Origin of the sequence: Collinsella sp. Sow4_E3, from assembly GCF_052116285.1 — a bacterium.
In the GTDB taxonomy this organism is placed as follows: Bacteria; Actinomycetota; Coriobacteriia; order Coriobacteriales; family Coriobacteriaceae; genus Collinsella.
This window is the reverse complement of record NZ_JBQKLJ010000006.1, coordinates 57,672-115,342: the sequence shown is the minus strand read 5'-3', so window position 1 is coordinate 115,342 and position 57,671 is coordinate 57,672. Positions and strand designations below refer to the sequence as shown.

The window sequence follows — 57,671 nt, the reverse complement described above, 5'->3', positions numbered from 1 at the left end:
TCGAGGGCGCATATAGACAAAAAACCGCCCCGGTCGGGGCGGTAATTCGAATGTGCTTTTCTTAGGACTCTATATATCGAGCGCGTCTGCCATAGCAGCCGTCGTGATCGCCGTGGTTCCGCAACAGCCACCAACCATTGCGGCGCCAGCCCGCTTCCACTCGACGCATGCACGCGCGAAAGCTTCGGGGTCCTCGTGCCACACGGGCCCATCTTGCGTTTGGACCGGATTTCCCGCATTGGGACGTACAGTAACGGGCGTCGTGGCTATCTTGACCATTCTTGGTACCGCAGCGGTAGCCGCTGTCAGGGTGCAGCAATTGATCCCAACCGAGCTCGCACCGTGCTTCTCGGCATACAAGATGGCACCTTCGATGTTTAGGCCATCACCCAGCAGGTCGCCCTTGTCATCAATAGCAAAGCTCACCAGAACGGGCATGCCATCAGCGGCATCATGGACACCGGCGAACACGGGCTGCAGATTGCGGATAGACGTGACCGTCTCGACCAGAATCCCGTCGACGCCGGCGTTGAGCAGAGCGGACGCCTGCTCGCGAGCATTTGCGCGAATCTCTCGATACTCGGAAGAATCCTCGACAAACCACTCAATCGCAATAGGCCCCATGGACCCCAGCAATAGCTGGGGATTTGCCTGGCGGGCATCGTCGACCGCCCCGCGATTGACCTCTGCCATAGATGGAGCGATTTCATCGCGATCGAGCGCAAAACCCGATGCCTGGAACGTATTGGTAATAAGCACCTGTGCACCAGCGGCGGCATACAGTCGGTGGATGCGAGAAACCGTCTGTGGTTCGGCGAGGTTCCAAAATGCCGGCGGAATATCGGTAGCACCGTATTCACTCAGCAGCACGCTGCCCATCGGACCCTGTGCCAGCAGCGTCTCGCTGGCAAGTCGGCGCATAAGCTCCTCGCCGCCGAAGCGATTGTAATAACTCGTATCCATATATATGTTTCGCTATTCCTCGATGCTGATTCCCTGCTTTTCGAGATAGGCGAGCCAACGGACCATTGTGTCCTCGGAAAGCGCGTGCTCCATCATGCAGGCCTCGGCATCGGCGCGCTCAAAGTCGACGCCGAGCTCCTGGACCAAAAATGTGCGAATCAGGCGATGGCGATACCAGATAGCCAAACCGACCTCGCGCCCACGGTTGGTCAGGATAACCTTGCCGTAGTGAGACTGCTCGACAAGTTCGGATGCCTTGAGAGCCGAAACCGCCTTGTTGACCGATGCCTTCGAAACGCCAAGGCGCTGTGCGATATCGACCGACCGCACGCCATTAGTCTCCCCATCCTCGCTTTCGATGCGAACCATGCACTCCAAGTAGTCTTCGTTCGCCACCGTTAGATGTAGCTCGCGCGAGCTATTTGTCGTATCCATGAACATCCGTCCCTTCTGCATTCAATGGCTGATTCTACCCCATCCAAGCGTCGCGGTATGCCGCGGCATACCGTGCTAGAGTTCTTGTTGCACACGACAACCAAGATTGGAGCGGTCTCTATGGAAAACACCACCACGAACCCCGATGTACTCGAGCGTTTTTTGCGCTACGTCCAGATCAACACACAGTCCGAGGACGCCAACTGTGACCAGGTTCCGTCGAGCACCGTCCAGTTTGATCTTGCCAATGTGCTTGCCGAGGAATTGCGCGAGCTTGGTGCAACCGATGCCCATGTAACCGAAAACGCCTATGTCTGCGCTCACATTCCCGCGAGCGCCGGCTCCGAGAATAAGCCCGCCCTGGGCCTGATCGCGCACCTCGACACCACCGAGGTCGCACCGGGCGCCGGCGTAGCGCCGCACATTGTGCACTACGAGGGCGGCGACCTGGTTTGCGGCATCGTCGACGGCAAGCCCGTATCCATGAGCACCGCCAAGCTCCCCGCCCTCAACAACCTTTTGGGCGAGGACCTGGTTTGCACCGACGGCACCACGCTGCTGGGCGCCGACGATAAGGCCGGTGTCGCCGAGATTATGGCGCTCGTCGCACGCATTGCACAGGACCCCAGCCTGCCCCACCCCACGCTTGGTATTTGTTTCTGCCCGGACGAGGAAATCGGCCACGGTGCCGAGCTGTTGGATATCGAGGACTTTGGCTGTAAGTATGCCTACACAGTCGACGGCGGTCCGGTTGGCGAGCTTGAGTGGGAGTGCTTCAACGCCGCCGAGGCTACCGTTAGCTTTGAGGGCCAGTCCATTCACCCCGGCGACGCCAAGGGCCGCATGGTTAACGCGGGCAATCTGTTCTGCGACTTCAATGCCCTGCTCCCCTACGTGCAGCGTCCGGAATACACCGAGGGCTACGAGGGCTTCTATCACCTCGAGGGCGTTTCTGCCACAGTCGACCATGCCACGGCGCGCTATATCGTCCGTGATCACGATGCCGCCAAGTTCCAGCAGAAGCTCGATCTGATGGATGCTGCCGCCGCGCTGCTCAACCAGCGTCTGGGCGAGGAGCGCGTAACGGTCGAGATCAAGCACCAGTACCGTAACATGGCCGAGATTGTCCGCGACTACCCAGAGCTGATCGAAGTCGCCAAGGAATCCTTCCTTGCCTGCGATGTTGAGCCCCAGGTGCTGCCGATTCGCGGCGGCACCGACGGCGCACAGCTGTCGTTCCGCGGCCTGCCCTGTCCCAACCTTTCGACGGGCGGCTACTGCTACCACGGCGTCAACGAGTTTGTCCCGGTCAGCTCGCTCGTTAAGATGACCGACGTCTTGCAGGAACTCGTCGCCCGCTTCGCATAAGGAACTCGAATAATCTAGGTAAGCAAAATCGCCCCGTCCTCAAAACCGAGAACGGGGCGATTTTTTGGTGCAAGGGGAGTAGTCGGCATCGCTGGTTGAATCAACGTCAGCGAGCGACGTCCAGAACGAACAAGTTGGCATGAAAAAGGCAGGACATTGATTCTGGTCATGCCCTGCCTTTTGAATGACAAATAGTCGCTCTGGGCGGCGCGCAGCGTCAAGCCGTTGCGCGGGCTAGCAAGCCCCCGCAACCCTAGTAGTTGGCTTCGTAACCGTTGCCGTCGCCAGTGGGCTCCTCGTAATAATATGAGCTGTAATCCGAATCGTCCGAATAGCTCGAATCGTCCGAATAACTAGAATCGTCCGAGCTTTCCAACGAACCGGCCGTACCGTAGGCGTAATCGTCAGAAGTATGGTTGCTCAAATCACCGATTGTAGAGCTGGTTCCGTCGGATAGGCCCATGGTGTTTGGTCCCTTAGGATCCTTGCCGGCATCGACGCGCGCCATCATCTCCTTAAGCTCGTCCTCGTAGACAAAGACATAGCTCTGGCCGTCGATCATGGTGGTTTCATCTGCGTAGGAGGGCAGATTCGCCGAATAGATGCCATCGACATCCATGCCGCGCATAGCATTGACCGTAGACACGATGTCCTGAACGCTCATATCGGTCACAAGCATATCGGACAGCGAATTAACCAGGTCGAAGACCTTCGTAGCATCAAAGTTGTTGAGAATCTGGTTGGCAAGGGCACCAAGCACCTGGCGTTGGTGACGCATGCGCGTATAGTCGCCGTCGGCATAGGTATAGCGGCAACGGGCATAGGTGAGCGCGGTAGCACCGTCCATGTGCTGCTGGCCTGCCGTAATCTTAATGTCCAGATGCTCGGGGTCATCGACATCGTCGGTGGCGTTGATGTCGATACCGCCCACAGAGTCAATCAATGATTGCATACCGTCAAAGCTAACCTCGGCATAGTGGGAAATCTGCACGCCGCACAGCTCATTGACCGCTTGAACCATGGCCTCGGCACCGCCATAGGTATGGCAGGCGTTGACCTTCATGGTTTCGCCGTTATAGACAACCTTGGTATCACGTGGAATGGATATAAGCGTAGCCTGCTTTTGCGTAGGGTCGATGCGCGCCAAGATAATTGAATCGGAGCGATACGTGTCCTCGCCCGGACGACCATCGGTACCCAAAAGAAGCACGTAGAACGGATCCTTGGCCTCATTGGTATCCACCAAGATATGGCGCAGATTGTCGGTAATGACATTGGAATCGCCAAGCTTGCCCATAATGTTGGCGAACCACAGCCCGGCGGCAGTCGTAGCGCTCAACAGCACGCCAAGCACGGCGATAAGCGCAACGCGACGGATTGTCTGGCCGCGGCGGCGCTGACGAGCGCGCTCGGAGTAGCGTGCAACATTATCGCGACTGTAGATCTTGGCCTGTGCGCCGGTTGAAGGTCTTCGAGTATCCGCTAAGGGCTTCTTATTATTAAACATAGGCAACCTGCATTAGTAGATGACGGGATCGGGAACAGTGGCGTGCTCGACGTTTGCACCAAGTGCCTGCAGTTTTTCGACAAACTGCTCATAGCCACGTTTGATGTGATGGATGGCCGAGACCTCGGTAACGCCGTCGGCGATAAGGCCAGCAACGACGAGCGCGGCGCCGCCGCGCAGATCAGGCGAGGTAACCTGTGCACCCGAGAACCCCTTGACGCCATGAATCATGGCGTGATGGCTTTCGATGCGGATATCCGCGCCCATACGGACCAGCTCCGACGCGAACATGAAGCGGTTCTCGAAGATATTCTCGGTAATCACAGAGCTGCCATCAGCAAGAGCGGAAAGCACCATGATCTGCGCCTGCATGTCCGTCGGGAAGCCCGGGAACGGGAGTGTCTGAATATCGACCGGCCTGATGTGCTCGACACGACTCACGTGAACGCCATTCTCGATTCGCTCACACTCGATGCCCATGAGCTCCATCTTCTTGAGCACCATGCCCAAGTGAATGGGGCAAAAGCCCGTAACGTCGACACCGCGGTCATCGGCCATCAGAGCACCGGCAACGATAAAGGTGCCGGCCTCGATGCGGTCGCCCACCACGCGATGGGTAACGGGATGCAGCTCGTCCACACCTTCGATGGTCACGACGGGCGTGCCGGCGCCAACAATCTTGGCGCCCATCTCGTTGAGCATGTTGGCAAGGTCGACGATCTCGGGCTCGCGAGCCGCATTATCGATAACCGTAGTGCCTTGTGCGCGCACGGCCGCCATGATGAGGTTCTCGGTAGCGCCGACGCTGGCAAACTCAAGCGTAACCGTGGTACCGCGCAACCCCTGAGGAGCGTTGGCATTGATGTAACCGTGTGCAGTGTCGAATTCTACGCCCAGCGCCTCAAGACCCAAGATGTGCATGTCGATCTTACGGGCACCCAGATTGCAGCCACCCGGCATGGCAATCTTGGCACGATGGAAACGGCCCAGCAGGGGACCCATCACGGCCGTGGAGGCGCGCATCTTGGCGACAAGCTCGTAGGGAGCCTCCCAGGAATCAACCTGAGAAGTGTCGATCTCGAGCGTATGCTCATCGAGAACGTCAATCTTGGCGCCCATACCCTTGAGCACCTTGCCCATAACATGGACATCCGAGATATCGGGCACGTTCTGCAGCGTCGTCTTCCCCGGTGCCAGAAGCGTTGCCGCCATGAGTTTGAGTGCAGAGTTCTTTGCACCCGAAACGGGCACGGAGCCTCCGATGGTGTGGCCACCTTCAACACGGATAATATCCAAGGTCTACCCTTTCAAAAAGCATGCCCGGGATGGCTGGGCCATCCCGGGCATGATGTGTTCGCAAATGGTCGAACGCCAAATCGTTTGACTATTGGGCAAGCATGAGCTTACACCATGCGATTTCATTATAGAGGTAGGCGCGGCGTGCATCATCCTCCGACAAATTACCCAGCTTCTCTTCAAAACCTTGAATATCAGCTTTAAGCTTGTCGGCATCAACGGTCGCCAAATCGCAAGCGCGCTCGGCGAGAACGGTCACGACATCGTCCGCAACCTGGGCATAGCCGCCGGCCACGGCAAACGTGTGGTCGACGGTGCCCATGGCCTTATCGGAGACGCGAACGTAACCGCGGTCGATCGTGCAGATCTCGCTGGAGTGAGCAGGCAGAACGCCAAACTCGCCATCCGTGGACGGAATCGACACAAACGCAGCGTCGCCCTCATAGGCGCAGCTCACGGGGCACACGATGCGGATACGCATAACCTACTTCTCCCCCATCTTGCGGGCACGCTCGCGCACGTCCTCAATCGTGGAAGCATAGCGGAAAGCCTGCTCGGGCAGGTCATCGGCCTTGCCGTCGACAATCTCGGCGAAGGAGCGGACGGTATCCTCGACGCGAACGTAGACACCGGGGTTGCCGGTGAACTTCTCGGCGACGTGGAAGGACTGCGAGAGGAACTGCTGAATCTTACGAGCGCGGTTGACCGTAAGGCGCTGCTCTTCGGACAGCTCGTCCATACCCAGAATGGCGATGATGTCCTGAAGGTCGGAGTACTCCTGCAGGAGCTCCTGGACCTTAACGGCGACACGGTAGTGCTCCTCGCCGACGATCGAGGGATCGAGGGCGTCGGAGGAAGACGCGAGCGGGTCGATGGCCGGGAACAGGCCGAGCGACGAAATGCTACGCGAAAGAACCGTAGTGGCATCGAGGTGCGTAAACGTCGTGGCGGGAGCCGGGTCGGTCAGGTCGTCTGCGGGGACGTAGACAGCCTGAACGGAGGTGATGGAGCCCGTCTTGGTCGAGGTGATGCGCTCCTGAAGGTCGCCCATCTCGGTAGCCAGCGTGGGCTGGTAGCCAACGGCGGACGGCATACGACCCAGAAGAGCGGAAACCTCGGAACCGGCTTGGGAGAAGCGGAAGATGTTATCGATGAACAGCAGAACGTCCTGACCACGATCGCGGAAGTACTCGGCGGTGGTAAGGCCGGCCAGACCGATGCGCAGACGCGCTCCAGGCGGCTCGTTCATCTGACCATAGACCAAGCAGGTCTTGTCGATAACGCCCGACTCGCTCATCTCGAGATAAAGGTCGGTACCCTCACGGGTACGCTCGCCGACGCCGGTAAACACCGAGGTGCCACCGTGCTCCTGAGCGAGGTTGTTGATGAGCTCCTGAATCAGAACGGTCTTGCCGACGCCGGCGCCACCGAACAGACCAGTTTTGCCGCCACGGATGTAGGGCTCGAGCAGGTCGACGGCCTTAATGCCGGTCTCGAAAATCTCGGTCTTGGTAGTGAGCTCGTCAAAGCGGGGCGCTGCATGGTGGATGGGATAGAACTCCTCCACCTCGGGCATGGGCTTGCCGTCGACGGGCTTGCCCATGACGTTCCAGATGCGACCGAGTGTCTTGGGGCCAACGGGCATCTTCATGGGCTCACCGGTATCGGTGGCGATGAGGCCGCGCTGCAGGCCGTCGGTCGAGGACATGGCGACCGTGCGGACGACGCCGCCCGGAAGCTGGCTCTCGACCTCGAGGATCGTGCTCAGGTGACCGATCGGGGTCTCGGCCTCGACCGTGAGCGCGTTGTAGATCGGGGGCACCGCGCCGTCAAACTTGACGTCGACGACAGGACCGATAATACGCACGATGCGACCATCACCGGCAGTCGTCTTCTTGGTGGCTTCCTCGACCGCAAGCTTTACGGTGTTATTAGCCATTACTGTTCCTCCAATGCTGAGGCTCCGCCGACGATCTCGTTAATCTCGGTCGTGATCGAAGCCTGACGCACGCGACTATACGTGCGGGTAAGGGTCGAGATGATCGCGGTGGCGTTTTCCGTCGCGGAGTGCATCGCCTTGCGGCGTGCACCCTGCTCGGCGGCCGCCGAATCGATTAGAGCCTGATAGATGACCGTCAGGATATACGACGGTACAAGCTTGCCGAGAACATGCTCGGGAGAGGGCACGAACTCGAACGTGGACGAGATACGCTTAGGGGCGTCGGCCTCGTTCTTACGCGGACCGTGGGCCATAGCGATCATCTCGGGATCGAGCGGCAGCAAGTGCTCGACGCGAAGCTCCTGATCCACGCGGTTCTTGGCGTGGTGGTAGACAAGCTCGACACGGTCAAGCTCACCGGCACGATACGCATCGCAGATATGAGAGGAGATCATGCGGGCCTGATTGAAATCGGGCTCAGAGGAGTTGCCCTCAAAGTGCATGATGACGTTTGCGCGGTCACGGAAATACGTGGCCGGTTTGCGCCCACACGCGATGATCTCGCACTCGATGCCGTCGTTCGCCCAAGAAGCGGCGAGCTTTTCGGCCGTGCGCTCCACCGTCGTATTGAAACCGCCGGCAAGGCCGCGGTCTGAGGCAATAACGACAATCAGGCCATGCTTGACGCTCTCATGCTTCTGCAGCATGGGATCGGTGCCCGAACAGGAGGCGTCGCCGGCGACCGTCAACATGACGTCGGTCAGCGCCTCCTTATAGGGTTCGGCCTGCTTGGAGCGATCGAGGGCACGACGGATCTTGGCCGTAGAGACCATCTCCATCGTGCGCGTGATCTGCTTGGTCGTGGTAACCGAGGAGATTCGCTTCTTAATGTCGCGAAGGTTGGCCATAGGGCTTAGTTCTCCTCTGATCCAGTCGTATCGGCATGGTGCTTGGCCATGAACTGCTGCTTAAAGTCGCCGATGACGCGCAGGAGCTCAGCCTTGGTGTCATCGTCGATCTTCTTGGCGCGAACCTTGTCGAGCAGCGAGCCAAAGCCGTTGTCCAGGTACTCAATGAGCTCGGCGCGGAAAGGCAGCACGTCGGCGATCTCCAGGTCATCCAGGAAACCCTCGTTGCCAGCGAACAACGCAACGATCTGCTCGGAAACCTCGAACGGCTTGTAGCGCGACTGCTTAAGGAGCTCAGTCATGCGAGCGCCGTGGGTAAGCTGCTTTTGCGTGGCCTCGTCGAGGTCGGAGCCGAACTGCGTAAAGCCGGCGAGCTCCTGGTACGAAGCGAGGTCCAGACGGAGGTTGCCGGCGACCTGCTTCATAGCCTTGGTCTGTGCGTCGCCACCGACGCGGGACACGGAGATGCCCACATCGACTGCCGGGCGCTGGCCCTGGAAGAAGAGCTCGGACTGCAGGTAGATCTGACCATCGGTAATGGAAATGACGTTGGTCGGAATGTAGGCCGAGACGTCGCCGTCCTGGGTCTCGATGATCGGCAGAGCCGTCATGGAGCCGTAACCGTTCTTCTTGGACATCTTGACGGCACGCTCGAGCAGACGAGAGTGCAGGTAGAAGATGTCGCCAGGATAGGCCTCGCGTCCGGGCGGACGATGCAGCGTCAGCGACATCTGACGGTAGGCCACAGCCTGCTTGGACAGGTCGTCGTAGATGACGAGCACGTGGCCGCCGGGGTTAGTCTCGCTGGCGGGCTTGCCGTCCTCGCCGTTGTACATGAAGAACTCGCCGATAGCGGCACCGGCCATAGGCGCGATGTACTGCATAGGGGCGGAATCGGCAGCGGTGGCCGAAACGATGATGGTGTAGTCGAGTGCACCGTGCTGAGCGAGGGTCTCGCGGATGTTGGCAACCGTGGAAGCCTTCTGGCCGATAGCGACGTAGATGCAGACCATGCCCTTGCCACGCTGGTTGAGGATAGCGTCGATGGCAATGGCGGTCTTACCGGTCTTACGGTCGCCGATGATAAGCTCGCGCTGGCCGCGGCCGATAGGCACCATGGAGTCGATAGCCAACAGGCCGGTCTGAACCGGCTCGCACACCGGGGTACGGTCAATGACGCCGGGGGCCTTGAACTCGATGGGACGACGGTGCGTGGCGACAATGTCGCCCAAACCGTCGATGGGCTGGCCAAGCGGATTGACGACGCGGCCGAGCATGGCACGGCTCACGGGGATATCCATAATGCGGCCAGTGGTGCGGCACTCGTCGCCTTCCTTGATGGAATCGACGGCACCGAACAGAACGGCGCCGACCTCGTCACGGTCAAGGTTCTGGGCGAGGCCGAAGACGGTCTCACCGGTATCGGAGCTCTTGAACTCCAGAAGCTCGCCTGCCATGGCGCTCTTGAGGCCGGAGACGCGCGCAATGCCGTCGCCTACCTCGTCGACCGTTGAAACCTCATGCGTATCGACCGTCGCGGAGAGGTTCGTGAGCTGCTCCTGCAGTTTCTTGGCGATATCCTGGGCATTGAGGGTTTCGGACATTAGGCTTCACCTCCGTACGAATTAGCAGAGTTTGCGAGGGTCTCCTGTGCGATGCGCAGCTGCGTCTTGACGGAAATGTCACGACGCTCGCCGCGGGCCTCGAGCACCAGGCCGCCCACGATAGACGGATCGACCTGCTCGATAAGGAATACCTTGCGGCCGAAGTCCTGCTCGCATTTCTTAGTGATGGTTTGACGCAGCTCGTCGTCGAGCGGGATCGCCGTGGTGACGGTCACGCCCACTACATCCTCGTCTTCCTCGGCAACATGCTTAAAGGCAGCTGCCACCTTGGGAAGAAGGTCGAGCTGGTCGCGCTTGGACATGGTGTCGAGCACGGCGATGATCTCGGGGCTGGCGGAAGCCAGGCGCTCGATCATCTCGAGGTCCTCGAACACATGGTTCTCGGCCTTGGCGGCTTCCATGAGGGAGCGCGCGTAGGTCTCGAGCACCTTGTCCTGATAGCGGCTAGTCGGCATTCAGGCTACCTGCTTCCTGGATGTAGCGCTCGATGAGCTTCTTCTGCTCGGTCTCGTCCTCGAGCGCCTCGCCCACGATCTTGGTGGCGACGGCAACGGACAGGTCGGCGATGGAGCTCGCGGCACCGGCGTAGATGGACTTGCGCTCGTCCTCGACGGTCGTATGGGCCTTGGCGATGATCTCCTCGGCCTCCTTGTGAGCAGCCTCGATGATACGGGCGCGCTCGGACTCGGCGTCCTTACGGGCCTCGAGAACAATGTCGGCAGCCTGACGACGGGCGTCGGTGACGATCGAGTCGGACTCAGCGCGCTTGGCGATAGCCTCCTGCTTGGTCTTCTCGGCCTCGTCGAGACTCTCCTCGATCTTCTTGCCGCGCTCCTCCATGGTCTTCATGATGCCCGGCAGGGCGACCTTGGCCAGCACGATCCAGATGATCAGGAAGGCGATAAGCGCCGGGATGAACTCCGCCATCTTAGGGATGAGGATGTCCGCACCGGCAGCGCCGTCCTCGGCGAACGCGGAAACCGGCATGAGCAGCGCGGCCGCGGACGCGGAGAGTGCGATCGCGCTCTTCTGGGATGAAAGATTCATACTTGACGCTCCGTGCTATTTAACGATCAGCGCGACAACGAAGCCGATCAGAGCCAGAGCCTCGCCGAAGGCGGAGCCCATGATGAAGACGGTGAACACGCGGCCCTGGACCTCAGGCTGACGGGCCATAGCACCCGTAGCACCCAGAGCAGACAGGCCGATAGCAAGACCAGCGCCGATAACACCGAGACCGTAACCGATAACTCCCACGATTCCTCCTTTGTCGTGCGTGTCTTTTTTCACGCAGGATAACCTTTTTATAACTGCCGGGCTCCATGGGTACGGGCACCGGCGGTTTAACGAATTGCCTTACCTTTAAGGCGCGAACGGAAGACTACTCCTCCTCCGCGACCTCCTCTGCCTCGGAGACATACACGGCGGTAAGGACCGTGAAGACGTAAGCCTGGATGGCGCCGACCACGAGCTCGATCGCATAGATCAGGATGAGGATGGCAAGCCAGGCCAGCGAAGGCAGGGCGCCGACGGCGTGGGCCGCGGAAACCTGCTGAAGCAGCGGCTGCATGAACATGCTCGCCATGATGGCGAACGAGCCCATGACCACGTGTCCTGCGAACATGTTGCAGAACAGACGGACGGCAAGCGTGATGAGGCGCAGGAAGGTCGAGAAAAGCTCGACGACCCACACAAGCACGTTCATCGGGAAGCTCACGCCCTGCGGGGCGAGGCTCTTGATGTAGCCGATCACGCCGTGAGCCTTGCATCCGTAGTAGATGAAGTACACGAAGGCGAAGATGGCGAGCGCGGCGGTGGAGCCGATTGCGCCGGTGCCGGGCTTCATTCCCGGGATCAGGCCGATCATGTTGTTGATCAGGATGAACAGGAAAAGCGAACACAGGAACGGGAAGTGCTTCTTCCAGTTCTCACCCACGACGCCCTTGCCGATATCGTTCTCGACGTACTCGATGATGTACTCGAAACCGTTGACGAAGAAGCCCTTGGGAACCAGGGTCTGCTTCTTCTTGAACACGGCCAGGACGATCAGGAGCACGATCGTGGAGACGATCAGCCAAAACGAGTACTGCGTGATGCCGCAGCTCAGATCGCCCACGACAGGGGTGGAGCTGAACTCGCTGACCAGATGATTAATCTCATCAGGCAGCTTTTCAAAAATTTCCACGACTTACCTTTCGACCTCATGAGGATCTCGCAGCGCCTTGGCGACACGAACCGTGCAGGCGGCCATAAAGGCCACGAAGCCGATCGCCTCGCCCAGGAGGAACATGCGAAATGCCTCTCCGAACAACACAAACACAACCAAGGTAAAGACAAGCAGGGCGATTGCCGAGACCGCCAGACTCACCATACCCTTGAGCATGTCCGCATTCTGTTTATCGTCAAGAACCGGCTTGAGCGTAAAAACAAAGGGAAGAAAGGCGACCGCGCCCGCGATGGCGCCTGCAACGATAGCGAGCAGATCGGCTATCTGAAACACTGGCGTCCTCACTTTCTTTTTTAACGCTTCACAGAACAGTTCCCGCCAAACATTGGTGACTATTGTACGAGCCAATCGCTAAAGTACAACCGAAAAAGCATCGGTTAATACGCACCTGTTCGTTTTCTTAAGACCTTCTTTATGCCGCAGGTACGGTAATACGTTTTTCTCGAACCCTGCAGGGCAAAACGTCCGTTAACAGGAGTGCGCGCGGTCGACTTTTGTTCGTCCGCGCGCACCGTTTCTTCGTATTTGCAGCCGCGGCCGTCTTAGCCCAGCGACTAGAGCGTGCCGTAGATGCGGTCGCCGGCGTCGCCGAGGCCGGGAACGATGTAGGCAGCCTCGTTGAGATGGTCGTCGATGGCGCAGGTATAGATATGCACATCTGGGTCTTTCTCGGTCAGCGACTTGAGGCCCTCGGGGGCCGCGACGATGCACAGCATGCGGATTTCCTTGACACCGCGCTCGCGCAGGTAGCTGATGGCCATCTCGGCCGACCCGCCCGTGGCGAGCATGGGGTCGACAACCAGGCAGATGCGCTGGTCGATATCCTTGGGCATCTTGCAGTAATACTCATGCGGTTCGTGGGTAACCTCGTCGCGCTCCATACCGATGTGTCCCACGCGAGCGGAGGGCACCAGGTCGAGGATGCCGTCGACCATGCCAAGGCCCGCACGCAGGATGGGCACGATGGCGAGTTTCTTGCCGGCGAGCTGTTTGAACGTGGCGGTAGTGATGGGGGTCTCGACCTCGACGTCTTCCATAGGCAGGTCGCGCATGGCCTCGTAGCCGTCAAAAAGCGCGAGTTCGCGCACGAGCTGGCGGAACTGATTGGTGCCGGTGTTTTTGTCGCGCAGGATCGACAGCTTGTGCTGAACGAGCGGATGATCGACAAGCGTCACACGGGACGCATCGTAGGTAACGGTCATGAGTTGATTGCCCCTTTCGTTGCGGCCGTAAAACGACCTTGCTGGCATGGCGCGCAGCGATGTTGCCGCCGCGCGCCATACACAAGTTTAGCGGTTTGCTGTATCGAGTGGCCCGTCGCAGCCCTACTGTGCGGTACTGAGCGAGCGCTTGACCGCATCGCGCCAGCCCGCAAGGTTTTGCTCGCGGCGCTCGGCGGACATGCGGGGAAGGAAGGTCCTAACGATCTGGGCATTTTGCTCCAGCTCTTCCAGGTCTTCCCAATAGCCGACGGCAAGGCCCGCCAAGTACGCGGCACCGATTGCCGTGGTCTCCACCGTCTCGCATTGCAGCACGGGGATATCCAGCAGGTCGGCCTGGAATTGCATGATGAACTCGTTGCGCGACGCGCCGCCATCGACAGACAGGCGTTCGATCGAAAGCCCCACGTCCTGCTCCATGGCGCGCAGCACGTCGTAGCTCTGATATGCCATGGATTCGCAGGCGGCACGTACGATGGTCGCACGGCTCGAGGCGCCGGTCAGACCGCACACGATACCGCGGGCACGCGGGTCCCACCAGGGAGCGCCCAAACCCGCAAAGGCGGGAACGAAGTAGCAGCCCTCGTTGTCGTTAATCGAAGCGGCGAGTTGTGCCGACTCGCTCACGCTCGAGATGATGCCCATGTTGTTGCGAAGCCAGTTCATGGTGGAGCCGGCGGCAAAGATGGAACCCTCGAGTGCATAGCTGATCTTCCCGTCCGCGGCGATACCGATGGTGGAGACCAGACCGTTCTTGGATTCGACGACCTCGTCGCCGGTGTTCATGAGCATAAAGCAACCAGTACCATAGGTGTTTTTGGTCTGGCCGGGATGGAAACAGCAGTGGCCGAACAGCGACGCCTGCTGGTCTCCCGCCACGCCCATGATGGGTGGCATGTTGGTCATGATGTCGCTCGCGACGCGGCCGTAGTCGCCCGAACTCCAACGAACCTCGGGCATCATGGAACGTGGAACGTCAAAGAGCGCCAGCAGGTCGTCGTCCCAATCGAGCGTATGGATATTAAAGAGTGCCGTGCGGCTGGCATTGGTGTAGTCGGTGGCAAAGACCTGGCTGCCGGTGAGGTTGTAGATGAGCCAGGTGTCGATGGTGCCGAACATGAGGTCGCCCGCCGCCGCGCTCTCGCGTGCGCCGTCGACGTTGTCGAGAATCCACTGCACCTTGGAGGCCGAGAAATACGGGTCGAGCGTAAGCCCCGTGCGGGAGCGCACCAGCTCTTCTGCGCCCTGCTCAACCAAATTATCGATCAGAGACGCGGTGCGACGGCACTGCCATACGATGGCGTTATAGATGGGCTGGCCGCTCACGCGGTCCCAGACCACCGTGGTCTCACGCTGATTGGAGATACCGATGGCGGCGATGCGATCGGAATGAATCCCGCTCTTAAACTGAACCTCCATCATGACCGCAATCTGGCTGGCAAGGACCGCCATGGGGTCTTGCTCCACCCAGCCGGGACGCGGGAAGCTGGTTTTGACGCTGCGGCGCGCTTGGGCGACGATGCAGCCGTACTCGTCGACGATGGTCGCAAGTACCGAGGTGGTGCCGCAGTCGAGCGCCATGATGTAGGAACCGCCAAAGTCAAACGAGGCATCTTCCATGCCCAGGCTGCCCAGATTCAACGACATCGCTTACACCTTTCTGTTGCATCGGGTCGGACAGGACCCGCTCAATCTCTGACGCGGGAAGTGCGCCTTGGCGCAGGATCTGGAGCCCGCCGTGCTGGAACGACACGATGGTCGAAGCGTCGCGGCACGGCGTCTCGCCCGCGTCGACGGCCACGTCGACCCCTTCTAGAATGCGGTCTTCAACGTCGGCAAAGCTTGCCGGCGCGGGCGCGCCGTGTGTATTGGCGCTCGTACAGGCAAGTGGGCTGCCACAGGTGCAGATGAGCGCCTGTACCACGGGCGATGCCGACGCGCGAAGAGCCACCGTGTCGTCGACGGCACGCATAAAGGTCGGCACGCAGGGAGCCGCCTTGACCACAATAGTCAGGGCGCCCGGCCAGCATCGTCGGGCAAGTATGCGTGCCTCTTCTGGGATATCCACGCCGTAGCGGTCGAGGGCCTCGGCATCATCGACCAGCCAGGCGACCGTTTGGGTGAGCTCACGCTGCTTGAGGGTAAAGATGCGACGGTAGCCGGTACCGAGCGCGGGCACCGCGGCGCCGTTGACGGCAGCCTGCGGATCGCGCGGCCACGGCAGAGATTCGCTTGTATCTTGGGGCACGGCGTCCGAGAAGGCGTTGACTGCCACAGCGACGCCATAGACGGTCTCGGTTGGGATTAGGGCCAGGCCGCCACGGCCGAGCACCTCGGCCGTACGCTCGACGGCGAGCCGATGCGGCTCGCGCGCTCCCTCGAATACCCGATAGACCGTCTGCATGTGTATGCCAGCCCCTTACGCTCTGGTGAAAGTTTGTTTACTGAGGGGCATTCTCGCACGAAACGTTTAACCTATTTGTCCACAGCGCATGTTGGTTTGGTGAGCGGCTATAGCAGTCGGTGAAAGTGAGGGGTAATTGAGCCGTGACAAGCCTCTTTACATTTCCGGCGCAGCGCTCCCGCCGCCGCGCCGCCAATAAGCTTCGTACTTTACTGACGTTGTTTGGGCTCGGTGACGATAGCTCGAACGATGCGGGGACGATCGGTGAGGTCACGGACGATGCGTACGTCCGAAAGACCCGCCTGGCGGCAGAGCTCGGCCGCGGCGTCGAGGGCGCCCTCATAGAGCTCGCAGGCAAACAGGCCGCCGGCGCGCAGCATATAGGGCGCCGCATTGAGCAGGCGGCGGAAGATATCAAGGCCATCGGCGCCGCCCTCGAGCGCCAAATCGGGCTCAAAGTCCTTGACCTCGTGCGGCAGCGAGCGCATGACGTCAGTCGGGATATAAGGCGGGTTGGAAACGAGCACGTCGAAGGTGCCCCACTCCTCGCGGGGGATAGAGCTCACCAGGTTCGTGAGGCTGAAGGCGACCTCATCGGACGTCAGCCCGAGTGCATCGCGGTTTTTGGTGGCCAGGTCGATGGCGCGCGGCTCGATATCGGTAGCGGTGCAGGCGACATGGCCGCGACGCTCCCAAGCAAGGGAGAGCGAAATGCAGCCTGTGCCGCAGCCGACCTCGAGAACGCGGGCAATGCGGGGGTCGGCAGGCACAGACGCGGCGGCATCCTGCACTAGGGCCGTCTCTTGTTCGACGCCTTCGATGGCAATGCCGTATTCGTCGAGCTCGGGCTCGGCGACTTCCGCGGTCTCGGCCTCAGCTGCCTGCGCGGCGGCTTCCTCGGCCTCACGATCGGCCAGCTCCTCGGCATAAGCTCGGCTGCCCAGCACGTCTCCGCCCAACGCCGCCTCATCGGCAGCCGTGAGGTTGGCGGCACGGCGCTCGGCAGTCGCGCGTTCGTCAGCCAATGCGACTTCGGCTTTACGCGCCTGCTCGACCTCGTCGTTCCATGGCAACTCTACGCGCTGGCGGGTGGCAGCCTCGGGGCTCAGAACCTCGGCATCCAGATAATTGAGGACTTCCTCGACGAGCATCTCGGTCTCGGGACGTGGAATGAGCACGCCGGGGGCGCACGCGACGTCGATCATGCGGAACTGCGTGCTGCCGGTGATGTACTGCAGCGGCTCGCCCTTGGCGCGACGGACAACCGCCGCGTGCATGGTCTCGAGCTGCGCTGCATCGAGCGTGTCGTCCATACGCATATATAAGTCGATGCGCGCTAGGCCCGTGGCTGCGCACAACAGCCACTCGGCAGAAAGACGGGGGTGCTCTTCGCCGCGCTCGGCTAGGTACTCCTTGGTCCACTCGAGACAACGCCTGATGGTCCAGATCTCGTTTGCCATGGGTCCTCCCCTCTTAAGCGCCGGGCGGCGCGCGAATGTCGGAGCAGATTGTACGCGAGGGCGGCACGCGGCGAGAGACGATTGGAAGCGATTATCGAGAATCAGCCCAGAATTTTGCACCGGGCTCGCTCAAAGTGTTCATTCGCCGACGTCTAGATTTGCATTCGTCAAGCTTTTGGCAAGGTTGCCCCAAAACTGACCAATATCTAACCAAGAACTTGCCAAATCACTTGACGTGCGACGCACCAAAAAGGGCCCCGCGACTTCTTGGACGATTTTTCGAGCAATATTTTCAATAGCAGATGAAGGTTGTTAATTACTTTAAGCAGGTAGACAGATTAATTTCCAACATAGCAGATTAAATAAACTCGAAAAGTAATTTACCCAACCTAGTCATTTAAGATCGTCCCCAATGACTACCTCTGAGGCACCGCAGGTTGAGCATAAGTCCCCAATGACTACCCGCCGCAGGTAGAGGACGGACAGCGAGCGGGTCGCATTTGAGACAAGGTGACGTGGAACGAAAGGGCGCTGACCTTCTGGTCGCGCCCTTGAAGTTGAACGTCAGATTGTACAGGTGCGGCCCGCGCAGCGTCGGCCGGTCCGCCGTTCGGTAGAACGGCGGAACCTACTACACGGCCTGCGCCAGCTTCTCGGCACGCTCGGCGGCGGCAAGCGCCTCGATGACGGCACCGAGTTGGTCGCCCAGAAGGACGCCGTTGTAGGTGGAGTTGAAACCGATACGGTGGTCGGTCACGCGGTCCTGGGGCTGGTTGTAAGTACGGATCTTCTCGGAACGGTTTCCGTGGCCAATCTGGCTCTGGCGCTCGGCGCCGAGCTCGGCCTGCTGCTTCTCGAGTTCCATCTCGTACAGACGGGCACGCAGCATCTGCATGCAGACCTCGCGGTTTTGAATCTGGGAACGCTGCTCCTGCGACTGCACCACGGTATTGGTGGGCAGGTGGGTAATGCGCACGGCGGAGTAGGTGGTGTTAACGCACTGACCGCCAGGACCGGAGGCACAGTAGGTATCGATGCGCAGGTCGGACTGGTTGATCTGAACGTCGATCTCCTCGGCCTCGGGAAGCACGGCGACAGTTGCCGTGGAGGTCTGGATGCGGCCCTGGGACTCGGTCTTGGGAACGCGCTGGACACGGTGCACGCCGGACTCGAACTTCATGACGGAGTAGACACGGTCGCCCTCGACCTTGAACTCGATGGACTTAAAACCGCCGGCCTCGCTGGGGCTGGAGTCGAGCACGGTGGTCTTCCAGCCACGCGACTCGCAGAAGCGTTGGTACATCTTGTACAGGTCACCGGCGAAAATGGCCGCCTCGTCGCCACCTGCGGCGGAGCGGATCTCGACGATGGTGTTCTTGTCGTCATTGGGGTCACTCGGGATGAGCATGTACTTGATGTCTTCCTCGAGCTGGGGAAGCTTGTCCTCGTTCTCGGAGATGTCCATCTGGAGCATCTCCTTCTCGTCGGCATCGGTAGTGTCACGGAGCATTTCTTTGGCAGCCTCGATGTCGTCGAGCGCGCCGATGTACTCGCGCGCAGCGGCAATGAGGTCGGACTGGTGCGCGTACTCCTTGTTGAGACGCGTGAACTCCTTGATGTCGGAGGCGACGGCCGGGTCGGAAAGCTTCTTCTCGAGCTCCTCGTAGGCCTTGATGATCTTTTCGAGCTTGTCGCGCATGGCGGAACTCCTTTATATGCGTGAAGGTGAAAATCGGCGGAATTGATGGGGCGCATGGCGCCGTTGCGGGGTAAGCCCAGCTAGAACATGTCGATTTTCAGATACATGCGCATCCCTTCGCGTATAGGGTACATAGTTGCGGTCTAACCCATATATGATAGCGTGCGCAGGCAAACCTGCATATAACCCGCACGGAATGAGTGGACGTAGTCGTTGGGGACGTTCCTTAACGACGAGTCGTTTAAGAACGTCCCCAACGACTACAACGGCTAACAAAGGGACTGTCGCTTTGTCACATTCTAGAGCGTTTGAAGCAGAGCGATGAAAAAGTGGACACCCTGGAGGTAGGCACGGCGGGTAATGCGCTCGTTGGTGCCGTGGACACCGCGATCGCACTCGTCATCGTCGACCACAAACGCCGAAAAGCGAATGCATTCAGAGCAAATACGCTGATAGTTAGCCGCATCGGTGGCACCGATCACAGTTGAGGGCACAATGCCGACAGCAGCCCCGCCCGCCGCATTCGGTACGTTTTCCTCCGCCCCCTTTTGATCACGAAAGTAGCGGGCGGCAATAGTGCGAACGGCCTCGAGCCCCGGTCCGCCAACACGTGGGGACGGCGAAGGTTCTGAGCTGCCGGGGCCAAGTTCGACCTCCACGCGCCCGGTAAGGCCCGCAGCGGCAACGGCCTCGCGGCAACGGTCAACAACATCAGCCACGCCCGTGCCCTCGAGCATGCGGAAGTTAATATTGGCCCACATATCCTGCGGCATCACGTTGGCGCCAGTGCTGCCGCCCTCAATCTGCGTGGGCGCACAGGTAGTGGTCACGAGCGGATAGAGCTTGTTGCTGGCGAGGCAGTCGCGAACAATGACGCCTCCGTTGGCGGCAATCTCATCCGCCGTGTAGAGCCCCAACTCGACAAGCTGCGCGGCAAGCAGATCGGTCACGCGCATCGGCCACTCGATATCGCAGATTGCGGCGATAGCGCGGCTCAATACCTCGAGCGATGTGCCGCCGTAGGGGTTGGACGAATGTCCGCCTTCGCTCTTCGTCTTGAGCACGATATCGGCATAGCCCTTCTCGGCAAGGTCGGCATGCATAAGCCAGCCCTCGCCCGCGCCGTACTCGGCAGCCGAAACAATACGGTAGTCACCCTCGTCAATCAGGTATTCAAGTTCAACGCCGCGCTCCTCGAGCACGCGGCCGATGGCCCCCGCTCCATACTGCGTGGTTTCCTCGTCCTGGCCAAAGGCGAGCAGCAGCGTCCGCTCGTGCTCCCAGCCGTGCACCAACGCATACTCAACCGCCTCGAGAATACCTGCGACCTGGTCTTTCATGTCGATAGCGCCGCGACCCCAAATGTAGGTGTCGTCCACGTGACCGCTAAAGGGGGCATGCGTCCAGTCGGCCTCGGTGCCGGGCACCACGGGAACCACGTCCATGTGGCCCATGAGCATAACGGGCTTGAGGGCAGGGTCGGAACCGCCAAGTGTCACCAGCAGCGAGTGGTCGATGAGTTCGACCTCGCCCGCCGCGAACACATGTGGCCACGCCTGCTGCATATAGGCGCGCAGGTCATCGAACGGCTGCCAGTTCACCGCCTCGGCATCCATACTCGAAACGGTCGGAAACGACAGCACGCGCCCCAGACGCTCGCACGCGCCAACTTCGTCCAAATCGGCAAAATCATCCTCATGCGCAAAGAAGCGCCAAACCTCGGCCATGACATCCTTTCGATTGTGATGACGAGGGCCGCCCCACCGGAACGGCCCTGCCATGCAAACATTTGCGGTTGGTTATTTGTCCTCGAGATAGCGCGAGAGGAACTCGCGGGTACGCTGGTGCTTGGGGTTGCCAAAGAGCTCCGCCGGCGCGGCGTCCTCGAGGACCACGCCCTTGTCCATAAAGACCACGCGATCGGACACGGTGCGGGCAAAGGCCATCTCGTGCGTGACGACGACCATGGTCATGCCGTCGGCAGCGAGCTTGCGCATGACCTCGAGCACCTCTCCCACGATCTCGGGGTCGAGTGCGGAGGTCGGCTCGTCGAACAGCATGATCTGCGGATTCATGCATAGGGCACGAGCGATGGCCACGCGCTGCTTTTGACCACCGGACAGGCGACCCACGGCGGCGTGCGCGAACTTTTCGAGTCCCACGCTCGTCAGATGCTCCAGCGCGACCTTTTCGGCCTCGGCCTTGCTCATCTTTTTGAGCGTGACGGGCGCAAGCGTGCAGTTATCGAGCACGTCCATGTTGTTAAACAGGTTGAAGCCCTGGAACACCATGCCGATGTCCTCACGCAGCTTGTTAATGTTGCAGCGCTCGGCCGTGAGGTCCTGGCCATGGAACCAGATATGGCCCGCGTCCGGGGTCTCGAGCAGGTTGAGGCAGCGCAGAAAGGTCGATTTGCCCGAACCCGAAGCGCCGATAATGGTAACGACCTCACCGGGGTTAACGGACAGGTCGATGCCCTTGAGCACCTCGAGCGAGCCGAAGCTCTTGTGCAGGCCCTCGACGCGGATGAGCGGCTCATTGGTTTGTGCGGCGGCCGCAGCGCCGGTAGTGGCGGTATCTGCCATGATGATTCTCCTCGTCTTGAGCCTAGTTGGAGCTGGGCAGCGTGGCCGGGGCCTCGGCGCCGAGCTTTTTGCCAAAGGCCTCGAGCAGGCGGCTCGCCACGAGCGTCAGGATTAGGTAGACCACGAGTGCCACGCAGTAGACCTCCATCTGGCGGTAGTACACGCCGGCGACGGTAGTTGTGGCGTACATGAGGTCGAACACGCCGATGACCGAGAGCACCGACGAGTCCTTGATGTTGATGATGAGCTCGTTGGTGAGCGCCGGAATCGCGTTTTTAATGCCCTGGGGAAACACGACTTTACGCATAGCCTGCCACTGCGACAGACCCAGCGAGCGCGCCGCCTCGGCCTGACCGGGATCGATGGACTCGATGCCGCCGCGCAGGACCTCCATCATGTAGGCGGTGGAGTTGAGCGAAATGGTGACGAGGCCGGCGGTGAAGGTACTCCAAATCTGGTTGGCCTGGGCGGTCTCGAAGCCCATGCCGCGCAAAACGGTGAAGCCCGCGTAATAGATGAGCAGGCCCTGGACCATCATGGGCGTGCCGCGCACGATGGTGGAGTAGACGGTCGTAAAGCCGCGGCCGATGCTCTTAAAGAAGCGCACCAGGTCGTTATCCACGCGATCGAAGGTCTGAATGCGCAAAAACACAAAGAGCAGTGCCAGGAAAAAGGCGATGACGGTGCCGAAGGTGGCAAGCGCGATGGTGATCTCGATACCGCGAATGAAGAAGTCTCCGCTTTTGTAGGTCATGTAGACCAGGCTCGACAAAAAGTCGCTGGGGTTGGAATCCGAGACAATGCTCACCTGCACCAGGTCGATAAACGACATGACGCAGCGGTCGATAAAGAAAACTGCCGCGATGGCGACCGCGACGTAGCTGCCCAAGCGTGCTCCACGACGGAAACGCTCGGATGCGAACGGCGACTTTTCGCGATAGTCGCTCCAGTGCATAAGCTTGGTGACCAGCGCCGCCGCCGACACGACGAGCCACGCCCACAGGATCGCCCAAAGGCAATCTTGGAACACGCCCGTGGGGGCCAGGAAGCTCAGCGGCGTGGGGTTGCGCTGGCTAAACGCCAGTCCGAGCGCCGCGATGACGCTCGTGCCCAGGTACACATAACGATGGTCGGCTTTGATAAAGGAGACCAGACGATTAATGGCTTTCATGCTGCCTCCCTATGCCGGCTGACGGTCGAGGCACGCGTCCCACATCTGGTCGCGCTCCTCCTGGCTGACGCCCTTGAGCGTCTTGTCGATGAGCTTAAGCAGCTTGTCCGAGCCCTTGCGGCAGCCGACGTTTGCCGCGACCTCCTGCTTAAAGCCCTCGCCCTCGGCAAAATGAATGGGGACGATACCGGGATTTTGGGCCATGTAGCCCTTTTCGTTTTCGGTGTTGTACGTCACGGCGTCGCAGGTGCCCTGCAGCAGGTTCGAGAACACCGTGGGGACGGAGTCGACCGGGTTTTTGTGAACGACGCCCGGGATCTCGTCGATGACGGTATCGAGCATGGTGTCCTTTTGGCCGAGCACCGTGGCGCCGCTGAAGTCACTGAGCTTGGTGGCGTTTTGGTAGGGGGAACCCTCTTTTACGAACAGGCCAAAGTAGCCAATAAAGTACGGGTCGGAGAAGCCGACCGACTCCTCACGCTCGGGCGTGGCGCTCATACCGGCGATGATGAGGTCGATCTGGCCGTTGTTGAGCGAATCGATAAGGCCCGAGAAGCTCTGCTTGACGGCAACGGGCTCGCCACCGAGGGCCTTGCAGACGATCTTGGCGATCTGCACGTCGTAGCCATCGGCATAGGCGCCTTGTACGTTGTCGATGGGGATGGTGTACTCACTGGCTTCGGAAACCTGCCAGTTGTACGGGGCGTAGGCCGCCTCCATGCCGATGCGGATCTTATCCTTGCCGATCACGGAATCGGACAGGTCGTCGCGACCGCCGCCCGTCGTGGGCTGAACCACCTTGAGCGTGGACGGGCGCTGACAGCCGGCGAGCGCGCCGGCGACGACGGAAGCGCTCGCGGCAAGAGCGCTACCCAAGAAGATGCGACGGCTGCACACCGGCTGTGGACGCACGTCGCGCTGATGGGGAGAATGCATAATCTGCCTTCCCTGTTGAATCGTATGCTAACGACTTAACAGGATACCGCTCAGCGTTACCTCCAGCAGATGCATATATACAAATTAACAAACAGAAAACGATTGGTAGCCGTTGGGGACGTCGATGATTCGGCAATGCCAGCGAGCGCCACCCAGAGCGAACAAGTTGGCATGAAAAAGGCAAGGCATAGACCTTCTGGTCATGCCTTGCCTTTTGAATGACAAATTGTCGCTCTGGGTGGCGCGCAGCGTCGACCGGTCCGCCGTTCGTTAGAACGGCGGAACCTCTAGAGCAGCGTAACCTCGAAGGCGCGCTTGTCGGTGGCGCCGGGAGCCAAGGTGATGGTGTTGACCTTGTGCTCGAAGACGTCGTCCTCGGTGTCCATGGTGGTATGTCCGGTCCAAGGCTCGAGCGCCACGAACGGGGCGTCGTTGGCGGCAGACCACACGCCAATGTACTTAAAGCCCTCAAAGTCAATCTTGACGCCGTGGCCCGACTTGCGACTGCGCAGCGTGAGCGTGGAGCCCGGGGTATCGGTGAACATGATGGCGTCGTTGTCGAAGCTACGGTGTGTGATGGGCAGCACGTCCGAGTTATCGGGAGCCTTGTAGCTTCCCTCGAACGTCATAAGGCCATCGGGCGTGATGATGGGGGCCTCGTTAGTCCAAGCCTCGGTAAACGCCAGCTCGTAATCCTCGAACGCCTCGTCCTCGGCACCGGGAACGGGCACGTTAAATGCGGGGTGGCCGCCCACCGAAAACGGCAGGTCCACGTCGCCGGTGTTGGTGACGGCAAAGGTCTGCGTAAGAGTGGCGTCGCCAGTCAGGGCATAGGTCATGTTGAGCTTAAAGTGGAACGGGAAGGCCTTGAGCGACTCGGGCGTATCGGTGATCTCGTAGGTAACGGACGAACCGTCCTCCGACACCTCGACCAGCTTGTGCTCCACGATACGCGCGATGCCGTGGCGCGCCATCTCGCAGCTGCCGGCCGCAGACGTCGCCGTGTTGTTGCGCAGCGAGCCCACAATGGGGAACAGGATGGGCGCATGCTTGCCCCAAAAAGCGGGATCGCCCTGCCACAGATACTCGTTGCCGTTGAGGGCAAGGCTCGTGAGCTGGGCGCCCATGGAATCGATGGCCGCGGTGAGGCCGCCGCGCCTGATGGTAGTGACGGTAGACATGCTACTTCCTCCAAAAGTAAACAATAGTGTCGAGGACTATTGTCCCACTCTTGGCGGTGGGACGGGACGGCAGGCGATTATTGAGTAGCCATAGCGGAAATGGGCGGCGAGCGCCTACTGGGTATCCACGTAAAGGTCAAACCCGCCCTGCGAGGTGGTGTCGACCGTATCGGGCGCCCGCGAGTTAAAGCTCGCGGGAACCATTCTTTTCGAGGCACGAAAACGCGTGCCGTCGGTGGCGACAGGTGGCTCATCGACCGTAAGTTCGTAGTCGCCGGGCTTGAGCTCGATACCGTCACCTTCGGAATTGACGTATTGGTGCTCGTCGATCGCTTGTCCCTTGAGCGTGCGGCCTACGATATGGATGAGCATCTGGCTGTCGCCGCGCGCGGTATCCCACGTCGCGCCGTCCTTGACCTCGACCGACACATGCACCGAGCGCGTACGGTTGAGCGATTGTTCGACGGAGATCTCGACCTTGGCGGCGTCTTGGCGCTGCTGCTCAACATGGCTCCAAACGCTGCCGATTGCCGAGCAGGCGATAACGCCGGCCATGAAGGCGATGAGGATGGGGCCGAGCGGAGAGCGCCGGCCCGCGCCTTCCTCGCGAGCCAGATCGGGGCGATGCGTGGGCGCAGGCGCCTGGGCGCCCTGCGCGGGCACGTCGAGAATGCTAAAGGATGCCGTGCTGTCGGGGTCGATAGTGTGACGCGGCTGTGGGGTCCTTGCCGGCGAGATGGACATGTCGGCCGGCTCACCCAGTGTGGCCGTGGCGTCGGCCTTTGCCTCGTCGGCCTCAGCCTGGGCCCAGGCCTGTTCAAAGGTTAGGGGTTCGGCCGGGTCGGAAGCGGCGTCCGTCTCGACGGCATCGTCGCCGCTCTCGTCCTCGTCGCTCGACACGTCATGCGGTGCGGGCTCGTCCCACTCCTCGTCCGGAACCTCGCCCTCGCTATACCACCATTCAAAGTTATCGATATCCATACGGGGCGCCCCTTAGGCCTCGCAAATAAACACTTGCTAGCCTTATACCCCCAGACGGCACGAGGGCTCGCACGGAATGCGAAAAGGACTGCTCCTTTGTCGCATCGAAACGGATCTGTTTGCGTTTAGCCGCGGGTAATCTTATTTCTCAACAAGAAGTCGACTGCCCCCACGATTCTGATGCCATCGATGTCCGTTGGATGGTCGCCATCCCTGACAATCAGGATCTTCTCATACGAATCAGGAATTTTTCCTAGCGTGCTTAGCTTGAGCGGTCGCAGCTCGCGTTCCCTCGTCACCTCGGCATCGATCCGTTCGGTAAACTGGATATATTTGCGGTCTGATCCCTCGCCGATTGCGACAAAGTCGATTTCCCCCGCGCGTAGATGGCCGCAAAACACTTCGTATCCTTCAAAGACAAGCTGGTTGTAGATAACGTTCTCGAGCATCCTTCCGCTATCGCTACCTCTATATCCGTCAAGATAGCTGCGAATTCCCGTATCAGCTATGTAATATTTACCGCCTGTCTTAAGAAGCTTCCGCCCCTTGATGTCATACCTTTTTACTTTGGTAAACAGGTACGTCTCTTCCAGAGCGTCAATATATGCCGACACCGTCGATGCGTTGGTCTTACCGCCCGCTGATTCGTTGAGCGTCCCTACGATTTTGTTGACCGAGGTTTGGTTGGAGATGTTGTCTGCCAGATACGCACAGAGCCGCTCGAGAACATCGCGCTTGGTGATAGCTCCGCGACCCCTACGCGTCACACGCGACAGGATATCGCGCGCGACGATCGTCTGGTAGAGGCTACGGATATAGTCGCGACACAGCTCACGTCTCGGCTCATCATGGGCCAGAAACGGCATGCCGCCATAGGTTATGTACTGCTCAAGCACGGTATTTGAATTAAGGCGATCGCCCGTCTTGGAAACAAGTTCGACCCTCTCACCAAGCCCTTCAGCGGCGACCGCATCAATCGAGCGAAAATCAAGATATTCGCCAAACGTGAGAGGCTGCATCTTGATCTCGACATATCGGCCCGAGATAAGCGTTGCGAGCTCGCTCGATAGCAAAAAGGCATTGGAGCCCGTGACATAGATATCGCACGGCAAATCCACTCGGAGCGAGTTGACCGCCTTTTCCCAACCTTCGACATTCTGGAGCTCGTCAAAGAACAGGTAGGGATGATCGATGCCGTCGATGCGCTCCCGAACCATACGATAAAACGTCAGATAATCCGTAATTCCCGCGTACTCTAGAGATTCCATCTTAAAGGTCAGCAAACGCTCGGCTGGCACCCCCTGTTGCGCCAGATAGTCCCTCATCATGTCCAATAACGTTGATTTGCCACAACGGCGTATGCCCGTCACGATTTTGATGAGGTCGGTATCCTGAAAAGCAATGAGTCGATCAAGATAACGGCTTCGGCGAACGATATCCATAGAGTCTCCCTAGCGCCCGACCAGACATGAAATCTTATAAACTTGCATTTTTTGCAAGTTTATAAGATGTTACCTTAGAAACTTGAAGAATTTGCAAGTTTCTAAGGTATGGAATGTGACAAACGGACTGCCCCTTTGTCACATTAGCTTGGCGCTGCTCATGTGCCTGTTCTCGGTGTCATGCTTCACGCACTTCATGGACGTGGCACGCCGCCGCCATCCCAAGTCGATGGTACTCGCAAGCTCGGTTAAGCCCATGGGTTTAGCGTCGGCATCACGTTTGGCACCGCAGTGGGCGGAGCCGTGGTAAGCAACATTGGCATTGCGTACGTAGGCGCAGTGGGCGCCGCGTTCTCGCTTGTGGCCTGGGCGCTCACGCTGGTGACGATTAAGCTCGCCCGCTGGGAACGCCGTCGTCAATCAACACAGCCCCGGATGCAGGCATAGGGGCGAACATAGCCCAAGGTGGCGAGCAACCGGTGAAAACCGTCCCATACGAGTAGTGTCTATCCGCCTGCAAGCTCCGACAGTGCAATTTCGTGTATTTCAAATACACGAAATGCGCGTGGGCAACTCAAAGGCGGCGGCAGACACATTGTCTGCCACCGCCTTTTATACAGGATTTTATAGATATGTGGGGCGTTTACTCCATACCCAGCAGCTCGCGCATCTGGGTTGCGTAGTTAGATGCCATGTTGCCGTAGACAATCTGCACACCGCCGTTAACATGCACGATGCCACGCGCTTCGAGCTTTTCGGTAAACTCGGCGTCATCAACCACCTTGTCACAGTCATTGAGCTGGATGCGCAGACGGGTGAAGCAGGCCTCGACAGACTTAATGTTGTTGTCGCCGCCCACTGCCTCAACGATGGCGGGAATGAGGTCGCTGATCACGGTCTTGGGAGCCTTTTCGGCCTCATCGCCAGACTCTTCCTCACGGCCAGGGGTCTTTAGATCCTTCTTAAGAATGATGAACTTGAAGACGAAGTAGTACACCACGAAGTAGATGGGGCCGAGGAACAGGATAACCTGCCAGTTGGAGCCCTTGGCTGCACCCATAATGCCGTTAAAGATCAACGACAAGAGCGGGCCGCCAAAGGATGCGGAGCCGGCCACGTTGAACTGCAGGATATAGGTCAGCGCATAGGCAAGACCAGCCATGAGAGCGTGGAACACGTAGAGGATGGGCGCGATAAACAGGAAGGAGTACTCGAGCGGCTCGGTAATGCCGGAGAGGATGCAAGGCACCACGATGGCAATCATGAGCGCTGCGGTCTTCTTCTTGTTCTTGGGAAGCGCCGTCTTGTAGAAGGCGAGTGCAGCACCGGGCAGGCCGAACATGGCGAAGATAACCTTACCGTTCATGACAAAACGGCTGACCTCGATGTTAAACGGCGTGCTAGGAGAGCCCAGGATCGCGTTGTAGATATTGATAGCGCCCTGAACGGTCTGGCCGTCAATGGTCTCGACGCCACCGAGCGACGTGAAGAAGAACGGTAAATAGACAAAGTGATGCAGACCAAAAGGCAGGAGCATGCGCTCGCCAGCGCCGTAGACAAATGCACCAAAGGCACCCGTAGTCTTGATGAACTCGGACAGCGCACCGAGAGCGTTCTGGATAAACGGGAAAACAAAGGACATGACCAATGCGAGGACACTGCATGAGAGCAGCGTTACCGCCGGGATAAAGCGTGTGCCGTTGAAGATGGAGAACACGGCAGGCAGCTCAATCTTGTAGTAACGGTTATGCAGCCATGCGACGATTGCACCCACCAGAAGACCGCCGATAACGCCCGTGTCGAGCGTGGTGATACCGAGGATCGTGCTCTGGCCCGTCGTAAGATTGGCGGGATCGATAACGCCAGTCGCCGTAAGGAACGTGCCCATCACGGAGTTCATGCACATGTAGCCCAAAAAGCCACAAAGCGCCGCGGTAGCCTTCTCGGACTTGGCGAAGCCATAGGCGAGGCAAATCGAGAAGATAACCGGGATGTTGCTCATAACGATGCCGGCTGCGGCCTTAAGAATCGAAAAGAAAATCGCAAAGCCCGGAGCAGCAAGCCAGGGAACAGCTGCCGTAAGGGTGGGGCTGGTAAAGGCATTGCCAAAGCCCTGAAGGATGCCGGCGATTGGCAGGATCAGGACAGGCGTCATGAGGACTTTGCCCAGGCGCTGGAACTTTGCCAGCAGCTCATCTTTGTTCATGGGATACCCCTCTTAAAGAAACGGGGCGTGCAGTTCTACAACCCACACGCCCCATAACAGTTATCAAACGCTATGGAACTAGCTACTTAAGCTCCGGCCAGTAATCCTTATTGGCCTCGATGAGCTTATCGAGCACCTTACGCGCCTTCTTTGCGTCACCGACCAGACGATTAAGCGTGAGTGCCTGCAGGGCCTTCTCGTAGGAACCCTCCATCCAAGCCTCAACAGTCAGGCGCTCATAGGCGTACTGGTTCTCCATAAGACCGCGATAGAAGGTGCCAATCTTGCCAACAGCATAGGGCTGCGGGCCATTGGCGCCCACGCTTGCCGCGACCTCGACCATGGCGTCATCGGGCATACCCTCGATAATGCCGTTGTTGGGCACGATGACAATGAAGGTCTTGTTGGTGTTGCGATAAATGGCCGAGGTGATTTCCACGATCATATCGCCATGAGCATCGTTCTGCACAACCGAGGAGTTCTTTGCGGTGCCGACTTTGGCAACACGCTCGCACTCGGCGAACACGCGCTTCTCGCGACCGTTGATAACCTCGTCGGAGCGAGTGTAGTCGGGGTCGAGGTGAGCGACCTTGTACTCGGGATACAGATAGTACTGCAGATAAGTGTTGGGCAGATAGTCGGGGAAGTCCTCGAGCATATCCTTGACCATGGCGTAGGTATCAAGCCAGGACTGGTCACGCTGCTCGGCATCGGCAGGAAGGAAGCCGTTCTTCTCCGTGTACTCCTTAATCTGCGGGACGAGGTCATGGCCCTCTTCATCGTAGATGTGCTTGAACCAACCGAAGTGATTGAGGCCAAAGTACACAGGCTCCGTCTTGCTCATATCGCGACCGAGCAGGCGACCGTAAGAGCGCATGAGGTTGACAGGCTGGTCGCAGATGTTGAGAACGCGATGCTCATCGGGCAGGACGCGCTCGAGACCATATGCCACAATAGCAGCCGGATTGGTGTAATTGATAATCCACGCCTCCGGGCTATGGGCGCGAACGTCGTTGACGATCTCAACCATGTCATGCATGGAGCGCATACCGTAAGCCATGCCGCCAGGGCCCACCGTTTCCTGGCCGATGATTCCCATATGCAGCGGAATCTTCTCGTCCTTGCTACGCATCTCGTAGCCGCCGGTACGAATCTGGCAGAGCACAAAGTCGACGTCGGTGTAAGCCTCGTCCTTATCGGTGGTGTAACCAAACTCCACACCGGGCTCCTCCTCGGCGAAGAGAATCTTGCCAAACTCGCCGATCGGACGCTGGCGCTCGGCATCGATGTCATAGAGCATCACGCGGTTCAGCGGCAGAATGTCCATGTGCTTGGTCAGGGCTTTAAGAATGCCAGGGCACCACGTGGAGCCGCCGCCAACGATCACAATATTGAGCTTATCCTTCATGTTCCGTCCCTCCAGGGTTGGCTGATCGGTGTTCTCGAAGACCTTGGGCTCCGCGGCTGTCCTCGGCTTGCTTCGTTTCGATTGGTATTTTGCGACATAAGGTCATTTGCAAGTCCCCGTGTGGGCCAATGCGAAACGGGGACACATGATTTCGCTCACGACACAGATATGTGTAGGCAGACACGCGCGTTTGCCCAGTTCATGGGCAATAGGCAATCTTGACCGATTACCGATTTCTCACCTGGCTACACAAAGCGGTACCATATGTACGGCGAGGTGCGAGGGGCTGAAACATCTTATGAAAGATCAAGAATCTTTTTATGATCATGTGCGAGCTGGCGAGAGCAAGCTCAACGATCTCGAAAGCGAGATCATGCGCTACATCATCGAGCTGCGTGATGATATTGACGATGTCACGCTTAAGAGCGTTGCCGAACGGTTCTTCGTCGCTCCCAATACAATCGTCAGGCTTGCCCATAAACTTGGCTTCTCGGGGTTTACGGAGCTCAAACAATCGTATTCCGCCTCGCTCGATCGCAATCGATTCACTATCGAGGCACTTCCTCTTGATACCCAGCTCGTACAGACCAAAGATCTGCTTAACGACCGGGTCATCGATTCGGTTGTGAGTCTTATCCAGGACGCCTCGCATATCGTCTTCTTCTGCTCGGGCTTTTCGAAATACCCGTGCCTCGAGATGGCTGAAAAGCTCAAAATAATGGGCAAGAATACCGACACGCTCAGTGAACGCCACGTCATGAGGCATTACGCAGAACTCCTCGGCAAAAACGACCTGGTCTTCAGCGTTTCCGTAAGCGGCGAGACGCAGGTGTCTATTGACGCCACATCGATAGCCAAAACGCGCGGATGCAAGGTTGTCACGCTCACCGGCTTTTCTCGAAATTCCCTCTCGAAACTAGCCGACTACCCTATCTACACCGTGCAAAAAGAAATCCGCTTGGGCAGCATGGACCTCGACAGTCGATTGATGTTCTATTACGTTTTCGAATTGATATTTGAGCGCTACTTCAAACTGGCCAAGAAATAAAACTTGGTATGCGCCCGGCTTCGACTCTTTAGCAGCCTTCTATATGAAAGGTATCGCCCTATGCAACGCGTACTGTTTATCTGTCATGGGAACATCTGCAGATTCAGAAAAATGCCTAGCTAGTTAGGATCCCGGCGAACCATATCGCGTACCTTACGACGTTTTTACGATTTTGAGCCCCGATGCGATATTGCCGTGATGGAGAAAAGCAACTCCTTTCGCCTTTCCCCAGTAGCTGAAGAACGGAGAATCGAGCATAAGCATTCCTTTCCGGTCGTCTCAAACCTCTGCAATTTGGAGGGTAAATCGCGAAAGCTAATATCTCAAACACCAGAAAAATCAAGTCGATGACCTCGCTCAACATTCACGATGTTAGTGTCGGAAAAATTTAGCCAAATATAGTCGGCCGAGATTGACCAATCCCGGCCGACCCATTTTGGCCAACACGCCCGCATCTATGACTTTCCTATCGCATTCCTACATCCCCTCGGGCTGGATCCCCCTCACCTTCACCGCCTGGGGGACGGCCTCCACCGAGTACGTGTCGAGCCCCCTGCCGCGGTAGCTGGGGCCCCGCATCACGAACACCGACGCCTTGTCGAGCAGCCTGTCGAGGGCGGCGTGTTGGCGCCACCAGCGTAGTGGCGGCGGGGAGGCACGGTGGCCATTATTCGGTGACCGGGATTGGTCAAAATCGGTTGACTATTAGCGGCTAAAATCGCCCGGCGCTAACAACGACGCCCACCATCGCATGCTAGTTACAAGAAGCGGATGCACTAGTATTCTTTCAATCGACTTGCAAACCCCTTCAAGCGTCCAACGCAATGGCGTGCTTTCAGACGCAACGCCTCCTTGCGTCCGCATTATTGCTTTGTTAGACTCTACGGAAGAATTCAGCGCAGGCCCATATGCCAAGCCAGCGCCCCGGAAAGGAAAAGGATTCGTGAAGCTGTAGACGATACATATCGACGCCAATTTGCAAATTGCCATCTATCCAAGAATAAATCTGGCTGCACATTTGTCGTATCGTCTTTTCACTGATCCTCGTATATCCTAAACACTACCTTTGCGAGCATTGCCGTCGACTCATTTTCTTTCAGCTTGACTCGAGTCGACGGGCGTTCACGTTGGTCGGAACGAGCCAATCAGAGCATATGCGGCAAAACGCGGCCCCCCATGCCGAGGAGGCACAATGTCAAGAACCAATTTGAACAGCTCCACCACCCTCGTTCTTTCCCATATTACTTATGCATATCCTGGCAGCGCAATGCCCGCACTCGACAACGTGTCGGCGACATTTGCCCCCGGCTGGCACGGCATCGTCGGAGACAACGGGTGCGGGAAATCAACTTTCGTCCGCATTGCGTGCGGACTTCTGATTCCAGATCGCGGCGTCGTTTCACCGCGTCTCGTCTCCGCATATTGCGCGCAAGAAGCCGGAGTCGAACCGCCCATGCTCTTCGATTTTGCGTGCGACTTCGCCCCGGCGACCACGCACCTCAGAAGGATGCTCCGCATCACCGATGATATGCTCTGGCGTTTTTCCGAGCTCTCCGGTGGCGAGCAGAAGAAAATTCAAATAGCCGTCGCGCTTTGGCAGAATCCCGATCTTCTGGCAATGGATGAACCGACTAACCATGTGGACGCAGAATGCAGAAGGCAGATTTGCAAAGCACTCGCCGAGTACAAGGGTATTGGCCTCCTCGTCTCGCACGACCGTGCGTTGCTCGACTCCTTGGCAAAGGACTGCCTGTGCTTTGAGTCGGGGCACGTCACCATGCGCCCCGGCAACTACTCCCAAGCTCGCTCGCAGGCGAATCTGGAGCGCGAAAGCGCGGCGCGGGCCAAATCGATTGCGCGATCCGAAGAAAAGCGCATGAAGGCTGAGTATATCAGGCGCGTTGAAAACGCCTCACGGTCCGCATCCAAGAGAAGCGCCCGTCATGTCGATCCGAAGGATCACGACGCGAAAGCACGAATCAAACTCGCCATTCTCACTGGCAGAGACGGCGTTGCGGGCAAGCTCGCTTCGCGCATGGACTCCCGAATCCAGCGCGCGCAAGCCGCCGTCGACGCCCACCATGTCGAAAAGCGCTACGAAAGCACCTTGTGGATGGAAGCGCAACCCAGCCCGCGCAAAACACTGATTCACGTCAGCTCAGATCGCATACCGTGCGGCCCGAGGCAATCTTTGCGGGTTCCCGAGATTTATCTGGGAAATACCGATCATCTGGGCATAAGCGGCCCCAACGGAGCGGGGAAAACAACACTGGTCAAGCATATCCTGGAGATATTGGAAGGCCGCAAGGCCACGGGATTGGACATTCGCACGCTGTATATCCCTCAGGAAGTCGACGATTCATCCTCAATTGAATTCCTCTCGGAAATCAAGGACCTGCCCCAAGCCGAACGTGGAGCCCTGCTTTCGATCGTTGCGCAACTCAATTCGGATCCCGAACGAATATTGTCCGGCGAGAACATCAGCCCGGGGGAGCTGCGGAAGCTCATGCTCGCCCGCGGTATACTAGATGCCCCCGAAATCATCGTCATGGACGAACCCACGAATCACCTGGACCTGCACTCGGTGGAGGCACTCGAGCGAGCGCTTTCCGCCTTTCCCGGCGCGCTTGTTTTGGTGAGCCATGACGAGCAGTTCCTCTCGGCCTCATGCCCCCTCCGCTTGGATTTGGCCCCAGAAGAGGAGCACACTATTGGTCAGCCCCTCCTCTAGCGCTCAGGCATGTCTTCTGCAAGCCGCCTTCTTCTGATATCCCCTCCCCCGTTTTGCAAGCAACTCAGCGCAAATGGCCCATCCCCCTCAGCCTGAAGGCTCAGCGACACCAACGATACCGACGATTCAATATCTGGATGTCCATATTTGCCCCATCTGGGTGATTATTAAATTGTGTTTGTTCCGTGATTGAATACTTTGTCACCATTACGCCCCACTTCTTCTCATCAGAGGACGTCGAGAACGACAGGTCCTTGCGAAATAATCCCAGCTCAGAAGCTTATGGCATGATGTGCTCACCGAGTGCTCGATGACGATTGACGAATCGTCGGTAATATCCAATTTTAGGAAAGAGGTGTGTATGACCCGACCGAAGATCATGCGCGGACCGTTTGAATGCGGCTCCATCTCAACAACCAGTACGGCAATGTCGTCTATAAAGGAGTCTTCGGCGAGCATGCCGACTTGTTCTGAACGAGCTGTTCGACATGCCCTGAAGGCCGAAGAGATGTTCTCTCGCGTCATGTATCGCCAGATTCTTTGTGCCCACACGAAGCTCCATGGGGCAATGTTTGGGGACGATGATCTTCATGCCGCAACAAGAAATGTCGAGGAGATCTTGCGCAACGTCCTGCGCCTCTATCTCGATGTCCACGGCGAGCCGCAACGCGGAGTCAGCAAATAATTGGATTGAGAGGAGTTCGAGTATGAGGAAATTGAATCAGTTTATGAAGTTCGATTGGGAAGCTTTTGCGAAAGGCAAGCGTTTCCTTTGTGTCGGAGGTGGTAAATGGGTTGATTAAAACACCAAAGGGCATCGCGGCACCAAGATCGACGTGGTGATCACAACCGATAACACGCAGTATCACCAAAACGAAGGCGAGGTGGTCAGCAATCGTTTCGAGAAGCTTTCCATCAAGGTTTCGAACGATATCGAGATTCCCGTCAATCAGCACGTCATTCCCACCGGCGTGGTCGCAAAGGTTTACGGTGATTATCGCAACCAGTTGTCCATCACGGCGGACGGCATTACCGTCATCCCCGCGAAGGGCTAGGTGATTGTGGTGCGTTACTCCAGTGGCGCACCGGCGATCGTGTATTCGACCCCCAGCGCAAAGCTTTGTGTGCTGGGGGTCGCTTTATTTGCGGTCGCCGCGTGCGTTTATTGCATCGGGCTATTCGTGAACACCATTCTTGCGCCCATCGCCATAGAGCCCAGTACGGTGATGGCGTTTGGCGGCAACCTTACCTCCGCAGCGGCCATTCTTAGCCTCGCTGGGACCATGTTGTTTGCGGGAGGGATCACACATTACGTCATGCTATCTGAATCAACACGGTTGCATGCACGCATTAGGAAGGGGCTCTTTGATCCACGTTACGGGAATCCTCTACACCTGCGAGAAGGCGAGCTTCTTCCCGACATCTCTTGCAAAGAGACGGCTCCTGGACAGTTCGAGCTCGCCATCTCAACCTCATCCTCAACGGCAGAAGAAATATCGAAGATGGGACCTAGCATTAGCTCCCGACTTCGCGGAAGGTTCTCCCGCTACGCCGTCGTACTTGCCGAAGCAGACGTCGCATGCAATCAAGTGACCTTCTTCCTTGAAGATGTGACGTTGCATCGAGAGATCAAGGCATCGCGTGTCGAGGATTTGTGCCCGGCGAACGCCTACGAATTCCGCGTTCAAAACGGCACGAGCATCGACCTCCGCACCTCCGGTTCCATGCTCATCGCTGGAAAGACCACGGGCATGATCGCCCTCTTGCTCCAAGCCCTGTTGGCTGGTCCTGACGGACACGGATCGCAAGTCCTCATCATAGACCCCAAGCAGGCCGAGCTCTCCCGACTTCCTCGCGTGGTTTCACTGAATGCTGACAGGGACGCTCGCGCAATCCTGTCTGCGTTATCACGGTTCGCCGACAGCATCAAAGAGCGACAGAGCTTCCTCAACGACAGGTCGACAGAGACGGGAGACGCCGTGCACTGGTGGGATGCGAGGCTTCACGTTTCGCTTCTCTTCATGGATGAGTACGTGGCACTCCGCACGCTGTTTCCCAAGCGCGCGAGCAAGGAGGACCCCGATTACTGCCTCGCGACGTTTGATGGGCTGGTGAAGCGCATCGTAACGATGGGGGCGAGCGCGGGCTGCTACGCCATCATCTCGATCGCCGAGGCGTCTGTTGAGGAGGGGGGCTTGCCGTCGATGCTGCGCTCGGCGTGCAGCACCCGCGTCCTCTTCAAGCCGACGCTTCCCGAGGCGCGGCTCATATGGGGCGCGGAACGCCTGCTCGACCTCGGTGCACCTCGCACCTTCTCCCCGGGCGACGCTTGGTTCAGCAGTACGGACGGGGCGCACGACCGCATCGGCTTTGTGCATTTTCCGATCATGGACTTCCCCGTGTACCGCGAGCTTGGGCGGCTCCTTGACCTGTACTTCAGAGAATAACCACCGCGGGGTCCGCTTCGCGCAGCAAAAGCGGACCCCGTCGATTGTTCCATTACTTGAAATTCTGCTCATTTATGCGCCTTGGGGAGCTTGTTATCCCAAGGCGCACCCTCGGGCGCGTTCCAAAATCGTCCCGAAATAGCTCATTTACGAGAAAGGACTCGGAACCATGACCAATTCTCTGCCCATGAAGACCCGCGCGATGATGTACGAGCAGCAGCTCGATCACCTGCCCCGTCTTGTGGACGAAATGTACCGAAGAATCGAAACACTCGCCCCGAAGCGCTATGCGGGCATCGTGCACGACAGCGACACGACGGACGCGGGACGTCCGGCAGCCGCGCATCTTCACGTGATGATGGAGTTCCAGAATCCGCGCTCGCTCAATAGCATCGCGAAGCTCCTTGGAGATAAACCTGAGCGCATCGAGGCTTGGAAGGCAGGTGTGGAAAACGGTTTTTCCTACCTGTGCCACAGAACGGATGGCGCACGATCCAAGCATCAGTACGACCCCAAAATCGTGCGCTCCAATTTCGATTACCCAGCGCTACTTGCTTCTATTGAGTCGCGCGTTGCTCGAACGAGGTCCCATAGCAGCATCAAAGTCCTTCTCGATGACCTTCTCGAAGGTCGTATCGACAAGGAGTCCTTGATCTCTCAGCTCTCCGGATCCGAATATGCCCGGACATAGCGTCAGATCGAAGACGTTTATGCACGCCGCCTTCAGGTTCAGGCCCGGGAATGGCGGGGGTTGATGCTCAAGGGCGAAAGAAGGGTGGAATCAGTTTGGATCTTCGGGCCTGCTGGAACGGGGAAGTCCACCCTCGCAAAGCTCTATGCGAATCGGAAGGGCGAACCGTTCTTCGTCTCTGGATCTACGAGAGACATCTTTCAGGGGTATGAGGGCAAGCACACGGTGATTCTTGACGAACTTCGTCCCTCATCCATCCCCTACGCCGACCTGCTTCGCATCACGGATCCCTATGCGATGGAGCATGAGGTGATGGCACCGTCCCGATATTCCGACAAAGCGATAGCCGCCGATCTCGTAATCGTCACGACGCCCTACAGCCCCTTGGAATTCTATGGAGAACAGATGCGCCGATCCGCGACTTATCGTCCGCAAAACGATGTCGACGGATTTGGTCAACTTGAGAGGCGCCTCTCCGTCGTTGCGGAGATGCAGACGAGGGAGATCTGTCTCTCTGAGTTTAGGCACGATCTCGACGGATACTGGCCGGTCGAAGGTTCCTCTCGTACAAACCCATATTCGAGTTATGCGCGAGGACTCGCCCCCTCGTCCTGCGCCAACGCTCTTTATAAAGAGCTTCTCGACACCGTTTCGCACTTGACAGCTTAACCAATCGGGCCCCGTGCGATAATCTTGAAATATCGCATCGGGGCTCTTTTCTGAACAGGAAGGAGCCTGCTAGTGACTGTGAGAAAAGACAGCAAAGGGCGAATCCTCAGACGCGGGGAAAGCCAGAGAAAAAACGGCCGTTACTGCTTCAAGTATGTGGATGCAAGAGGTAAAACGCGGAGCGTCTACTCGTGGACCTTGACAACTCATGATCTAACTCCGAAGGGGAAGAAAGCCAGTCCGTGCTTGCGCGCGTTGGAGCATGAGATCCAGCGCGATCTGCTTGATAAGGTCGCGCCGAACAATATGACAGTCTACGAACTCGCATCTCGTTACACTGAAACAAAGACTGCCGTGAAACAATCCACTCGAGCCGCCTACAAGACAATCCTCAATTTTCTTGCTACAGATGAATTCGGCTCGCGACGAATATGCGGTGTCACCTCCCTTGATGCCAAGGAATGGCTCATCAACCTGCAAAAAATCCACGGCAAGCGCTATAGCACAATCCATAGCATCCGTGGTGTTCTGAGACCGGCGTTTCAACTGGCAGAGGAGAACAGCCTGATTCGCCGAAATCCCTTCTATTTCGAGCTCGCAACGATACTGACAAACGACATGGTTACACGCAAGGCCTTGGCCACTAACCAAGAACGCAGATTTCTTGCTTTCGTGGAGGGCGATGAACACTTTCACCGCTATCGTGACGCCATCTACATCCTTCTAAATACGGGCCTGCGCATTTCTGAATTCTGCGGTCTTACCGTCGAAGACCTTGATTTCAAAAACGGAAGCATTCGGGTAAACAAGCAACTTCAGCGGACCAGCAACATGCGATACTACATCGAACGTCCCAAGACGGAGAGCGGGATCCGCTATGTTCCCATGACTCAAGCCGTGACAGAGTGTTTCAGGAGTATCCTTGCGCAACGTCTAAAGCCTTCGAGTGAGCCGGTCGTTGACGGTGTTAGCGGTTTTCTGTTTCTTGATAAAAACGAGATGCCGCGTGTTGCCCTGCACTGGGAGAAGTACTTCCACCACGCGATAGAGAAACATAATCGCATCTACAAGGATGAGCTTCCCAAAATCACACCACATGTCTGCCGACATACCTTCTGCTCGAAGATGGCACGCAGGGGAATGAACCCTGCGAAGCTAAAATGCATCATGGGCCACTCCGACATCAACGTGACTTTTAACACATACACCCATCTTGATTTCGACGACGTCAGAGAGGATATGCTGAAAATTGGATGCAAAGGACGGTCAACATTGTGACAACAAGTCGTAAACCCTCGTTCTTTACGACAATTCTTACGACGCTGGAAAGAAGAATAATCCGCTCATTTATGAATCAATTTGATATTCTGTCCTTGACGAGGGATCAAAAAGCAGTGCGATTATCTGCGAAAACTCTGATATTCGAGAGGTTTTAGCCAATGCGCAAAATCCTATTTGTCTGTCATGGGAACATCTGTCGCTCGACGATGGCTGAGTCGGTGTTTGCCGAGCTGGTGCGCCGTGCTGGGCGCGAGGCGGAGTTCGTCATTGATTCTGCCGCGACCTCGACCGAGGAGATTGGCAACCCTCCGCATCATGGCACCGTCGCCAAGCTGCGCGAGGTCGGGATTCCCGTCGTTGCGCACCGCGCGCGCCAGGTTCGTCGCGCGGAGTATGGTGACTGGGACCACATCGTCTATATGGATGCCGAGAACGCGCGCGGCCTGCGTCGCATCTTCGGCGACGATGCCGACGGCAAGATTTCGCGGCTGCTGGATTGGACCGATCGCCCCGGCGACGTCGCCGATCCCTGGTACACCGGCAACTTCGATGTCACCTACCGCGACGTGCTCGACGGTTGCACTGCTATGCTCGAGCAGTTGTAGGCTCGCGAGCACACGAACCGCACCATCGACATGCAGCGAGCGAGGATTTTCTCCCGCATATAAATCGAGCGTGGACTTTCTCCCACTTTGAGCGTTCAAGTGCGCTCTAAACGGGAGAAAATCCACGCTCATTTTCTCGGCGGGAGATAATCCACGCTCAACTACTCGTCGATGATCTCGGCAAGCCAGACATTCAGCGTATCGACCTCGGGGCAGCAAAACTTCGCCGTACCGGGCTCGTTGCCAGGCACGGTTCCGTCGTAGCGTAGGATGTCGATATAGGGAAAGCCCACATGGCAGGCCATGGCGCACATCTTGCCGCGGTCTCGGTCAAAGTCAAAGACGTCGCCCGGCTTGTGACCATGGTGGCAGCGGCACGCACCCAGCTGGTCCACGCAGCTCACGCGGATACGCGGACGCTTGCCACGCGGAGCGCCGAGCGGCTTGTTCTCGCCCGCGGACTTGGCGCCGTCTTCGTTAGCACTACTCATGGTCAATCACATCCAGGCAGGCCTCGATGGGCAGGCCGGCAGACTTGTCCTCCTGGTCGGCATTGCGCTCGATAAGCTCGGCCACCACGCGCATGGCGTCGGCTGTGGCGCGCTGCAGACTCCAACCTGCCATAACGCGGCCGACAAGCACCGCCGAGAACGTGTCGCCCGTGCCTGGGAAATAGACCGGAATGAGCTCAAAGGGAATCGTGAAGTACTCCCCCGCCACATGGTCGTAACCGATAACCGCGTTCGTGCCATTGACCACGGCGCTCGTAATGACCACCGACTTGGCACCCAGCTCGCGCACGGCGTCCACAAGGGCGCGGGCCTCATCCGGCGTGATTTGCTCGGCGATAGGCCTATCGGCAAGCAGGCACGCCTCGGTATAGTTGGGTACCGCGTAGTCTGCGCACTCCAGCAGGTGCCGCATAAGGCCAATCGTGGACTCGGGCACGCCCGCATAGAGCTTGCCGTTGTCGCCCATGATGGGGTCGACGAATACCTTGGTGCCCTTTTGCGCGCGGCGGTGGCAAAAGTCTGAGATGATGCGCGTCTCTTCTTCGGTCACGATAAAGCCGGTCGAGATGGCGTCGAACTCAAAGCCGAGTTCTTCCCAGATGGCAAGACTCTGACGCACGTACTCCGTGGTGTCGTGGATGTAGAACTTGGGATAGTTGAGCGTATCGGACACAAGTGCCGTCGGCAGATTGTGGATACGGTAACCCATGTGCGACAGCACCGGCAGCATGGCGGAAAGCGCGACCTTGCCGTAGCCGCACATATCGTTGATCAGCAACAGCTGAGTGTTCTTCATGAGTGTCCCCCTTGGGTCGGGCGCGGCGCAACGGCGCCACAGTGCGACTAAGTGTAGCGCAGGGGACGTTGCGAGCGGAGTCGAGCGGCACGAAGGGCAAATTGTTGCGGAAAGGTTTCGGAAACGAGGGGCTAGCTTGCTTCATTGCGGCTCATTTGCCGCCACTTATTCAGTGCCATTTCAAAACTATGCCGGATTACGGGGCTGAACCTGAATGAGCCAACCACACCCCTTATTTTCAAATCATAGCGAACCTTCTACCTGCGGTTTTCTTTTTACCAATTTCGGCATGGTCGGCAATCCGTCATTCAGCCCCGTAATCCGGCATAGTTTTTAAGTTAGTCGTTGGGGACGTTCTTAAACGACTAGTCAAACAAGAACGTCCCCAACGACTATCCCAACAAGGGCAACGCCGATGTTTTGGCGAAGTCAGCGAAAACCCGCCAGAGTGAGCAAGGTGCCTTGAAACGAGGCGGCATTGACCTTCTGGTCATGCCGCCGAAGTTGAAAGGCAGATTGCCGCTCTGGCGGGTTTGCAGCGTCGAGCCGTTACGGCGTTTGGCAAAACGCCGTAACTATAAGTTTGGTACCTTGACATTGATTTCTCACGCTCCTAAATTGGTTAGGCACAAAACAATTCCACTACCTAACTAAAGAAAGGAGCGAAGCTTAGATATGTGTGTTGAACCACTCATCCTTCCGCATGAGCCCGGCGGTGACCCGTCGCAACCGGTAGACATACCCGAAGCGGTCAGCGCCGAAGACAAGCTCGCCAAGCGCATCCTGAGCGGCCTAGGCTTTTGCGGCCACTACATGCACTTTCACGGCGGCGGCGTGTCCGGCAAGGCGCCCATCGTCTGCCTGCTTGCCAAGCAGGAAAACGGCGAGATGTCGCAGCAGGAACTCGGCATGCACTTCGGCCTCAAGCCGGGGTCGCTTTCCGAGATCCTGTCCAAGCTCGAGCTCAACGGCCTCATTGAGCGCAGCCGTAACCCCAAGGATCGACGGCAACTCACCATTCGCCTAACCGAGATCGGCTGGGAGAAGGCCCGCATCGACCAGGCGGCCCGCATCCGCTTTAGAGAACGGGCCTTTAGCGCGCTCACCCACGACGAGCGCGAGCAGCTCGCCGAAATGCTCGATAAAATCCGCAAAACCTGGGAGAAACTGGATGATTAAAACCCTCATGGGCAGCATCCGCGACTATATGAAAGTCACTGTTGCCACGCCGTTGCTCGTGCTTGGCGAGGTGCTCTGCGAGATGCTGATTCCATTTATCACCGCCAACCTGATCGACGCCATCAAAGACGGCGCCACCGTAGCCGAGATGCTTCCCACCGCAGGCTTTTTGGTGCTCATCGCGCTGACGTCGCTTGCCTTTGGCGCCGCTGCCGGCGTCACCTGCAGCCATGCGAGCTGCGGGTTCGCCAAGAACCTGCGTCACGACCTGTTCTACAAGATCCAGACGTTCAGCTTTGCCAACATCGATGAGTTCTCGACCTCCTCGCTCGTCACGCGCCTGACCACCGATATCAACAACGTGCAGCAGGCCTTTATGATGATCATCCGTATCGCCGTGCGCGCGCCGCTGGTATTGATCTTCGCCTTTACCATGGCGTTTATCATGGGCGGCAGCGTTGCCATGGTCTACCTGGTTATCATTCCGCTGCTGGGCTTTGGGCTGTTCTTTATCATCTTTAAGGTGCGCCCCATCTTCTCGCGTGTGTTCCACAAGTATGACGCCCTTAACGAGTCCGTCGAGGAAAACGTCACCGGCATGCGCGTGGTCAAGAGCTATGTGCGCGAAGACTTTGAGAAGGAGAAGTTCGCGACCGCCGCACGCGACGTCCAGATGGACTTCACCCGCGCCGAGAAGCTGCTCGCCTTTAACAACCCCATGATGAACATCTGCGTCAATGGCGCGTTTGTCGTCATCATCTACCTGGGCTCCAAGCTCATCATCACGAGCCAGGGCACGCTGTTCGACGTGGGCCAGCTCTCCTCGATCTTTACCTATGGCTTCCAGATCCTTATGAGCCTGATGCAGCTGTCGATGATCTTTGTCATGGTAACTATGGCCGACGAATCGGCGCACCGCATTACCGAGGTGCTGGCCGCCGAGCCCACGATCGCCGATCCCGCCGTGCCCGTGCGCGAGGTTGCCGACGGCTCCATCGACTTTGACCACGTGAGCTTTAAGTATTCCGCGCATGCGAAGCGCCAGGCGCTCGACGATATCGACCTGCACATTAAGAGCGGCGAGACCATCGGCATCATCGGCGGTACCGGCTCGGCCAAGTCCACGCTTGTAAACCTCATCGCCCGCCTGTACGACGCCACCGAAGGCACCGTGCGCGTGGGCGGCGTGGATGTGCGCGACTACGACTTGGACGCCCTGCGCCACCAGGTAGCCATGGTGCTGCAGAAAAACGTGCTGTTTAGCGGCACCATCGCCGAGAACCTGCGCTGGGGCGACCCGAACGCCACCGACGAGGAAGTCCGCGAGGCGGCACATCTGGCCTGCGCCGATGAGTTTGTCGACGGCTTCCCCAAGGGCTACGACACCTGGATCGAGCAGGGCGGCTCCAATGTTTCCGGCGGCCAGAAGCAGCGCCTGTGCATTGCGCGCGCCCTGCTGCGTCGCCCCAAGATCTTGATCCTGGACGACTCCACCAGCGCCGTCGACACCAAGACCGATGCCAAGATCCGCGCAGGGCTGGCAAGCTATCTGCCCAACACGACCAAGCTCATCATCGCCCAGCGCATCAGCTCCGTGCAGGACGCAGACCGCATCATCGTCATGGAGGGCGGCCGTATCGCTCAGATCGGCAACCATGACGAGCTGCTCAAGACGAGCGAGATCTACCGCGAGACCTTTACCTCGCAAAACAAGATGTCTGCCGAGGGCGAAGGGGCCGTCGAGGCCGACACCGAGGCATCCGCAACGCAAGCCCAGAACCAGGAAGGAGGCGAGGCACATGAGTAAGGCAACCACCGCCGAGCGCGCGCTCAACCGCAAGAGCGGCACCATGTCGCGCCTCATCAAGACGCTCTTTGGCTTCTACCCCGTGCTTTTGCCCCTCGTCGTCGCCGGCGTGGTGCTCTGCGCCGTCATCAACTCCATCGGCGCGACCTTCCTTCAGAGCGCCCTGCAGATTATTAGCGAATCGTGGCAGTCGGGCGATTGGGAAGCCGCACAGCCCAAGATCGCGCAGCTCGTGACCACCCTCGCCTGCATCTACGGCGTCGGCATCCTGTCCTCGCTGTTCTGGAACCGCACCATGGCCATCATCACGCAGGGCTCGTTGGAAAAGCTGCGCGAGAAGATGTTCAACCGCATGCAGGACCTACCGATCCGATACTTCGACACGCACCAGCGCGGCGACATCATGAGCCACTACACCAACGACATCGACACGCTGCGCCAGATGATCAGCCAGTCGCTGCCCAACCTGCTCATGACGACCATCGTCATCGTCACGGTGTTCTTTATCATGCTGTACTACAGCGTGTGGATGTGTCTGGTGATTATTGCCGGCGTCGCCTTTATGACCTTTATGACCAAGCTGCTCGGCTCCAACTCCGCGCGCTTCTTTATTGCGCAGCAGACCGAGCTCGGCGTGGTCGAGGGCCATATCGAGGAAGTTATGAACGGCCAGAAGGTCGTCAAGGCATTCTGCCACGAGTCTGCCGCCGAGGCCGATTTTGACGAGCGCAACGAAAAGCTCTTCGAGGTCTCGCAAAAGGCCAACATGTACGCCAACATCCTCATGCCCATCCTTATGAACTTGGGCAACCTGCTCTACGTGCTGGTCGCGCTGGCGGGCGGCATTTTCCTGGCGCTGGGCGTGCCCAACCTGAGCATCTCGGGCATGACGCTGTCCATCGCCGTCGTAGTGCCGTTCCTCAACATGACCAAGCAGTTCTGCGGACAGATCGGTCAGATCTCGCAGCAGATCAACGCCGTGGTCATGGGTCTCGCCGGCGCCGACCGCATCTTTGAGCTCATCGACGAGGAGCCCGAGGCTGACGAAGGCTACGTGACGCTCGTCAACGCGCAGGTCAACCCCGATACCTGGCAGCTCGAGGAGGCCGACCACCACACCGGCATGTGGGCATGGAAACACCCGCACCGTGCAACCGGCGAGATCGAGTACGTGCCGCTGCGCGGCGACCTGGTCATGGACAACGTCGACTTTGGCTACACGCCCGACCACGAGGTGCTGCACGGCGTGTCCGTGTTTGCCAAGCCGGGCCAGAAGGTCGCGTTTGTCGGTGCCACCGGTGCCGGCAAGACGACCATCACCAACCTCATCAACCGCTTCTATGACATCGCCGACGGCAAGATCCGCTACGACGGCATCAACGTCAACAAGATCCGCAAGGCAGATCTGCGCCGCTCGCTGGGCGTGGTGCTGCAGGACGTGAACCTGTTCACCGGCACTGTGATGGACAACATCCGCTACGGCAACCTGGACGCTACCGACGAGGAGTGCATCGCGGCGGCCAAGCTCGCGGGCGCCGACGACTTTATCACCCGCCTGCCCGACGGTTACGACACCATGCTCACCGGCAACGGCGCCCAGCTGTCGCAGGGCCAGCGCCAGCTGATTTCGATCGCACGCGCCGCCGTCGCCGATCCGCCGGCAATGATTCTGGACGAGGCCACGTCGAGCATCGATACCCGCACCGAGGCCATCGTGCAAGCGGGCATGGATAAGCTCATGGAGGGTCGCACGACGTTTGTCATCGCGCACCGCCTGTCCACCGTGCGCAACGCCGACGCAATCATCTGCCTGGATCACGGCCGCATCATCGAGCGTGGCAACCACGACGAGCTGATCGCCAAGCGCGGATATTACTACCAGCTCTATACCGGAGCGTTTGAGCTGGAGTAGCTCAAAACATCCCCTACGCTCCCAACGGACCTCCCCGAGGGAGACGGGGTGTTTACTCCGTGCTCAAACATTCTCGCTTCGCTGCGAAACTGCGCGCGGAGCAAACACCCCCGTCTCCCTCGGGGAGCGCCTGCGCACACGGTCTTTTCTCGCAGCCTGAAAAGAAGTGGTGAGGCCCTGGCCGTTTGGCCAGGGCCTCGTTTTGTAAGGATGATTTGGGAGGTGGTGGAGGACCAGTCTTTTTGGGACGGGGCTAAATTAGCTGGTTCTCCATCCCAATATCGATGAATCAACAAATCGCAACTGAGCCCTAATCCAAAAACAGCTAATTTAGCCCCGTCCCAAAATGAACTGGTCAAGCTAACGGAACGCCGTAGCTAAAAAAGCCCCGTCCCAAAAAGACTGCTTTGGCAGAACGTCGGGTGGTATCCTTGGTAGCCCTGTGCTGCAAACGCACCTCAAACGCAAGGAGTCCCATGGATCTTATCGCCCAGCTCGCCCGCGAGCTCAACCTTAAGGCCGCCAACATCGAGGCAGCCGTCAAGCTCATCGACGAGGGCAACACCATCCCCTTTATTTCGCGCTACCGCAAGGAAGCCACGGGCGGCATGGACGACGTCGCCCTGCGCGCACTCGACGAGCGCCTGTCCTACCTGCGCAATCTTGAGCAGCGTAAAGAGGACGTCATCCTGCTCATCGACGCCCAGGGCAAACTCACGCCCAAACTCGAGCAGCAGATTCGCGAGGCCACGCAGCTCCAGCGTGTCGAGGACCTCTACAAGCCCTACCGCAAAAAGCGCATGACTCGCGCGCAGAAGGCCCGCGAGGCAGGCCTTGAGCCGCTCGCCAACATGATCATCATGCAGGCCTCGGCCAAGGGCAGTGCACTCGACGCCGCCGCGGCATACGTCAACGAGGAGGCCGGCTTCGACACGCCCGAAAAGGCGCTTGCCGGCGCGGCGGACATCGTGGCCGAGACGGTGGCCGAGGACCCCGAGAACGTCGCCGACCTGCGCGCCTTTACGCAGAACACCGCCGACATCGTCGTCGAGGCCACCGACCCCACCGAGAAGACTCCCTACGAGCCGTACTACAGCTATGATGAGCCGCTGCGCCGTATTCCCAACCACCGCGTGCTGGCTATCGACCGCGGTGAGCGCGAGGGCAAGCTCCGCGTGCGCGTGAACGTCGACGGCACTGCCGCCACGGCGCGCCTCGGCAGCCGTTGGCCCCGACGCCAGGGCGTGTTTGCGCCCGTCTTTGATGCCGCCATCGCCGACGGTTACAAGCGCCTCATGGCCCCCTCGCTGGAGCGCGAGGCCCGCGCCAAGCTCACCGTCCGCGCGCAGACCGAGGCCATCAACGTCTTTGCCAAGAATCTCGAGGGCCTGCTCTCGGCACGCCCCGTACGCGGAGCCCGTGTGCTTGCACTCGATCCGGGCTACCGTACCGGCTGCAAGATCGCCGTCATGGACGAGACCGGCAAGCTACTCGACCACGGCGTGGTCTACCCCACCAAGCCGCGCCACGACGTCGCCGGCACCAAGCGTGAGCTCGCCCGCCTCGTCAAGAAGGACGGCGTCAACACCATTGTCATCGGCAACGGCACCGCCAGCCGCGAGACCGAAGAAGTCGTCTCGGAGTTCATCGCCGAGCAGGCGCCTGGACTGCGATACACCATCGTCAACGAAGCCGGCGCATCGGTGTACTCCGCCTCCGAGCTCGCAAGCCAGGAGTATCCCGATCTGGACGTCACCGTGCGCGGCGCCATGAGCCTGGGCCGTCGCCTGCAAGACCCGTTGGCAGAGCTCGTCAAGATTCCACCCCAGTCCATCGGCGTTGGCCAGTACCAGCACGACCTTGACCAGGCCGAGCTTTCGCGCACCCTGGGACATGTGGTGGAGGACGTCGTCAACCGCGTGGGCGTCGACGTAAACACCGCAAGTGCGAGCCTGCTGGGATACGTATCGGGCATCACGCCGAGCGTAGCCAAAAACATCGTGGCCTACCGCGAGGAGAACGGCGCCTTTACCGATCGCCGCCAGCTTAAGAAGGTCCCCAAGCTGGGGCCCAAGGCATATCTCAACGCCGCGGGCTTCCTGCGCATCAGCGGCGGTAAGAACCCACTCGATGCGACGAGCGTCCACCCCGAAAGCTACGAGGTGGCCACGGCCGTCCTGGAGCGTGCGGGTGTGGCGGCAAGCGAGCTCAGCCGCGGCGGCGTGCCCGACATCGAGCGACGCATCGGCAGCATCTCGGCGCTGGCAAGCGACCTGGACTGCGGCATCCTCACGCTCATCGACATCGTCAACGAGCTCAAGAAGCCTGGCCGAGACCCGCGCGACGACGCGCCCGAGGTGGTCTTTAGCCGCTCAGCACTTTCCATCGACGACCTGGAACCCGGCATGGAGCTCAAGGGCACGGTGCGCAACGTTGTGGACTTTGGCGCCTTCGTCGACGTGGGTGTGCACCAGGACGGCCTCGTGCATATCTCCAAGCTGGCCAACCGCTTTGTCAAGCACCCCAGCGACGTGGTGCGCGTCGGCGACACGGTCAAGGTGTGGGTCGAAAAGGTCGATCGCGACCGCAAGAAAATCTCCCTCACCATGGTGCAGGGCAAATAGTCGCCAAAGCGGACGTCCCCCTCTTCGCGGCGTGCAAAATTGCGAGTATTCAGCATCTCCCGATAGCCCCGCGGCGCTTCAGAGGGCCATAAAAGCAAAAACGGCCCCCGTTTTGGCGTTTTAGGGCCAAAACGGGGGCCGTTCCGCGCTTCAACCAGCTGGTAAAAGTCTTTACCATGCTGAAAACTCGCGATTTTGCACGTCGCTGCAGGGGGTACCCTTGCTTAGGGCAGAATATGGAAACCCAAAGCGGCGATATCCTTGGCAAAACCGCGCACGGTATCAAGCGAGACCTCGTACGGGTCACGGCCGATGTTCTTGCGCTTGGCCAGGATGCTGTTGGGCACCGTGATGATCTGGCAACCGCAGGCCTCGGCCTGGTAAATGTTGATGAGCTCGCGCGTGGACGCCCACAGGACCTCGCAGTTGGGCTTGGCGGCGGCCTTCTTGACTGACTCCGTCATAAACGGAATGGGATCGACGCCGGTGTCGGCGATGCGGCCGGCAAAGAGCGAAATGATGGACGGCGTCTCGGCGTCAACGGCCTCGACCATCTCATCGACCTGCGTAGGCGTAAAGATAGTGGTGACGTTGACCTTGATGCCATCGGCCGAAAGCTTGCGGACCAGCTCGGAGGTGGACTCGCCCTTGGTGGTCACGCATGGAATCTTGACGTAGACGTTATCTGCCCAGGTAGCAATCTCGCGGGCCTCGACCTCCATGGTCTCGACGTCGTCGGCAAAGACCTCAAACGAGACGGACACATCGGTGATGTGGGCCAGAACCTCCTTGGCAAACGCGCGGTAATCCGTCACGCCACCCTTCTTCATAAGGGACGGGTTGGTCGTGAAACCCTGAACGTTGCCGTTCTCGTACATGTCGAGCATGCCCTCGAGGTTTGCACCGTCAGCGAACACCTTGATTGCCATCTGCCTGATTCCTTTCGTTTGCATACGGCCGATAAACTGCTAAACACTTTACCTACGTTTATTAAGGCGTGAACTGCGGTTTTTTATCTTCTCGGCGAACGGTATAAACACCTCAGTGTTTGGATTGATAAATCGATTGAGCATGCAAGAGCAAAGAGTCGCAGTTTGAGCAAACGTCAGAACGCGGGATTCATTAGATAAGGCCGAAATGCTGCATCGCTGTGACGGTGCCGTCGTGTGCGACATCGTCGGTCACGTAGTCGGCGACCGCCTTGACCTCGGGCATGGCGTTGCCCATGGCGACAGCCGTCTCGACCGCAGCGAGCATTCCCAGGTCGTTGCCCGAATCGCCAAAGCCAAAGGTGCGCGCATTTCCTTCGCGGCCCAGATACGCCAGCGCTCGCGCCACGCCCACGCCCTTGTCAATACCCTTGGGGCTCAGCTCGCGATTCTGGCCACCGGTGTTGCACAGCTCAAACTCGCAATCGATAAAGCCGTCATCATTGGCTACGCGAGCCAAACTGGGCACACTGAGGCATACCTTGCCCACGCGCAGACTGCCGTCGACGCGCATTTCCTCGGTGCTGTGCACCACAGAAGTGCCGATCAGAGACGACTGCTCAACGCCCACAGGCTCCAGGGCAAAAGTAGCCACGTTGGTCTCGAAAAAGGCCTCAATCCCTGCCGCGGCCATACGGCGCGCAAGCTCCTCGATAACGTCCTCGTCAAAGCAGTCCTCGTGTACCACGCGTCCCTCGACCTCGAGCGTGGCGCCTGCCATGGCCACGACGCCCGCGGGGTCGAGCGCACGCAGGCTATCGGCGATAAGCCACAGGGGGCGACCCGTGCAGATAAATGCCTTGTGCCCTGCATCGCGCAGTGCACGGAACGCCTCAACCACCGTCTGCGAGGGGCGAACCGCCGAAAAGTCCTTATCGGTCATATCGTCGGGATCGAACGACGTCAGCGTGCCGTCCACGTCAAAAAAGAGCACGGCGGAATCGGGGCACGCATCAATCATATGGGTTCCTTTCGGGGATGAGGGCAAACGAAGCATCCATCATATAATGGAGCGACGCAACCAGAGAGGTCACCCATGGAATTTTACGCAAGCTGCCCCGAGGGCTTTGAGTCCGCACTCGCCGATGAGCTTAAACGCCTCGGGCTTTCGCATGTCCGCCGGCTGAAGGGCCGCGCTACGTTTGAGGGCGAGCTCGAAGAAGGCTACCGCGCCTGTCTGTGGTCGCGCCTGGCGAGCCGCGTGTTCGTGGTTCTTGGGCGCTTTGAGGCGCAGGATGCCGACGAGCTGTACGATAGCGTTTACGACATCGCCTGGGAGAACATCATCCGTCCCGGCGCCACCATCGCCATCACCGCCCGCGGCGTGACCGAGCAGCTGCGCAACACACGCTTCTCGGCCCTGCGCGCCAAGGACGCATTGTGCGACCGTCTGGCCGAGACCACGGGCCGTCGTGCCGATGTCGATGCCGCCGACCCCGATGTTCACCTGCTGCTTTCGCTGCGTCAGCGCCGCGCGAGCATCAGCCTGGACCTTTCGGGCGACCCGCTGTTCAAGCGCCTGCCGCCCGCAGCGACCCGCGCCGGCGAGGGCGCGCACGTGCTGCGCCCCGACTACGCCGCCCTGGTGCTGGCGCAGGTCGGCTGGACCGCACTATGCGAGCGCGAGCTCACAGCCGATGACTACGAGAACGAAGCCCTGCCCACGCTGATCGACGCCTCGTGCGCCGGCGGCGGCCTGCTGCTGGAAGCCGTGAACATTCTGACCGACCGCGCCCCGGGCGCTGCACGCGAGCGCTGGGGCTTTGAGGGCTGGCAGCCGCACGACGCCGCCCTGTGGGAGCAGCTGCTTGCCGAGGCACGCGAGCGCGAGGCGGCGGCGCGCGAGCGCCAGGCGCGCATCGTCGCCGTGGACATTGACCCCGCTGCCCGCAAGACTGCCGAGCGCATGGTCAAGTGCGCCGGCTACAAGCGTTTTGTCGACTTTTGCGCTGCCAAGCCAGCCACCGTGCTGGACCATGCAGGCGCTGTCGCCGGTGCCGCCGTGGTCGCAGACACCACCGAGACCCCGCTTTCGCTCATGCACGACGCCATGACGCTGGTCGGCGAGCTGCGCCGCGCGCCCGAGCTTGCCGCGGCGCCGGTCGCCGCGCTCACCCGCGATGGATTGCTGGCCCGCTCGCTCCACGCCGAGCCCGAGCGCTCGATCGCCGTCATGCCCAACAACGAGGAGGCGACCGTCGAAGTCTGGCCGTCGCTCGACCACGCCGCCGCAGCGTTTGAGGCTGCGACCAGCGCAGATGCCGAGGCCGAGGTTGCGGATACCAACGAAGTCAACGACAAAGCCGCCAGCACCCCCATGCCCGAACCTGCCGCCACACTCGACCTGGGCGACGGCAAGCCGCTGCCCGTGCTCATCCCCGAGTCCGAGCAGTTCGCCAACCGCTTGCGCAAGAACGCCCGTCTGCGTCGCAAGTGGGCAAAGCGCGAGGGCGTGAGCTGCTACCGCGTCTACGATGCCGACCTGCCCGATTACTCCGCCGCCATCGACCTGTACGAGGGCTGCCCACAGACGCCGGGCCGCTGGCTCGTCATCGCCGAATACGCCGCGCCCAAGACCATCGATCCCGCGCTTGCCCAGGCCCGCATGCTCGACATTCTGGCCATCGCGCCGCGCATCCTAGATGTTCCCGCCGAGCACGTGCACGCCAAAGCCCGCATGCGTTCGCGCGGCGGCTCGCAGTACGGCAAGCAGGGCGCCGGCAAGGGCGGCTCGGGCGAGCGCGCCAATATCGCACGCCGTCGTCTGCCGCTCATCGAGGAGGGCGGCCTTACCTTTGCCGTCAACTTTGACGACTACCTGGACGTCGGCATCTTCTTGGATCACCGCGTCACCCGCAACCTGGTGCGCGAGCACGCCAAGCAGGCGCGGCGCTTTCTCAACCTGTTCGCCTATACCGGCACCGCTACCTGCTATGCGGCAGACGGCGGCGTCGAGGAAACTGTGACGGTCGACCTCTCCAACACCTACCTGGACTGGGCCGAGCGCAATATGCGCCAGAACGGCTTTGTTGGTCCACAGCATCATTTTGTGCGCGACGACGTGCTTGCCTGGATTCGCGTCCAGCGCCAGACGCGCAACCGCTGGGACCTGATCTTTGTCGATCCGCCCACGTTTTCGAACTCATCAAAGATGGGCCGCCGCACCTGGGACGTCCAGCGCGACCATGTTGAGCTTTTGGCCGGCGTATCGCGCCTGCTCGCACAGGGCGGCCACGCCATCTTTAGCTGCAACCTGCGCGGCTTCCGCCCCGAGACGCGCAAGCTCGCGCGCGCGGGCATCGTGCTAGAGGACATTACGGCGCAGACCATCCCCGAGGACTTTGCGCGCAACCAGAAGGTGCACCATTGCTATATCGTGCGCCGCCTGCCCATCGAGGACGCCATGGCCGAAGTCGGCTTTAGCGCCGAGGAGATTGCAGAGCGAACCGAAGAGCTGCGCAACCCCGAGGCCCGCAAGCCCCGCGCAACGGCGCCCGCGCACGCGCAGGCCGGAGACCGAGGGTCGCGCGGCGACGGCAAGCCTGCCTGCGCCGGCAAGCCCAAAAAGAAGAAGTTCTACGCCAGCAAGCCCAAGGGCAGATAAACCAAGTTGCGGTGGAATACGGACTGTTTTGCCTGGAATTAGGCAAATTTAGACCGTATTTCACCGCAACTCATATTGGGATGGTGGTTGGCGATCTAGCCTTGGGTGACCAGGCGATAGCCGATACCCACGTGCGTCTGGATATAGCGCGGATGCGCCGGATCGGACTCGATCTTCTTACGCAACGTGCCCATAAAGACACGAAGGCTCGCCAGGTCGCTCTTAGTAGCCGTGCCCCAAATCTCGTGCAGGATAAACTGGTGCGTCAGCACCTTGTCGGCGTTGTGCGCCAGCAGGCACAAGAGCTTGTACTCGATCGGCGTCAGATGCAGCTCCTCGCCATCCATCGTGGCGATGCCGGCATCAAAATCGATATGCAGCTCACCGGTATCGAACGAGCCCTCGGAGGCAACGCCGCCCGTTTGCGCATACGAAAGGCGCCTGAGCGTCGTGCGAATGCGCGCGAGCAGCTCCTCGACCGAAAACGGCTTGGTCAGGTAGTCGTCGGCACCGGCATCGAGTGCGCGAATCTTGTCCGCATCCTCGCTGCGCGCCGAGACCACAATGATCGGCATGCCCGACCATGCGCGCACCGACTCCACCACCTTGACGCCGTCCATATCGGGCAGGCCCAGATCGAGCAGCACAATGCTCGGTGCCTGCGATGAGGCGGCGGCGATGGCGGCATGGGCGGTCTCCACGGCCATATGGCGCAAGCCGTGCGCCTCGAGCGCGGCAACGATAAGGTTGCGGACGGCGGGGTCGTCCTCAACGACCAAGATGAGCGGTCTCATGGCAGAGTTCGACACAGCGTTACTCCTTATCAAACGAAACGTCGGCGGCGGGAAGCCCAATCGTAAAGACCGAGCCGTGCGGGTCCGCCGCGGCAACCTCTATGCTACCGCCATGCGCCAACATAATGGATCGACAGAGCGAAAGTCCCAAGCCCACGCTGCGATGGCTATCAGCCAAGCCATGGTTGACAGTGTAGAACGATTCAAAGATCCGGCCCTGCTCCTCGGGCGCAATACCGGGACCGTCATCGGCGACGGAACATGCCACCTGTCCATCGTTCGCCATAATCGAGATCACGATATGCGAGCCAGGCGGCGTATAGGCAATAGCATTGTTCACCAGGTTCACCACCAGCTGCACCATCAGGCGCGCATCGACATTGACGAGCGCCGGCTCGTCGCACGGCACCACCTTAAGATCGTGCTCGCGTACGGCCGGATTCACGTGGCGCAGCGCCTCCTCGACGATATCGTCCATGAGCTCGAGCGTGGTCGACAGATGCATGCCGCCGCCCTCGAGCTTTGTGATGGCGAGCAAATTCTCGACGGTGGCGTTGAGCCATTGCGCATCCGAACGAATGGAAAGGAGCATGCTGCGGCGCGTCTGGCTATCGAGCACGGCCGTGCCGGTCGAACCCTGGTCGAGTAGCACGTCGGCATTGCCCGAAATGCTGGTAAGCGGTGTGCGCAGATCGTGCGAGATGGAGCGCAGCAGATTGGCGCGCAGCTGTTCGTTTTTGGCGAGCACCGCCGCCTCCTCGCGGGCCTCCATGGCGCGGGCGCGATCGAGTGCCAGCTCGCCTTCGCTCACGATGGCGTCGGCAAGTGTCCGTTCCTCGTGCGTCAGCACGTCGGGCTCGGCAACGATAGCCAGCACGCCCACCACCGAGGCGGGGTCGCCCGAGCGCACGAAGCTGTCGCCTGCGCAAACCGTCAGGTAGACGCCATAAAACGCCGAGCCGCCATAGGTGGCATCGAGCGGCGTTCCCACATAGGCGGACGCCGAGAGCCGCGGCGGCATCTGGGGCGTCATTTGGTGCACCGGCGAGGCGTCACCCACGGCCGTGTACGTCGCACGCGGCAGCAAGTCATCATCGTCGGCGTCGGCGCTGTACCACACGACCGGACAGCCCGAAAGACGCGCCAGCTGCGTTGCCATGGCATGCACAATCTGCTGCTGATCGGAACACCGCTGCAGCATGCGGTTGGTCTCGAGCACCATATGCGTGCGACGGTCGCTGGCGGCAGCCTGTGCCAAGGCGCGGCGCAGGGCCAACGCAATCGAGCTCGACACAAGCGAGACCACAAACATGATGAAGAACATGCCGGGATAGACGCGGTCGATAAACGATAGCGAGCAGCGCGGGTCGACAAACAAGAAGTTGTAGAGCGCTACGGCGGCAGCCGAGCTCAGCAAGCAATACAGGCGGCTCCAGGTAAAGAATGCGCACAGCTGCACGGCGAACACATAGACGATCATGATGCTCGGCGCGAGACCAGGATGGTCGAGCAGCGCGCCCACAATCGTCGCCGCGACCAGCAGCCCCGCCGATACGCAGGCGTCATACAGAGGGCTGCGACGTGTCAGCGTTGTGCGCCGCCACCAAAAGCTATCGGCAATATCGCCGTCCGCACGGACATCCATCGGCACCCCGCCCCTCTCTTAAAAACAAAAACCACCACAGAGGGGACAGCACCTTTGTGGCGGTTTCCCTTGTGGTGGTTCCAAGTGTATAGCCTTTGCAGCCTGCGGTCGTTAGACAAACAGCACGTGCGCGAGCAGGGCGCACACTCCTGTCCATCGAAGACCAACTCCATGCAACCTGTCGGCGACTACGGGCGCTCGTTGGGGGCCAAGCGCTGCATCTTGTTCACAGCCTTGAACTTGGTGAACAGCGGCACATACTCAAAGCTCACGTTGGAGTTCTCCAGGCCATACCAGCGCGCCGGCGTACCGGCAAAGCGGCGGATGATGTACTTGAGCGTGATGGCCGTGCGCTCGCTCGGCTCCACGTCACTCTCGGGCGCCAGGAGCTTGCGGATCATGACGAACTTAAACGTGCCGATGTTGCCCGGATCCTTGTAGACCGAGTAGTCATGCATCTGCGGCGGCAGCTCGCCAGTGGCGGCCAGATCCTGAACAACCTGGCGCAGGTAGGCGTTCACGCGCTGGTTAACCTTGTAGCCCAGGTACAGATGCACGCGGAAAACATAGTCGGTGCCAAACGTCTCGACCGAATAGGCAAAGGTATGCGGTTCGTCCATGGTCTCGACGTTCACGAACCACCAGGCGCGGGCGCGCTTGGGATGCTTGTCCAGAATCGAGTAGACGATATCGCGGTCGATGTAGTCGGTATTGGTGTCCTTGGTCAGGTACACGATGTTGTCGCTCATAAGCTCATAGCGATCGTCGTCGCGCAGGCGCTTGAGCTGCGGCAGATAGCTGCGCAGCGGCAGCAGCGTAAACTGACGCCGCTCGACCGCCGTGCCGTTGTACCAGCACAGCATAACGCCCATGATGAGCATGGCCATAAGAATAGTGAAATAGCCACCGTGGAAAAATTTGGTGAGCGAACTCACAAAGAAGAAGCCCTCGAGCATAAGGAAGAACACAACGAAGATATACGGGACGACCTTAAGGCCGCGATCAACATGCAAGTAGAAGAAGAGCAGCAGCGTCGTGCACATCATGGTCAGGGTGATCGCCAGGCCGTAGGCGGCCTCCATGTGCGCCGAGCTCTGGAACAGCAGCACCACGATGACGCAGCCCACAAGCATGACGTTGTTGACCATGGGAATATAGAGCTGGCCCTTGGTCTCGGCAGGATAGAAGACCTGCATGTGCGGCATGAGGTCCAGGCGGCTGGCCTCGGACACCAACGAGAAAGCGCCGGTGATGAGCGCCTGCGAGGCAATGATGGCCGCGACGGTGGAAAGGCCGACGGCAAAGGGACGCAGGCCCGGGGTAAGCATCTGGTAGAAGGGGTTGAGGTCGGCGATACCCATGAGCTCCGGGTTGCC

The 57,671-nt window shown here is 59.2% G+C and carries 51 protein-coding genes (1 of these 51 only partly in view); 17 read left to right on the top strand and 34 right to left on the bottom strand.

Annotated elements, in window-relative coordinates; translation table 11 throughout:
* Positions 1–69: 69 nt before the first annotated feature.
* Positions 70–963, bottom strand: a complete 894-nt coding sequence (locus ACTQ48_RS05675) for a homocysteine S-methyltransferase family protein (RefSeq protein ID WP_441570343.1) — start codon at positions 961–963, stop codon at positions 70–72.
* Positions 964–975: 12 nt separating this feature from the next.
* On the bottom strand, positions 976–1,398 hold the full coding sequence (locus ACTQ48_RS05670; RefSeq protein ID WP_154518396.1) for a metal-dependent transcriptional regulator: 423 nt from the start codon (positions 1,396–1,398) through the stop codon (positions 976–978).
* Positions 1,399–1,518: 120 nt separating this feature from the next.
* Between ACTQ48_RS05670 and pepT the strand changes: the two genes are divergently transcribed.
* Positions 1,519–2,766, top strand: coding sequence for a peptidase T (pepT, locus tag ACTQ48_RS05665; RefSeq protein ID WP_154518393.1), 1,248 nt, complete (start codon positions 1,519–1,521; stop codon positions 2,764–2,766).
* Between the two features lie 253 nt (positions 2,767–3,019).
* Here pepT and ACTQ48_RS05660 read toward each other — a convergent pair whose 3' ends face one another.
* The 23 genes from ACTQ48_RS05660 to ACTQ48_RS05550 form a co-directional block, all read right to left on the bottom strand.
* Positions 3,020–4,273 (bottom strand): LCP family protein, encoded by a 1,254-nt coding sequence (locus ACTQ48_RS05660; RefSeq protein ID WP_441570342.1) that lies wholly within the window; start codon positions 4,271–4,273, stop codon positions 3,020–3,022.
* Between the two features lie 12 nt (positions 4,274–4,285).
* Positions 4,286–5,569 carry a UDP-N-acetylglucosamine 1-carboxyvinyltransferase gene (gene murA, locus ACTQ48_RS05655; RefSeq protein WP_154518387.1) on the bottom strand — a complete coding sequence of 428 codons (1,284 nt, stop codon included), beginning with the start codon at positions 5,567–5,569 and terminating at the stop codon, positions 4,286–4,288.
* 88 nt (positions 5,570–5,657) lie between these two features.
* Positions 5,658–6,050, bottom strand: a complete 393-nt coding sequence (gene atpC, locus ACTQ48_RS05650) for an ATP synthase F1 subunit epsilon (RefSeq protein ID WP_154518384.1) — start codon at positions 6,048–6,050, stop codon at positions 5,658–5,660.
* Between the two features lie 3 nt (positions 6,051–6,053).
* Positions 6,054–7,508 (bottom strand): F0F1 ATP synthase subunit beta, encoded by a 1,455-nt coding sequence (gene atpD / locus ACTQ48_RS05645; protein ID WP_055286334.1) that lies wholly within the window; start codon positions 7,506–7,508, stop codon positions 6,054–6,056.
* Positions 7,508–8,416, bottom strand: a complete 909-nt coding sequence (atpG, locus tag ACTQ48_RS05640) for an ATP synthase F1 subunit gamma (protein WP_427747818.1) — start codon at positions 8,414–8,416, stop codon at positions 7,508–7,510. Before atpG ends, atpD begins: the two co-directional genes overlap by 1 nt.
* A gap of 5 nt (positions 8,417–8,421) precedes the next feature.
* A complete protein-coding gene (gene atpA, locus ACTQ48_RS05635; RefSeq protein WP_427796113.1) occupies positions 8,422–10,020 on the bottom strand; it encodes a F0F1 ATP synthase subunit alpha in 1,599 nt (532 codons plus the stop codon).
* A complete protein-coding gene (locus ACTQ48_RS05630; RefSeq protein WP_154518375.1) occupies positions 10,020–10,496 on the bottom strand; it encodes a F0F1 ATP synthase subunit delta in 477 nt (158 codons plus the stop codon). Before ACTQ48_RS05630 ends, atpA begins: the two co-directional genes overlap by 1 nt.
* On the bottom strand, positions 10,486–11,088 hold the full coding sequence (gene atpF / locus ACTQ48_RS05625) for a F0F1 ATP synthase subunit B (RefSeq protein WP_117716380.1): 603 nt from the start codon (positions 11,086–11,088) through the stop codon (positions 10,486–10,488). Before atpF ends, ACTQ48_RS05630 begins: the two co-directional genes overlap by 11 nt.
* 15 nt (positions 11,089–11,103) lie before the next feature.
* Positions 11,104–11,298 (bottom strand): ATP synthase subunit C, encoded by a 195-nt coding sequence (locus ACTQ48_RS05620; RefSeq protein WP_022094262.1) that lies wholly within the window; start codon positions 11,296–11,298, stop codon positions 11,104–11,106.
* Between the two features lie 124 nt (positions 11,299–11,422).
* Complete coding sequence (atpB, locus tag ACTQ48_RS05615) at positions 11,423–12,226, bottom strand: F0F1 ATP synthase subunit A (RefSeq protein ID WP_022094263.1); 804 nt, start codon at positions 12,224–12,226, stop codon at positions 11,423–11,425.
* 3 nt (positions 12,227–12,229) lie between these two features.
* Positions 12,230–12,541 (bottom strand): hypothetical protein, encoded by a 312-nt coding sequence (locus ACTQ48_RS05610; RefSeq protein ID WP_055286330.1) that lies wholly within the window; start codon positions 12,539–12,541, stop codon positions 12,230–12,232.
* 281 nt (positions 12,542–12,822) lie between these two features.
* The gene (gene upp / locus ACTQ48_RS05605; protein ID WP_441570341.1) at positions 12,823–13,470 is read right to left on the bottom strand and encodes a uracil phosphoribosyltransferase; all 648 of its coding nucleotides are present in this window, start codon (positions 13,468–13,470) and stop codon (positions 12,823–12,825) included.
* A gap of 123 nt (positions 13,471–13,593) precedes the next feature.
* Positions 13,594–15,135: a glycerol kinase GlpK gene (gene glpK, locus ACTQ48_RS05600; protein ID WP_441570340.1), complete on the bottom strand. Its 1,542-nt coding sequence runs from the start codon at positions 15,133–15,135 to the stop codon at positions 13,594–13,596.
* A complete protein-coding gene (locus tag ACTQ48_RS05595; protein ID WP_441570339.1) occupies positions 15,089–15,892 on the bottom strand; it encodes an L-threonylcarbamoyladenylate synthase in 804 nt (267 codons plus the stop codon). The genes glpK and ACTQ48_RS05595 overlap by 47 nt, the downstream gene beginning before the upstream one ends.
* Positions 15,893–16,101: 209 nt before the next feature.
* On the bottom strand, positions 16,102–17,352 hold the full coding sequence (locus tag ACTQ48_RS05590) for a N5-glutamine methyltransferase family protein (protein ID WP_441031993.1): 1,251 nt from the start codon (positions 17,350–17,352) through the stop codon (positions 16,102–16,104).
* 631 nt (positions 17,353–17,983) lie between these two features.
* Positions 17,984–19,051 carry a peptide chain release factor 1 gene (gene prfA / locus ACTQ48_RS05585; RefSeq protein WP_154518366.1) on the bottom strand — a complete coding sequence of 356 codons (1,068 nt, stop codon included), beginning with the start codon at positions 19,049–19,051 and terminating at the stop codon, positions 17,984–17,986.
* Positions 19,052–19,350: 299 nt separating this feature from the next.
* Positions 19,351–20,778 carry a M20/M25/M40 family metallo-hydrolase gene (locus tag ACTQ48_RS05580; protein ID WP_441570338.1) on the bottom strand — a complete coding sequence of 476 codons (1,428 nt, stop codon included), beginning with the start codon at positions 20,776–20,778 and terminating at the stop codon, positions 19,351–19,353.
* 72 nt (positions 20,779–20,850) lie between these two features.
* Positions 20,851–21,636 (bottom strand): amino acid ABC transporter ATP-binding protein, encoded by a 786-nt coding sequence (locus tag ACTQ48_RS05575; protein ID WP_154518360.1) that lies wholly within the window; start codon positions 21,634–21,636, stop codon positions 20,851–20,853.
* 22 nt (positions 21,637–21,658) lie between these two features.
* Positions 21,659–22,807 carry an amino acid ABC transporter permease gene (locus ACTQ48_RS05570; RefSeq protein ID WP_154518357.1) on the bottom strand — a complete coding sequence of 383 codons (1,149 nt, stop codon included), beginning with the start codon at positions 22,805–22,807 and terminating at the stop codon, positions 21,659–21,661.
* 9 nt (positions 22,808–22,816) lie between these two features.
* The gene (locus ACTQ48_RS05565; RefSeq protein WP_441016985.1) at positions 22,817–23,743 is read right to left on the bottom strand and encodes a transporter substrate-binding domain-containing protein; all 927 of its coding nucleotides are present in this window, start codon (positions 23,741–23,743) and stop codon (positions 22,817–22,819) included.
* Positions 23,744–24,030: 287 nt separating this feature from the next.
* Positions 24,031–24,924: an aldose 1-epimerase family protein gene (locus ACTQ48_RS05560; protein WP_427719707.1), complete on the bottom strand. Its 894-nt coding sequence runs from the start codon at positions 24,922–24,924 to the stop codon at positions 24,031–24,033.
* A gap of 114 nt (positions 24,925–25,038) precedes the next feature.
* A complete protein-coding gene (locus tag ACTQ48_RS05555; protein WP_441559644.1) occupies positions 25,039–25,905 on the bottom strand; it encodes a hypothetical protein in 867 nt (288 codons plus the stop codon).
* A 125-nt stretch (positions 25,906–26,030) separates the two neighbouring features.
* A complete protein-coding gene (locus ACTQ48_RS05550) occupies positions 26,031–27,347 on the bottom strand; it encodes an ATP-binding protein (RefSeq protein ID WP_441570337.1) in 1,317 nt (438 codons plus the stop codon).
* A 115-nt stretch (positions 27,348–27,462) separates the two neighbouring features.
* On the opposite strand from ACTQ48_RS05550, the gene ACTQ48_RS05545 reads away from it, so the two are divergent.
* Both ACTQ48_RS05545 and ACTQ48_RS05540 read left to right on the top strand, forming a co-directional pair.
* A complete protein-coding gene (locus ACTQ48_RS05545) occupies positions 27,463–27,657 on the top strand; it encodes a hypothetical protein (protein WP_441016976.1) in 195 nt (64 codons plus the stop codon).
* The gene (locus ACTQ48_RS05540; RefSeq protein WP_195838622.1) at positions 27,651–27,794 is read left to right on the top strand and encodes a hypothetical protein; all 144 of its coding nucleotides are present in this window, start codon (positions 27,651–27,653) and stop codon (positions 27,792–27,794) included. The genes ACTQ48_RS05545 and ACTQ48_RS05540 overlap by 7 nt, the downstream gene beginning before the upstream one ends.
* 196 nt (positions 27,795–27,990) lie before the next feature.
* On the opposite strand, the gene ACTQ48_RS05535 is transcribed toward ACTQ48_RS05540, so the two are convergent.
* Complete coding sequence (locus tag ACTQ48_RS05535; RefSeq protein WP_427794056.1) at positions 27,991–29,553, bottom strand: PTS transporter subunit EIIC; 1,563 nt, start codon at positions 29,551–29,553, stop codon at positions 27,991–27,993.
* Between the two features lie 82 nt (positions 29,554–29,635).
* On the bottom strand, positions 29,636–30,961 hold the full coding sequence (locus ACTQ48_RS05530) for a 6-phospho-alpha-glucosidase (protein WP_089573127.1): 1,326 nt from the start codon (positions 30,959–30,961) through the stop codon (positions 29,636–29,638).
* A gap of 298 nt (positions 30,962–31,259) precedes the next feature.
* Here ACTQ48_RS05530 and ACTQ48_RS05525 point away from each other — a divergent pair, with 298 nt between their 5' ends.
* The 9 genes from ACTQ48_RS05525 (at position 31,260) to ACTQ48_RS05485 (ending at position 40,433) form a co-directional block, all read left to right on the top strand.
* Positions 31,260–32,009: a MurR/RpiR family transcriptional regulator gene (locus ACTQ48_RS05525; RefSeq protein ID WP_117757480.1), complete on the top strand. Its 750-nt coding sequence runs from the start codon at positions 31,260–31,262 to the stop codon at positions 32,007–32,009.
* Positions 32,010–33,201: 1,192 nt separating this feature from the next.
* The gene (locus ACTQ48_RS05520) at positions 33,202–34,740 is read left to right on the top strand and encodes an ATP-binding cassette domain-containing protein (RefSeq protein ID WP_117743464.1); all 1,539 of its coding nucleotides are present in this window, start codon (positions 33,202–33,204) and stop codon (positions 34,738–34,740) included.
* 361 nt (positions 34,741–35,101) lie between these two features.
* On the top strand, positions 35,102–35,425 hold the full coding sequence (locus ACTQ48_RS05515) for a hypothetical protein (protein WP_117734898.1): 324 nt from the start codon (positions 35,102–35,104) through the stop codon (positions 35,423–35,425).
* Between the two features lie 154 nt (positions 35,426–35,579).
* The gene (locus ACTQ48_RS05510) at positions 35,580–35,795 is read left to right on the top strand and encodes a hypothetical protein (protein ID WP_117743463.1); all 216 of its coding nucleotides are present in this window, start codon (positions 35,580–35,582) and stop codon (positions 35,793–35,795) included.
* Between the two features lie 447 nt (positions 35,796–36,242).
* The gene (locus tag ACTQ48_RS05505; protein ID WP_441570336.1) at positions 36,243–37,187 is read left to right on the top strand and encodes a hypothetical protein; all 945 of its coding nucleotides are present in this window, start codon (positions 36,243–36,245) and stop codon (positions 37,185–37,187) included.
* 169 nt (positions 37,188–37,356) lie between these two features.
* Entirely contained in the window at positions 37,357–37,878 is a 522-nt protein-coding gene (locus ACTQ48_RS05500; protein ID WP_117743461.1) for a Rep family protein, read from the top strand.
* A gap of 63 nt (positions 37,879–37,941) precedes the next feature.
* Complete coding sequence (locus ACTQ48_RS05495) at positions 37,942–38,547, top strand: hypothetical protein (protein ID WP_441570335.1); 606 nt, start codon at positions 37,942–37,944, stop codon at positions 38,545–38,547.
* 72 nt (positions 38,548–38,619) lie between these two features.
* A complete protein-coding gene (locus tag ACTQ48_RS05490; protein WP_199407132.1) occupies positions 38,620–39,825 on the top strand; it encodes a site-specific integrase in 1,206 nt (401 codons plus the stop codon).
* A 161-nt stretch (positions 39,826–39,986) separates the two neighbouring features.
* The gene (locus ACTQ48_RS05485) at positions 39,987–40,433 is read left to right on the top strand and encodes a low molecular weight protein-tyrosine-phosphatase (RefSeq protein ID WP_441570334.1); all 447 of its coding nucleotides are present in this window, start codon (positions 39,987–39,989) and stop codon (positions 40,431–40,433) included.
* A 161-nt stretch (positions 40,434–40,594) separates the two neighbouring features.
* Here ACTQ48_RS05485 and ACTQ48_RS05480 read toward each other — a convergent pair whose 3' ends face one another.
* Both ACTQ48_RS05480 and ACTQ48_RS05475 read right to left on the bottom strand, forming a co-directional pair.
* The gene (locus tag ACTQ48_RS05480) at positions 40,595–40,924 is read right to left on the bottom strand and encodes a TIGR04076 family protein (protein ID WP_441570333.1); all 330 of its coding nucleotides are present in this window, start codon (positions 40,922–40,924) and stop codon (positions 40,595–40,597) included.
* Positions 40,917–41,741, bottom strand: a complete 825-nt coding sequence (locus ACTQ48_RS05475) for a PfkB family carbohydrate kinase (RefSeq protein ID WP_441537265.1) — start codon at positions 41,739–41,741, stop codon at positions 40,917–40,919. Before ACTQ48_RS05475 ends, ACTQ48_RS05480 begins: the two co-directional genes overlap by 8 nt.
* Positions 41,742–42,416: 675 nt before the next feature.
* On the opposite strand from ACTQ48_RS05475, the gene ACTQ48_RS05470 reads away from it, so the two are divergent.
* From ACTQ48_RS05470 to ACTQ48_RS05455, 4 genes are all read left to right on the top strand, one after another.
* Positions 42,417–42,920: a MarR family winged helix-turn-helix transcriptional regulator gene (locus tag ACTQ48_RS05470; RefSeq protein WP_441570332.1), complete on the top strand. Its 504-nt coding sequence runs from the start codon at positions 42,417–42,419 to the stop codon at positions 42,918–42,920.
* Complete coding sequence (locus tag ACTQ48_RS05465) at positions 42,913–44,727, top strand: ABC transporter ATP-binding protein (RefSeq protein WP_441570331.1); 1,815 nt, start codon at positions 42,913–42,915, stop codon at positions 44,725–44,727. The genes ACTQ48_RS05470 and ACTQ48_RS05465 overlap by 8 nt, the downstream gene beginning before the upstream one ends.
* Positions 44,720–46,639, top strand: coding sequence for an ABC transporter ATP-binding protein (locus ACTQ48_RS05460; protein ID WP_441570330.1), 1,920 nt, complete (start codon positions 44,720–44,722; stop codon positions 46,637–46,639). The genes ACTQ48_RS05465 and ACTQ48_RS05460 overlap by 8 nt, the downstream gene beginning before the upstream one ends.
* Before the next feature lie 476 nt (positions 46,640–47,115).
* Positions 47,116–49,263 carry a Tex family protein gene (locus ACTQ48_RS05455; RefSeq protein ID WP_441570329.1) on the top strand — a complete coding sequence of 716 codons (2,148 nt, stop codon included), beginning with the start codon at positions 47,116–47,118 and terminating at the stop codon, positions 49,261–49,263.
* Positions 49,264–49,487: 224 nt separating this feature from the next.
* On the opposite strand, the gene ACTQ48_RS05450 is transcribed toward ACTQ48_RS05455, so the two are convergent.
* Positions 49,488–50,192 carry a transaldolase gene (locus ACTQ48_RS05450; protein WP_441537269.1) on the bottom strand — a complete coding sequence of 235 codons (705 nt, stop codon included), beginning with the start codon at positions 50,190–50,192 and terminating at the stop codon, positions 49,488–49,490.
* A gap of 193 nt (positions 50,193–50,385) precedes the next feature.
* The gene (locus tag ACTQ48_RS05445; RefSeq protein ID WP_441565383.1) at positions 50,386–51,213 is read right to left on the bottom strand and encodes an HAD-IIB family hydrolase; all 828 of its coding nucleotides are present in this window, start codon (positions 51,211–51,213) and stop codon (positions 50,386–50,388) included.
* A gap of 75 nt (positions 51,214–51,288) precedes the next feature.
* On the opposite strand from ACTQ48_RS05445, the gene rlmKL reads away from it, so the two are divergent.
* Positions 51,289–53,856, top strand: coding sequence for a bifunctional 23S rRNA (guanine(2069)-N(7))-methyltransferase RlmK/23S rRNA (guanine(2445)-N(2))-methyltransferase RlmL (gene rlmKL / locus ACTQ48_RS05440; protein ID WP_441041420.1), 2,568 nt, complete (start codon positions 51,289–51,291; stop codon positions 53,854–53,856).
* Between the two features lie 95 nt (positions 53,857–53,951).
* On the opposite strand, the gene ACTQ48_RS05435 is transcribed toward rlmKL, so the two are convergent.
* The 3 genes from ACTQ48_RS05435 to ACTQ48_RS05425 all read right to left on the bottom strand — a co-directional run.
* On the bottom strand, positions 53,952–54,665 hold the full coding sequence (locus tag ACTQ48_RS05435) for a response regulator (protein ID WP_441570328.1): 714 nt from the start codon (positions 54,663–54,665) through the stop codon (positions 53,952–53,954).
* 4 nt (positions 54,666–54,669) lie between these two features.
* Complete coding sequence (locus ACTQ48_RS05430) at positions 54,670–56,295, bottom strand: sensor histidine kinase (protein WP_441570327.1); 1,626 nt, start codon at positions 56,293–56,295, stop codon at positions 54,670–54,672.
* A 188-nt stretch (positions 56,296–56,483) separates the two neighbouring features.
* Positions 56,484–57,671 carry the 3' portion of a KUP/HAK/KT family potassium transporter gene (locus ACTQ48_RS05425; RefSeq protein ID WP_427719648.1) on the bottom strand. 840 nt of this gene lie beyond the right edge of the window, so the window shows 1,188 of its 2,028 coding nt (coding positions 841–2,028); the start codon falls outside the window, past its right edge — the gene reads right to left on this strand; its stop codon occupies positions 56,484–56,486.

Bases quoted from the DNA above. Each gene is read 5' to 3' on its own strand.
- ACTQ48_RS05485 (WP_441570334.1), top strand. From the start codon at position 39,987: ATGCGCAAAATCCTATTTGTCTGTCATGGGAACATCTGTCGCTCGACG.
- ACTQ48_RS05595 (WP_441570339.1), bottom strand. From the start codon at position 15,892: ATGCAGACGGTCTATCGGGTATTCGAGGGAGCGCGCGAGCCGCATCGG.
- ACTQ48_RS05445 (WP_441565383.1), bottom strand. From the start codon at position 51,213: ATGATTGATGCGTGCCCCGATTCCGCCGTGCTCTTTTTTGACGTGGAC.
- ACTQ48_RS05660 (WP_441570342.1), bottom strand. From the start codon at position 4,273: ATGTTTAATAATAAGAAGCCCTTAGCGGATACTCGAAGACCTTCAACC.
- ACTQ48_RS05450 (WP_441537269.1), bottom strand. From the start codon at position 50,192: ATGGCAATCAAGGTGTTCGCTGACGGTGCAAACCTCGAGGGCATGCTC.
- upp (WP_441570341.1), bottom strand. From the start codon at position 13,470: ATGACCGTTACCTACGATGCGTCCCGTGTGACGCTTGTCGATCATCCG.
- atpD (WP_055286334.1), bottom strand. From the start codon at position 7,508: ATGGCTAATAACACCGTAAAGCTTGCGGTCGAGGAAGCCACCAAGAAG.
- ACTQ48_RS05675 (WP_441570343.1), bottom strand. From the start codon at position 963: ATGGATACGAGTTATTACAATCGCTTCGGCGGCGAGGAGCTTATGCGC.
- ACTQ48_RS05465 (WP_441570331.1), top strand. From the start codon at position 42,913: ATGATTAAAACCCTCATGGGCAGCATCCGCGACTATATGAAAGTCACT.
- atpC (WP_154518384.1), bottom strand. From the start codon at position 6,050: ATGCGTATCCGCATCGTGTGCCCCGTGAGCTGCGCCTATGAGGGCGAC.
- ACTQ48_RS05580 (WP_441570338.1), bottom strand. From the start codon at position 20,778: ATGGCCGAGGTTTGGCGCTTCTTTGCGCATGAGGATGATTTTGCCGAT.
- ACTQ48_RS05560 (WP_427719707.1), bottom strand. From the start codon at position 24,924: ATGTCTACCGTCACTACCATCAGGCGCGGCGGCCTCACCGCGGCCATC.
- ACTQ48_RS05565 (WP_441016985.1), bottom strand. From the start codon at position 23,743: ATGCATTCTCCCCATCAGCGCGACGTGCGTCCACAGCCGGTGTGCAGC.
- ACTQ48_RS05475 (WP_441537265.1), bottom strand. From the start codon at position 41,741: ATGAAGAACACTCAGCTGTTGCTGATCAACGATATGTGCGGCTACGGC.
- atpG (WP_427747818.1), bottom strand. From the start codon at position 8,416: ATGGCCAACCTTCGCGACATTAAGAAGCGAATCTCCTCGGTTACCACG.
- ACTQ48_RS05480 (WP_441570333.1), bottom strand. From the start codon at position 40,924: ATGAGTAGTGCTAACGAAGACGGCGCCAAGTCCGCGGGCGAGAACAAG.
- ACTQ48_RS05575 (WP_154518360.1), bottom strand. From the start codon at position 21,636: ATGGCAGATACCGCCACTACCGGCGCTGCGGCCGCCGCACAAACCAAT.
- rlmKL (WP_441041420.1), top strand. From the start codon at position 51,289: ATGGAATTTTACGCAAGCTGCCCCGAGGGCTTTGAGTCCGCACTCGCC.
- atpF (WP_117716380.1), bottom strand. From the start codon at position 11,088: ATGAATCTTTCATCCCAGAAGAGCGCGATCGCACTCTCCGCGTCCGCG.
- atpA (WP_427796113.1), bottom strand. From the start codon at position 10,020: ATGTCCGAAACCCTCAATGCCCAGGATATCGCCAAGAAACTGCAGGAG.
- ACTQ48_RS05515 (WP_117734898.1), top strand. From the start codon at position 35,102: ATGACCCGACCGAAGATCATGCGCGGACCGTTTGAATGCGGCTCCATC.
- ACTQ48_RS05590 (WP_441031993.1), bottom strand. From the start codon at position 17,352: ATGGCAAACGAGATCTGGACCATCAGGCGTTGTCTCGAGTGGACCAAG.
- ACTQ48_RS05460 (WP_441570330.1), top strand. From the start codon at position 44,720: ATGAGTAAGGCAACCACCGCCGAGCGCGCGCTCAACCGCAAGAGCGGC.
- ACTQ48_RS05530 (WP_089573127.1), bottom strand. From the start codon at position 30,961: ATGAAGGATAAGCTCAATATTGTGATCGTTGGCGGCGGCTCCACGTGG.
- ACTQ48_RS05455 (WP_441570329.1), top strand. From the start codon at position 47,116: ATGGATCTTATCGCCCAGCTCGCCCGCGAGCTCAACCTTAAGGCCGCC.
- ACTQ48_RS05520 (WP_117743464.1), top strand. From the start codon at position 33,202: ATGTCAAGAACCAATTTGAACAGCTCCACCACCCTCGTTCTTTCCCAT.
- ACTQ48_RS05430 (WP_441570327.1), bottom strand. From the start codon at position 56,295: ATGGATGTCCGTGCGGACGGCGATATTGCCGATAGCTTTTGGTGGCGG.
- ACTQ48_RS05550 (WP_441570337.1), bottom strand. From the start codon at position 27,347: ATGGATATCGTTCGCCGAAGCCGTTATCTTGATCGACTCATTGCTTTT.
- ACTQ48_RS05470 (WP_441570332.1), top strand. From the start codon at position 42,417: ATGTGTGTTGAACCACTCATCCTTCCGCATGAGCCCGGCGGTGACCCG.
- ACTQ48_RS05630 (WP_154518375.1), bottom strand. From the start codon at position 10,496: ATGCCGACTAGCCGCTATCAGGACAAGGTGCTCGAGACCTACGCGCGC.
- ACTQ48_RS05570 (WP_154518357.1), bottom strand. From the start codon at position 22,807: ATGAAAGCCATTAATCGTCTGGTCTCCTTTATCAAAGCCGACCATCGT.
- ACTQ48_RS05555 (WP_441559644.1), bottom strand. From the start codon at position 25,905: ATGGATATCGATAACTTTGAATGGTGGTATAGCGAGGGCGAGGTTCCG.
- prfA (WP_154518366.1), bottom strand. From the start codon at position 19,051: ATGCGCGACAAGCTCGAAAAGATCATCAAGGCCTACGAGGAGCTCGAG.
- ACTQ48_RS05525 (WP_117757480.1), top strand. From the start codon at position 31,260: ATGAAAGATCAAGAATCTTTTTATGATCATGTGCGAGCTGGCGAGAGC.
- ACTQ48_RS05670 (WP_154518396.1), bottom strand. From the start codon at position 1,398: ATGGATACGACAAATAGCTCGCGCGAGCTACATCTAACGGTGGCGAAC.
- ACTQ48_RS05505 (WP_441570336.1), top strand. From the start codon at position 36,243: ATGGGACCTAGCATTAGCTCCCGACTTCGCGGAAGGTTCTCCCGCTAC.
- ACTQ48_RS05535 (WP_427794056.1), bottom strand. From the start codon at position 29,553: ATGAACAAAGATGAGCTGCTGGCAAAGTTCCAGCGCCTGGGCAAAGTC.
- pepT (WP_154518393.1), top strand. From the start codon at position 1,519: ATGGAAAACACCACCACGAACCCCGATGTACTCGAGCGTTTTTTGCGC.
- ACTQ48_RS05495 (WP_441570335.1), top strand. From the start codon at position 37,942: ATGCTCAAGGGCGAAAGAAGGGTGGAATCAGTTTGGATCTTCGGGCCT.
- ACTQ48_RS05500 (WP_117743461.1), top strand. From the start codon at position 37,357: ATGACCAATTCTCTGCCCATGAAGACCCGCGCGATGATGTACGAGCAG.
- glpK (WP_441570340.1), bottom strand. From the start codon at position 15,135: ATGTCGTTGAATCTGGGCAGCCTGGGCATGGAAGATGCCTCGTTTGAC.